This window comes from Isachenkonia alkalipeptolytica (genome assembly GCF_009910325.1).
In the GTDB taxonomy this organism is placed as follows: domain Bacteria; phylum Bacillota; class Clostridia; order Peptostreptococcales; family T1SED10-28; genus Isachenkonia; species Isachenkonia alkalipeptolytica.
In genome coordinates, this window is the sequence record NZ_SUMG01000018.1 from 1 (window position 1) to 50,302 (window position 50,302).

General features: G+C 39.8%; 46 protein-coding genes and 2 riboswitches. Of the genes, 43 read left to right on the forward strand and 3 right to left on the reverse strand.

Annotated features, from left to right (window positions below):
• Nucleotides 1-229: 229 nt before the first annotated feature.
• From pssA to ISALK_RS11820, 7 genes are all read left to right on the forward strand, one after another.
• Nucleotides 230-739: a CDP-diacylglycerol--serine O-phosphatidyltransferase gene (pssA, locus tag ISALK_RS11790; RefSeq protein WP_160722540.1), complete on the forward strand. Its 510-nt coding sequence runs from the start codon at nucleotides 230-232 to the stop codon at nucleotides 737-739.
• Nucleotides 740-796: 57 nt separating this feature from the next.
• Entirely contained in the window at nucleotides 797-1,348 is a 552-nt protein-coding gene (locus ISALK_RS11795) for a DUF6648 family protein (RefSeq protein WP_160722542.1), read from the forward strand.
• A 113-nt stretch (nucleotides 1,349-1,461) separates the two neighbouring features.
• Nucleotides 1,462-2,226: a class I SAM-dependent methyltransferase gene (locus tag ISALK_RS11800; RefSeq protein WP_160722544.1), complete on the forward strand. Its 765-nt coding sequence runs from the start codon at nucleotides 1,462-1,464 to the stop codon at nucleotides 2,224-2,226.
• Between the two features lie 158 nt (nucleotides 2,227-2,384).
• Entirely contained in the window at nucleotides 2,385-3,749 is a 1,365-nt protein-coding gene (rlmD, locus tag ISALK_RS11805; RefSeq protein ID WP_160722546.1) for a 23S rRNA (uracil(1939)-C(5))-methyltransferase RlmD, read from the forward strand.
• 396 nt (nucleotides 3,750-4,145) lie between these two features.
• Entirely contained in the window at nucleotides 4,146-5,318 is a 1,173-nt protein-coding gene (locus ISALK_RS11810) for a trans-sulfuration enzyme family protein (RefSeq protein ID WP_160722548.1), read from the forward strand.
• 152 nt (nucleotides 5,319-5,470) lie between these two features.
• A complete protein-coding gene (gene mnmA, locus ISALK_RS11815) occupies nucleotides 5,471-6,571 on the forward strand; it encodes a tRNA 2-thiouridine(34) synthase MnmA (RefSeq protein WP_160722550.1) in 1,101 nt (366 codons plus the stop codon).
• A 787-nt stretch (nucleotides 6,572-7,358) separates the two neighbouring features.
• Nucleotides 7,359-7,781 (forward strand): thioesterase family protein, encoded by a 423-nt coding sequence (locus ISALK_RS11820; protein WP_160722552.1) that lies wholly within the window; start codon nucleotides 7,359-7,361, stop codon nucleotides 7,779-7,781.
• 51 nt (nucleotides 7,782-7,832) lie between these two features.
• On the opposite strand, the gene ISALK_RS11825 is transcribed toward ISALK_RS11820, so the two are convergent.
• Nucleotides 7,833-8,318 (reverse strand): endolytic transglycosylase MltG, encoded by a 486-nt coding sequence (locus ISALK_RS11825; RefSeq protein ID WP_160722554.1) that lies wholly within the window; start codon nucleotides 8,316-8,318, stop codon nucleotides 7,833-7,835.
• Nucleotides 8,319-8,528: 210 nt separating this feature from the next.
• Here ISALK_RS11825 and lepB (ISALK_RS11830) point away from each other — a divergent pair, with 210 nt between their 5' ends.
• The 12 genes from lepB (ISALK_RS11830) (at nucleotide 8,529) to ISALK_RS11885 (ending at nucleotide 20,455) form a co-directional block, all read left to right on the forward strand.
• Nucleotides 8,529-9,050 (forward strand): signal peptidase I, encoded by a 522-nt coding sequence (lepB, locus tag ISALK_RS11830; RefSeq protein WP_160722556.1) that lies wholly within the window; start codon nucleotides 8,529-8,531, stop codon nucleotides 9,048-9,050.
• A gap of 25 nt (nucleotides 9,051-9,075) precedes the next feature.
• Complete coding sequence (locus ISALK_RS11835) at nucleotides 9,076-10,737, forward strand: nucleoside kinase (protein WP_160722558.1); 1,662 nt, start codon at nucleotides 9,076-9,078, stop codon at nucleotides 10,735-10,737.
• A 24-nt stretch (nucleotides 10,738-10,761) separates the two neighbouring features.
• The gene (gene glsA / locus ISALK_RS11840; protein ID WP_160722560.1) at nucleotides 10,762-11,679 is read left to right on the forward strand and encodes a glutaminase A; all 918 of its coding nucleotides are present in this window, start codon (nucleotides 10,762-10,764) and stop codon (nucleotides 11,677-11,679) included.
• Nucleotides 11,680-11,796: 117 nt separating this feature from the next.
• On the forward strand, nucleotides 11,797-12,420 hold the full coding sequence (locus ISALK_RS11845) for an ArsR/SmtB family transcription factor (protein WP_160722562.1): 624 nt from the start codon (nucleotides 11,797-11,799) through the stop codon (nucleotides 12,418-12,420).
• Nucleotides 12,421-12,481: 61 nt separating this feature from the next.
• Nucleotides 12,482-12,952 carry a signal peptidase I gene (gene lepB / locus ISALK_RS11850; RefSeq protein ID WP_160722564.1) on the forward strand — a complete coding sequence of 157 codons (471 nt, stop codon included), beginning with the start codon at nucleotides 12,482-12,484 and terminating at the stop codon, nucleotides 12,950-12,952.
• A 121-nt stretch (nucleotides 12,953-13,073) separates the two neighbouring features.
• Entirely contained in the window at nucleotides 13,074-14,138 is a 1,065-nt protein-coding gene (gene queG, locus ISALK_RS11855; RefSeq protein WP_160722566.1) for a tRNA epoxyqueuosine(34) reductase QueG, read from the forward strand.
• Nucleotides 14,139-14,333: 195 nt separating this feature from the next.
• The gene (gene tdh, locus ISALK_RS11860) at nucleotides 14,334-15,401 is read left to right on the forward strand and encodes an L-threonine 3-dehydrogenase (protein WP_160722568.1); all 1,068 of its coding nucleotides are present in this window, start codon (nucleotides 14,334-14,336) and stop codon (nucleotides 15,399-15,401) included.
• 78 nt (nucleotides 15,402-15,479) lie between these two features.
• Nucleotides 15,480-16,667 carry a glycine C-acetyltransferase gene (locus tag ISALK_RS11865; RefSeq protein ID WP_160722570.1) on the forward strand — a complete coding sequence of 396 codons (1,188 nt, stop codon included), beginning with the start codon at nucleotides 15,480-15,482 and terminating at the stop codon, nucleotides 16,665-16,667.
• 171 nt (nucleotides 16,668-16,838) lie between these two features.
• Nucleotides 16,839-17,120 carry a DUF503 domain-containing protein gene (locus tag ISALK_RS11870; protein ID WP_160722572.1) on the forward strand — a complete coding sequence of 94 codons (282 nt, stop codon included), beginning with the start codon at nucleotides 16,839-16,841 and terminating at the stop codon, nucleotides 17,118-17,120.
• A 27-nt stretch (nucleotides 17,121-17,147) separates the two neighbouring features.
• Nucleotides 17,148-17,789 carry an endonuclease III gene (gene nth, locus ISALK_RS11875; RefSeq protein WP_160722624.1) on the forward strand — a complete coding sequence of 214 codons (642 nt, stop codon included), beginning with the start codon at nucleotides 17,148-17,150 and terminating at the stop codon, nucleotides 17,787-17,789.
• 17 nt (nucleotides 17,790-17,806) lie between these two features.
• On the forward strand, nucleotides 17,807-19,738 hold the full coding sequence (locus ISALK_RS11880; RefSeq protein WP_160722574.1) for a cell division protein FtsA: 1,932 nt from the start codon (nucleotides 17,807-17,809) through the stop codon (nucleotides 19,736-19,738).
• A gap of 18 nt (nucleotides 19,739-19,756) precedes the next feature.
• Complete coding sequence (locus tag ISALK_RS11885; protein WP_160722576.1) at nucleotides 19,757-20,455, forward strand: DUF2225 domain-containing protein; 699 nt, start codon at nucleotides 19,757-19,759, stop codon at nucleotides 20,453-20,455.
• Nucleotides 20,456-20,493: 38 nt separating this feature from the next.
• On the opposite strand, the gene perR is transcribed toward ISALK_RS11885, so the two are convergent.
• Nucleotides 20,494-20,910 carry a transcriptional regulator PerR gene (gene perR, locus ISALK_RS11890; RefSeq protein WP_160722578.1) on the reverse strand — a complete coding sequence of 139 codons (417 nt, stop codon included), beginning with the start codon at nucleotides 20,908-20,910 and terminating at the stop codon, nucleotides 20,494-20,496.
• 157 nt (nucleotides 20,911-21,067) lie between these two features.
• Here perR and ISALK_RS11895 point away from each other — a divergent pair, with 157 nt between their 5' ends.
• Entirely contained in the window at nucleotides 21,068-22,225 is a 1,158-nt protein-coding gene (locus ISALK_RS11895; RefSeq protein WP_160722580.1) for a DUF362 domain-containing protein, read from the forward strand.
• Here ISALK_RS11895 and ISALK_RS11900 read toward each other — a convergent pair.
• Nucleotides 22,222-22,992, reverse strand: coding sequence for an MBL fold metallo-hydrolase (locus tag ISALK_RS11900; RefSeq protein WP_160722582.1), 771 nt, complete (start codon nucleotides 22,990-22,992; stop codon nucleotides 22,222-22,224). The two genes, ISALK_RS11895 and ISALK_RS11900, sit on opposite strands and share 4 nt — an antisense overlap.
• A 162-nt stretch (nucleotides 22,993-23,154) precedes the next feature.
• On the opposite strand from ISALK_RS11900, the gene ISALK_RS11905 reads away from it, so the two are divergent.
• The 23 genes from ISALK_RS11905 (at nucleotide 23,155) to rnr (ending at nucleotide 50,045) form a co-directional block, all read left to right on the forward strand.
• Nucleotides 23,155-23,649, forward strand: coding sequence for a tRNA (cytidine(34)-2'-O)-methyltransferase (locus ISALK_RS11905; protein ID WP_160722584.1), 495 nt, complete (start codon nucleotides 23,155-23,157; stop codon nucleotides 23,647-23,649).
• A 134-nt stretch (nucleotides 23,650-23,783) separates the two neighbouring features.
• A riboswitch (glycine riboswitch) is annotated at nucleotides 23,784-23,889 on the forward strand.
• Between the two features lie 3 nt (nucleotides 23,890-23,892).
• A riboswitch (glycine riboswitch) is annotated at nucleotides 23,893-23,973 on the forward strand.
• A gap of 91 nt (nucleotides 23,974-24,064) precedes the next feature.
• Nucleotides 24,065-24,445: a GrdX family protein gene (locus ISALK_RS11910; protein ID WP_371723938.1), complete on the forward strand. Its 381-nt coding sequence runs from the start codon at nucleotides 24,065-24,067 to the stop codon at nucleotides 24,443-24,445.
• A gap of 73 nt (nucleotides 24,446-24,518) precedes the next feature.
• Complete coding sequence (gene trxB / locus ISALK_RS11915; RefSeq protein WP_160722586.1) at nucleotides 24,519-25,466, forward strand: thioredoxin-disulfide reductase; 948 nt, start codon at nucleotides 24,519-24,521, stop codon at nucleotides 25,464-25,466.
• An 85-nt stretch (nucleotides 25,467-25,551) separates the two neighbouring features.
• Nucleotides 25,552-25,869: a thioredoxin TrxA gene (trxA, locus tag ISALK_RS11920; protein ID WP_160722588.1), complete on the forward strand. Its 318-nt coding sequence runs from the start codon at nucleotides 25,552-25,554 to the stop codon at nucleotides 25,867-25,869.
• A gap of 62 nt (nucleotides 25,870-25,931) precedes the next feature.
• Entirely contained in the window at nucleotides 25,932-27,218 is a 1,287-nt protein-coding gene (locus ISALK_RS11925) for a glycine/sarcosine/betaine reductase component B subunit (protein ID WP_160722590.1), read from the forward strand.
• Between the two features lie 124 nt (nucleotides 27,219-27,342).
• On the forward strand, nucleotides 27,343-27,819 hold the full coding sequence (gene grdA, locus ISALK_RS11930) for a glycine/sarcosine/betaine reductase complex selenoprotein A (protein WP_160722592.1): 477 nt from the start codon (nucleotides 27,343-27,345) through the stop codon (nucleotides 27,817-27,819).
• A 35-nt stretch (nucleotides 27,820-27,854) separates the two neighbouring features.
• Complete coding sequence (grdB, locus tag ISALK_RS11935) at nucleotides 27,855-29,162, forward strand: glycine reductase complex selenoprotein B (protein ID WP_160722594.1); 1,308 nt, start codon at nucleotides 27,855-27,857, stop codon at nucleotides 29,160-29,162.
• Between the two features lie 99 nt (nucleotides 29,163-29,261).
• Nucleotides 29,262-30,803: a glycine/sarcosine/betaine reductase complex component C subunit beta gene (gene grdC, locus ISALK_RS11940; protein WP_160722596.1), complete on the forward strand. Its 1,542-nt coding sequence runs from the start codon at nucleotides 29,262-29,264 to the stop codon at nucleotides 30,801-30,803.
• A gap of 33 nt (nucleotides 30,804-30,836) precedes the next feature.
• Entirely contained in the window at nucleotides 30,837-32,021 is a 1,185-nt protein-coding gene (gene grdD, locus ISALK_RS11945) for a glycine/sarcosine/betaine reductase complex component C subunit alpha (protein ID WP_160722598.1), read from the forward strand.
• A 264-nt stretch (nucleotides 32,022-32,285) separates the two neighbouring features.
• Nucleotides 32,286-33,395, forward strand: coding sequence for a BMP family lipoprotein (locus tag ISALK_RS11950; RefSeq protein WP_160722600.1), 1,110 nt, complete (start codon nucleotides 32,286-32,288; stop codon nucleotides 33,393-33,395).
• A gap of 463 nt (nucleotides 33,396-33,858) precedes the next feature.
• Nucleotides 33,859-35,394 (forward strand): ABC transporter ATP-binding protein, encoded by a 1,536-nt coding sequence (locus ISALK_RS11955; protein WP_160722602.1) that lies wholly within the window; start codon nucleotides 33,859-33,861, stop codon nucleotides 35,392-35,394.
• Entirely contained in the window at nucleotides 35,387-36,496 is a 1,110-nt protein-coding gene (locus ISALK_RS11960; protein ID WP_160722604.1) for an ABC transporter permease, read from the forward strand. Before ISALK_RS11955 ends, ISALK_RS11960 begins: the two co-directional genes overlap by 8 nt.
• Entirely contained in the window at nucleotides 36,496-37,443 is a 948-nt protein-coding gene (locus ISALK_RS11965; RefSeq protein ID WP_160722606.1) for an ABC transporter permease, read from the forward strand. The genes ISALK_RS11960 and ISALK_RS11965 overlap by 1 nt, the downstream gene beginning before the upstream one ends.
• Nucleotides 37,444-37,594: 151 nt before the next feature.
• Entirely contained in the window at nucleotides 37,595-38,971 is a 1,377-nt protein-coding gene (gene rpoN, locus ISALK_RS11970) for an RNA polymerase factor sigma-54 (protein ID WP_160722608.1), read from the forward strand.
• A 94-nt stretch (nucleotides 38,972-39,065) separates the two neighbouring features.
• Nucleotides 39,066-40,070 (forward strand): type I glyceraldehyde-3-phosphate dehydrogenase, encoded by a 1,005-nt coding sequence (gap, locus tag ISALK_RS11975; protein ID WP_201756914.1) that lies wholly within the window; start codon nucleotides 39,066-39,068, stop codon nucleotides 40,068-40,070.
• A 33-nt stretch (nucleotides 40,071-40,103) separates the two neighbouring features.
• Nucleotides 40,104-41,294: a phosphoglycerate kinase gene (locus tag ISALK_RS11980; RefSeq protein ID WP_160722610.1), complete on the forward strand. Its 1,191-nt coding sequence runs from the start codon at nucleotides 40,104-40,106 to the stop codon at nucleotides 41,292-41,294.
• 35 nt (nucleotides 41,295-41,329) lie between these two features.
• Nucleotides 41,330-42,076 carry a triose-phosphate isomerase gene (gene tpiA, locus ISALK_RS11985; RefSeq protein WP_160722612.1) on the forward strand — a complete coding sequence of 249 codons (747 nt, stop codon included), beginning with the start codon at nucleotides 41,330-41,332 and terminating at the stop codon, nucleotides 42,074-42,076.
• Nucleotides 42,077-42,091: 15 nt separating this feature from the next.
• Nucleotides 42,092-43,615, forward strand: coding sequence for a 2,3-bisphosphoglycerate-independent phosphoglycerate mutase (gpmI, locus tag ISALK_RS11990; protein ID WP_160722614.1), 1,524 nt, complete (start codon nucleotides 42,092-42,094; stop codon nucleotides 43,613-43,615).
• Between the two features lie 49 nt (nucleotides 43,616-43,664).
• Complete coding sequence (eno, locus tag ISALK_RS11995) at nucleotides 43,665-44,954, forward strand: phosphopyruvate hydratase (RefSeq protein WP_160722616.1); 1,290 nt, start codon at nucleotides 43,665-43,667, stop codon at nucleotides 44,952-44,954.
• 189 nt (nucleotides 44,955-45,143) lie between these two features.
• Entirely contained in the window at nucleotides 45,144-45,371 is a 228-nt protein-coding gene (gene secG, locus ISALK_RS12000) for a preprotein translocase subunit SecG (RefSeq protein WP_160722618.1), read from the forward strand.
• Nucleotides 45,372-45,404: 33 nt separating this feature from the next.
• Entirely contained in the window at nucleotides 45,405-47,414 is a 2,010-nt protein-coding gene (locus tag ISALK_RS12005; protein ID WP_160722620.1) for a sodium-translocating pyrophosphatase, read from the forward strand.
• A gap of 94 nt (nucleotides 47,415-47,508) precedes the next feature.
• Nucleotides 47,509-47,814, forward strand: coding sequence for a DUF1294 domain-containing protein (locus tag ISALK_RS12010; protein WP_371723945.1), 306 nt, complete (start codon nucleotides 47,509-47,511; stop codon nucleotides 47,812-47,814).
• Between the two features lie 41 nt (nucleotides 47,815-47,855).
• On the forward strand, nucleotides 47,856-50,045 hold the full coding sequence (rnr, locus tag ISALK_RS12015) for a ribonuclease R (RefSeq protein ID WP_160722622.1): 2,190 nt from the start codon (nucleotides 47,856-47,858) through the stop codon (nucleotides 50,043-50,045).
• The last annotated feature ends 257 nt before the right edge of the window (nucleotides 50,046-50,302 follow it).

The window sequence follows — 50,302 nt, forward strand, 5'->3', positions numbered from 1 at the left end:
ACTATAAAAACGAGCATTAGAATACTCGTTTTTAAAGAAATAAATGATATGAAACCCTGTATTTTTTAAGATTATTAGACAGGTCTTATTTAACTTTACAAAGTCTCATTTAGTTCTACAATTGACCGATTTGAATTAAATTTACATTTTACTAGGAATTTTGGTGGAAATAGAGTAAAATAGTGAGGGAGTAAGAAAAGCAACAATAGAGATTTGAGGTGAAAGATGTATGAAGACCCATTTGCCAAACTTACTTACTTTTGGGAATCTTTCTCTAGGGATCCTTGCAATTATAAGTGTCTTTTCAGAGGATTATACCCTATCATCAATTTTGATTATTTTAGCTGCCTTTATGGACCGGTTTGACGGACAACTGGCAAGGAAACTGGATGTGGAAAGCGAAATCGGAAAGCAGTTGGACTCCTTAAGTGATTTGATTTCTTTTGGGGTGGCACCGGCAATTTTAATATGGAGTTACAGCCTTCAGACCTTTGGATTTATCGGAATTATTATTATTGTAATATTTGCGATAAGCGGGGCTTATCGATTGGCTAAGTTTAACGTCACAGATTTTGCCGGAACTTTTAGTGGTATACCCATCACTTTAGCCGGAGGAATCGTGGCTCTCGTAACGTTGTATTCCATTAACTACTACATGCACGATTATGTGGTGCTCATTATTGTTCCGTTGCTTTCTTATTCCATGGTCAGTAAAAAAATCCACTTAAAGAAAAAGTGAAGGCTCCTTTCGGGGTCTTTGATTTCGGTAATGGAAAACCAGTAAAGGGTGTTTAGCGTGAAGTACATTCATGGAGAAAATATTTTTGATAAATTTCGAGAAAAACGTGAAAGCTTAATTATTATGCTGAAAAATGGGGATATTTCTAAAAAAGAATATATTGAAGAGACCTATTATTATATCAGAGAACAGGAGATTAAACCCTTTAAGATTGTGGATAATTTTAATAAAGCGGTGTTTAATTATCAGTACTATAATATGATGGCGAAATATTCCAAATTAAAGGCTAAGGAAATTCAAAAATTCGGGAAACATTTTCAGCAGATGAAAAACCATTTTGAAAAGGTTAATTATTATTATCACAAAAAAAATCAAACTACTTTAAAAGCCCTAGAATTAAGAAATTTTGAAAATGTGGAAGCTTATTATATCAAAGTGAAATCAATACACTTGAAGAATAAGCTTTTTGAGATTGTGTTTCATGAAGATGCGAAAGTAGTTTTCCATTCCAACAGTGAGTGGTTAGCGAAACGTCTTGAAGAAGAGGGAGTTTTTTCCTGTGGGAAAAAACAATCGGTTATTGAAAGCTACGTTAATGAACGGTATTAATTTCCATGCTTGAGTCTATGATAAATGGGTAGAATAACAATATCATACCTGATGCTACAAAATGTACAACAAAGTACAAATATCAAACCTTAAAGGAAGTGGAGGATGATAAGATGTATAAGATTAAAAGTGCAGAGAAGTTTCTATGGGATGGTATTGACCTGGAGGGAAAAAAAGTATTAGAAGGAGGAACCAGCTGGGGAAACACTACGGATCTTATTGCGAAAAAAGTTCGTGAAAACCAGTGGTCCACAGAGTTGATTTCCATCGATATCGATGACAGCCACTTTGAAGAAATCGAAGAAAGGCTTCAAAATGATTTTAAGAGCTTATCTCTTCGAAGGGGAGATCTTAGTAATTTGGATTTTATTGACGATCAATCCATCGACGTAATTATTTGTAATTATACCCTATCCTCTGTAGATCAGTTTCCCATGCGGGCACTAAGCGCCCTGAAGGAATTTTATCGGGTATTGAAACCCGGGGGGGACCTTCTGATCACGGAAGAGATGCCTATTTGGTCTGTGGATTCTACATCCTATCCCTACTGGTCTAAGAGACTTAGAATCATTAAAAGCATAAGTGTTTTACGGGGAATGTCATATTTTAATGAGATTCACCCGAAGGATTTAGAAGTATCCCTTATTACCACAGGATTCAAAGATATTATCTGGAATGAGTTTACTGAAAAGATCAATGCTGAGAGGGCAACGAAATTTCTCGATAAAAGAAAACAGACTTTGATTAAAGGCTCCGATGATTTAGAAAATAAAAAGGTTAATGACGGCCTGACGGAACTGACGGAGGAGCTGGTCAAAGAATTTTCCGGAACTGAGGAATTTTCCGCCCCGGGCTATGTATTAAGAGGGAGAAAATAAAGTATTATGAAGAGGCCGGAGGGTCTCTTCTTTTATGAGTAAAAATAAGATGAAAAATCATAGACTGACGAGGCGCCATAACAATATTATGGTAAACCAAACCAATGATTGAATGGCGAAGTATGGTAAAATTCTTTGTAAGATAAGGAGGCGTAGTATTGAAAAAAGGAGAAGTATATGAAGGAATTGTTGAAAAACTTAGGTATGGTGGAAAAAGTCAAGTACTCCTGGAAGGGGAAATCGTAGAGGTGAAAAACGTGTTACCCGGCCAAAAAATTCGCCTTCGGGTAACAAAAAATCGACGAAACAAAAAACAGGGAAAGGTCTTGGAGGTTCTTGAATCTTCCCCCCTGGAAACTGAAGAGACCTGTAAACATTTTGGTCGTTGCGGCGGTTGTTTTATGCAGTCCATCCCCTATAAAGAGCAAGTGAAAATCAAAGAAAGTCAAATTCGAAGTCTTTTCGAGCAGGAAAATATCGAAGTTAAAGAATTTTTGCCGATTAAAAAAAGCCCGAAGGTTTTTGAATACCGAAACAAAATGGAGTTTACCTTCGGGGACGAAGAGAAAAATGGTCCCATCACTTTAGGGATGCATAAAAAAGGTCTGCATCACGATATAGTTACGGTGGATGATTGCCGAATTATGGATGAGGATTTTCGAAGGATTCTGGTAACGGTGTTAAATTATGCGAAGAGAAATAGTTTGAGTCAGTACAACTCCATGAGGCATGAAGGCTTTCTTCGTCACTTAGTAGTAAGAAAAGGGTATTATACCGACGAGATAGTCATTCACTTAGTAAGTACTACCCAGGATCATCACAATTTTGAGATTTTAGGCGAGGAGCTTCGAGAATTAGAACTGAAGGGAAAGATTGTTGGATTTCTTCACTCATTAAATGACGGATTGGCGGATGTTGTAAAAAGTGATGAAATGCGAGTAATCTTCGGCAATAAAGAATACCGGGAAAAACTTTTTGATTTAACCTTTGAAATTTCCCCCTATTCCTTTTTTCAAACCAACACATTAGGGGCGGAAAGTCTTTATGAGGAAGTGATTGATTTTCTAGGAGACATAGAAGGGAAAACCGTATTAGACCTCTACTCTGGTACGGGAACCATTGCCCAGGTTTTGGCAAAGGATGCAAAGAAAGTGATAGGCATAGAATTGGTGGAAGAGGCGGTGACAAAAGCCAAGAAAAATGCCGAGATAAATAAATTAGATAATTGTACCTTCATCCCCGGGGACGTAAAGGCAAAGATGCAGGAAATTCCGGAAAAACCGGATGCATTGGTAATCGATCCTCCAAGAGAAGGCATCCATGATAAAGCCCTAGGAGACATTTTGTCTTATCAATTAAATGAAATGGTTTATGTGTCCTGTAATCCCAAAAGCCTGGTGAAGAATTTAAAAACTTTTCAAGAGGCGGGATATAGGGTTGAAAAAGCACGGGGAGTAGATCTTTTCCCTCATACGGCCCATGTTGAAGTCGTAACACTACTTACTAAGAATAACGAAGCTTAGTAAGTAGATGGCAGTGAAAATCACCAAATCAAGAATTTGAGATTTCCTTGCATAAGTTCGTCTACAACTCCTTTGTCGTTGGACGAGCTAATATACGTCTCATGTCAAGATTCCCCAAGAAGACCTGGGTGATTGGATAGGAATCGATTACTGAAGTCGTAACACTACTTACTAAGAATAACGAAGCTTAGTAAGTAGATGTACGTCTCATGTCAAGATTCCCCAAGAAGACCTGGGTGATTGGATAGGAATCGATTACTCTTAAATGAGTTAGTTTCTATATAGATGTATAGTAAGCCATTCGAGGAAAGTTGACAATGTTGAAAAAGTTCCATACAATAAAGAAGATTAAGAGTTATCAAAATAATGGGACTATAATCATTTGGAGGGATTAAAATGCAAAAAAATACGGAAGTTATTCATGCTAAGCAAAAGCTTGACAAGGAAACCGGATCTCATATCAGTCCATTGTATCAAACCTCAACCTATGTTCTTCCGGATTTTGATGAAGCGGTGCGTTTGAATCAAAATATTGATCAGGGGTTTGTTTACAGTCGTTTCGGGAATCCCACCGTGGATGAATTCGAAAAGAAGGTTGCCCATCTGGAACAAGCAGAAGCAGCCTTGGGAACCGCTTCAGGATTGGGGGCTATTTCTACCGCTGTGCTATCCCTGGTAAAGTCAGGCGATCATATGATTTTTGGGGATGTGATTTATGGCTGTACCTTTGCTCTTTTTACAAAGATTCTTCCGGATTTCGATGTAGACTACAGCATTGTGGATACGACTGATGTAAGTGCCGTCCGTAGTGCCATAAAGCCCAACACAAAACTGATCTATATAGAAACCCCAGCGAATCCCACATTAAAAATATCGGATATTAAAGAAATCGCAAAATTAAAGAATAAAGGGGACTCTCTTCATTTGATAGTAGACAGCACCTTTGCTTCCCCCTACCTTCAAAATCCCGTTGTTCTTGGTGCAGATTTGGTAGTGCACAGCGCAACTAAATACTTAAATGGCCATGGAACAGTAACCGCCGGAGTAATTGCAGGGAAAAAATCCTTGGTTGATCGATGCCGTATGCCCTATATGCAGTGTTTTGGAGCCGTATTGGATCCTTTTGGGGCTTGGACAATTATGCAAGGCATGAAGACCTTAGGTGTCCGTATGGAGAAACACTGTGAAAATGCCATGGAGGTTGCAACATACTTAAAAAATCATCCCAAGGTAGATAATGTCTACTACCCCGGCTTAGAGGACCATCCCGGCCATGAAACTGCCAAGGAACAAATGGGGGGATTTGGAGGAATGATGAGTGTGGATATTAAAGGGGGAGTAGAAGGTGTTCGAAGGATGCTGAATAATATGAATGTTTTTAGCCTTGCCACAAGTCTTGGGAATGTGGATTCTCTTATACAACATTCACCTTCCATGAGTCATTTTGATATGACAAAAGAAGAGCGGGAAAAGGTGGGGATTTATGAGGGACAAATACGTCTTTCTGTGGGAATAGAAGATGTCCAGGACTTAATTGAGGATTTGGAACAAGGCTTAAGAAGGGTTTGATCAACTGAGAGAAAGTATATAGGATAAAAAGAGTTAGCCCTTTGGGCTAGCTTTTTTCTTTGAGGGAGGTCCCCTTTTCTATAAAAAGTGGCTTTTTCAAGGGTTAGTTTCATGTTATAATGATATTTGTGAAAGTTTTAAGGAGGATGAAAATGAAAAAGAAAGAAGATATAAAAGTTGTTGTAGGGATGTCGGGAGGTGTTGATTCCTCTGTCGCGGTACTCTTACTGAAACAGCAGGGATATGACGTCGTAGGAATCTTTATGAAAAACTGGGATGAAGAAGCCTTAGGAGGAGAATGCACCGCCACGGAGGATTATGAGGATGTTCGAAGAGTCTGTGGGAAAATCGGCATTCCCTATTATACAGTGAACTTTGAGAAGGAGTACTGGGATAATGTGTTCACCTATTTCTTAGAGGAGTATAAAAAAGGCAGAACTCCCAACCCTGATGTAATGTGCAATAAAGAGATTAAATTCAATGTATTCTTAAAATATGCAGAGTCCATTGGTGCAGATTATTTAGCGACAGGACATTTTGCTCGAATTCAGTATGAAAATGGTTACTATGCACTTTTAAGGGGGGCAGATCCTAATAAGGATCAAACCTATTTTCTTAACACGTTGGGACAGGAACAGTTGTCCAAAGCCATGTTCCCTGTGGGAGAGCTTACAAAACAAGAAATACGAGAGATTGCAGAGAAACATGAACTAATTACTGCGGATAAAAAAGACAGCACAGGAATATGCTTTATCGGAGAACGGGACTTTAAGGATTTTTTAAGCAATTATCTACCGGCTACCCCGGGGAAAATGAGGACGATTACCGGAGAGGTAAAGGGAGAACATGACGGGTTGATGTACTATACCCTCGGGCAACGAAAAGGCCTTGGCATTGGCGGATCTGGCTCCGGTTCTGGAGAACCCTGGTTTGCAGCCCATAAAGACCTGGTTCATAATACTTTATATGTGGTGCAAGGAGCCAACCACCCGGCATTGTTTTCGAAGGGTTTATATGCCAGTGATTTGAGCTGGGTAGAAGGAATCTCCCCCGGGACAACAATTCAGTGTACTGCGAAGTTTCGCTATAGACAAAAAGACCAAAAGGTACTGGTAAAAACCATGGAAGATGGTAACTGTAAAGTCATTTTTGATGAGCCGCAAAAAGCGGTTACACCGGGGCAGGCAGTTGTGTTTTATGAAGGGGAAAAGTGTCTGGGCGGTGGAATTATTGATGAGGTGTTTCACTATTAAAAGATGATAGATAAGAGCAAGTATATAATTACAGAAGATATTTAAAAGGATAAGAGTGTATCTTATCCTTTTTTTGGTGTATGCCCGGCATGGACGATAACTTGGCGGTGAAGGTACACTGTGGGCTTGGTAGCGGGAACCACTAGCCGGGGGCAAGGGCGTCCTCGGCGAATTCTAACCCGAAAGCCAAATCTAAGCAAGGTACTGAAAAGCTACTGGAGCGAATTCTCCACAAGTGAAATCTCTACGAAGCGTGCAAAAGAGTCAAGAGAAACTAAGGAAAACATGGAGTAGACGGTATGGAGGTAGAAGATCTCCTGCCATACCTAAAAGAGAAGGTAGACTCACTAATCTAAGAAATACTCGAAGGGAAATATGAGCCCAAACCAGTGAGAAGAGTTGAAATTCCCAAGGATAACGGTAAGATGAGACTGTTTAGGATACCGACGGTAATCGACCGAATGATCCAATAGTCCAATACTAAATAAAACCATAACTAATCAATGACTGATTAATCATGGTTTTAAAAGTTTATCCAAACAGCACAAGAAAATTAGATTGTCATAGTAGAAGCGCCGTATACGAGATCCTTATGTACGGTGCTGTGAGAGGTCGGTGAATGAATTAATCATTCACCTCCTACTCGATCAATAGAATTCTGATTATTAAAACCACATTGAAAACAAACTAAGTCATCAAGGGAAGAATTGCTTGTGTGAAATGTCTTTTTCAAGGTATATATATAATAAGTAATTTATTCTACAAATATATTGTTAGGAGGGATTATATGTTTAGAGTAAACTTGGAAGTAGGAAAAACCCATCATGTACAAAAGCGAGTGCAGTATGAAGACTCATCGGTGAGTTTTGGAAGGTCAGGAATAGAAACTCTATTTTCAACAACCGCTTTGGTACAGCTGATGATTCAGGCAGCTGTGGAATTAGTAGGAGAGAATATCCCCAAGGATTACGTCAGTGTTACACAAAAAATGGAATTCACTCACTTGGCACCGACCCTCCAGGGAGTGTTTGTTACCGCAACTGCTGAACTGGTGGATATGGACCATAATGTGCTTAAATTCAAAATCACCTGTCATGATGAGTTGGGAAAGGTAGCGGAAGCTACACAGACCAGACATATTGTAAACAAGCAAGGCTTAATAAATCGGGCCCATAAACGGGCGGAGATGTTGGAGGAGAAAATTCAATAGCAGCATGAAAACAGCATGAAAATAATCCGTTGAGGCCGATGCCTCAGCGGATTAAAGACTGCTTTGGATTAATATCTGAATAATTTCTTCTATAGTCGAACCAGTGGGAACGTCAAAGGTTCCCGGTCTTAAACGGTGCGAAACATTTAAGTTTTCCGTTGTCTCAACAAACTCTAAGGAACTCTCTACTAAGTCTTTTCCGTGTAGCACATCTCCCACATCGGAGGCGGTGGCTCCTCGTGGGATATGAATAGTTACGGTTTCACTATCCTCTTCATTTGCTGACTCCTCATGACCGGCGGATTTTTCTTCTTCCGAGTCATCTCCTGTAGTGTTTTGTTCCCCTTCGTCTTCACTTTCACTTATGACGGGTTCGCTTTCTGGAGAACTCCCGTTGTTCGATGAACCGATAAAACTGGATAGATTCTGGTCAAAAAAAGTGAAGTTTGTCCCTATGATAAAGATAATAACCATTATTACCAATAAAGATAATAGCAGATCCGTATGATCATATATAAGGTCTTTGATTTTTTCCATGTCTTTGATCCCACTTTCTTTTATTGGTTTAGTATCTTTTAGCCCTATTTTAAAATGTTATATATAATATATCATATTTTTAAAAAAATTTACACCGGCTCTTTCAAATAAAAAGTATTTAACCCTGAGAATGATGGGCTTTATATTGATTTGAGAAATAACTAGTGATAGAATAAATAGAATAGTGAGAAGTAGAATGGAGGACCGAATATGAAAAAAGAAATTTTAGAGTGGGTAAAAACGATTATTATATCTTTAATTATCGCTCTAATCATTACCACGTTCATGAAACCCACGATCGTAAAGCACTATTCTATGCAACCAACCTTGGATGAAAATGATTTTTTGATAATTAATAGGCTGCTTTACACAAGAGGCACTCCAGAGCGGGGAGATATCATTGTTTTTGAATCCAATCAAGTGGATGTAAACGGAGATGCGAAATTACTCATCAAAAGAATTATCGCTTTGCCCGGAGAGGAAATTTCAATTCGGGGGGGGCAGGTCTATATTGACGATGAGCTTTTAACAGAACCCTATCTTGAAGACGATTATACCCATGGAAATGTCCATCAACTTATTCCTGAAGATAAACTTTTTGTCATGGGGGATCACCGAAATAATAGTTTAGATAGTCGCAATGAAGAGTTAGGATTGATTAATTTTGAAGATGTTGTGGGAAAAGCTTTTGTAAGACTTTATCCCTTCAGTGAAATCGGCAGCATAGAATAATAGCAAAGGAGGAATGGTTTTAGAAATGGAAAATCAAAGGATAACCTTAACCTTACCCAATGGAGATAAGAAGCAGTACCTTCAAGGGATAACCTTTGAAGAGGTAATAAAAGATTATTCGAACAATGGAGAAAGCATTGTTGCGGTTCTAGAGGATTGCAAACTCCGAGAGCTAACAGAAAAAGTTGAAAAAGATTCTGAGATCTCTTTTGTAGATATTGTAAACCCCATTGGGAACCGAATTTATCAGCGGAGCATTTCCTTTGTTTTTATTCGGGCTGCTATGGAGCTGTTTTCAGGTTGCAAGGTATCAGTGGAACACTCAATAAGCAAGGGCCTCTATTGTGAAATTCAATATAAAAGAGACTTGGTTGAGGAAGATATACAAAGAATAGAGGAGCGAATGAGCGAAATCATAGCAGAAGATGTGCCTTTTGAAAAAGAAAAAGTTTCTGTAGTTGAGGCGAAAAACAACTTTGAAGAATATGGGCAAAGGGGTAAAGTCAATCTTTTAAAGTACCGGGAAAAACCTTACATTAACCTTTATAAATGTGGATGGTTAAAAAATTATTTTTACGGATATATGGTGCCCTCAACGGGTTATCTTAAAAAGTTTCGTCTACAATATTATAAACCCGGCATGGTACTCCAATTTCCTACAATCAATAATCAGGGAGAGGTTCCAAAGTTTATTGAACAACCGAAATTGTTTAAAATATTTCGGGAGTCGGAAAAATGGGGAGAAATTCTTGGGGTCGACTATGTATCCTCTTTGAACGACCTGGTGGTATCAAAGCAGGAAGGAAAGTTCATCCGAATTGCGGAAGCTCTCCATGAAAAAAAAATAGCCAGAATTGCGGATGAAATCACAAAGGATCTTACCCATAGAAAAGTGATTTTAATTGCAGGACCCTCCTCTTCAGGAAAAACAACTTTTGCCGAGCGCCTAGCCATTCAGTTATCAGTGAATGGATTGGAACCGGTAAGTATATCCTTGGATAATTATTTTGTGAACCGAGAAAAAACACCCTTGGATGAAAATGGAAACTATAATTTTGAGTCTCTTTATGCTATTGATATCGAATTATTTAATCACGATTTGAAAAGTATTTTAGCAGGAAAGAAGGTTTCTTTACCAACGTTTAATTTCCATACAGGAAAAAGGGAATATAACGGTGAAAGCATACAAATTAAAAAGGACCAACCGATTATTCTAGAAGGGATACACTGCTTAAATGATGAACTGACCAAGGAAATTGATCCGAGAAGCAAATATAAAATATACATCAGTGCTTTAACTCAGTTGAATATTGATGAACATAATCGAATCCCCACCACAGATCTTCGATTAATTCGAAGAATCGTTCGGGACCATAAGTTTCGGTCTAACGATGTGGAAACCTCTCTTGAACTTTGGAAATCCGTTCGCAAAGGAGAAGAGGAAAACATTTTTCCTTTTCAGGAACAAGCGGATGTGATGTTTAATTCTGCTCTGTTTTATGAGTTGGGGGTCTTGAAAAAGTATATAGAACCCTTGTTACGGCAAGTGGACGCTTCCTCGAAGTATTATCCCGAAATTAAACGGTTACTTAAATTCCTTAATTATTTTGTGGTCATTCAGGATGAGGAAAACATTCCGAAAACTTCAATACTCCGGGAATTTATCGGTGGAAGCACGTTGCATTAATTAATTAATTAAGGAGGAAAGAACATGCAGGAAGTCATAAAGAGTATTATTGATGACAATCGAAAATACATTGAAAACGGCGTTTTACCCGAATATATTCCGGAGTTGAAAAAAGCAAAAAAAGACGCCTTAGGTATGAGCATTGTTACGTTGGACGGTGAGGAATACCATGGGGGGGATTATCAATATAAGTTTACGATTCAAAGTATTTCTAAGGTGATTTCCTTACTCCTTGCCCTGGAAGAAAAAGGAGAAGCCTACGTTTTTGATCGGGTAGGCATGGAACCTACAGGAGACCCTTTTAACTCTATGGTAAAGCTGGAAACGGTAATGCCTTCAAAACCCTTTAACCCTATGATCAATGCAGGAGCCATTGCGATCAGTTCCATGATTGAAGGACGCAGTTCTACCGGGAAAGTAGAAAAATTATTGGCGTTTTTTAGGCAAATAACCGGAAATCCGGCGTTAACCATCAACGAAAATGTGTATCTTTCTGAAAAAAGAACCGGGGATCGGAATCGGGCAATGGCATATTTTATGAAGGATGTGGGAGTGATTGAAAAGGATGTGGAAGGCAGTTTAGATGTGTATTTTAAACAGTGTTCTATTGAAGTGACCACGAAAGATATCGCTCGAATAGGAGCGTTTTTGGCGAATGATGGCATCGACCTCAAGACAGGGAAAGTGTTAGTCGATAAAAAATACATTAAAATTGCTAAAACCTTTATGTTTACCTGCGGAATGTATAACGCCTCGGGAGAATTTGCCATTAATGTTGGTATACCAGCCAAAAGTGGGGTTGGAGGAGGGATTCTAGCTACGGTACCGGGACAAATGGGCATCGGAATTCTAGGTCCTTCCTTAGATCAGAAAGGGAATAGTGTTGCAGGGGTTCAAATGATCAAAGACTTATCAGAAAAATACAAATTGTCCGTATTTTAAAACAATAAACTTTGACAAAATCCTTAAAAAGTAATAAAATTAGAGATAATACATATTACTTGTTTTATACATTTAATAATTTCCATATTTACTATAAAATTATAAGGTGGTAACGTTATGAAAGATATTATGGTTTTAAGAGAGCTTGAACAGATCAAAGCAATCAGTCACTCTTACCGGGTAGAAATTCTGGAGTGCTTTGAAGGAGATGAACCTCAAACAGCCAAGCAAATAGCGGAAAAGCTAGAAGAGCCCCATGCGAAAATCAATTATCATATTAAGAGTCTGCTTAAAGTCGGTATTTTAAACTTGGTGGATGAGCGGGTGAAATCAGGAATTGTTGAAAAGTACTATCTGCCTGCTGCAAAAGTGTTGATGATCGATAAAAACTTTATTAAAAACGGTGGGGATGAACTAACTCAATCTATTAACCAAGCGTATATTTCTATTTTTGAGAAAATCAACAGCGATTTTTATAAAAACATTGAGGTTGCCGAAGCTTCCCGATTTATTAACCAATACAGCGATTATTACCTTACCAAGGAAGAGGCCAAGGAATTAATGAAAAAAGTCGAAAATGTGATGGTGGATTTTTTAGATGATAAAAGAAAAAACAATCGGGAGAATGTGATTCCATACAACTTCGCGGTATTAGGTTTAAGTAAGGATCATCGGGGTAAAAAAATAATATCAGAAGAAGAAACGGAGTCATTGGATACTATTGTTGATAACAATGTTTAAAAAACAAGAATTATAGTATTGGATGGTAAAGCCCTCGACCATATAAAGGAGGGATTTGAAAATGGGAAAAAAAACTAATAACAAAGCTATTGTTTTTTTGACTGCAATTGTTATTATCTTAACAGCTCTTGTGCTCTTAGACACTTATCTTATCTCAACGGTGACCGTAAGAGGAGACTCTATGAAACCCTCCTTGAGCTGTGGGGATCGATTACTGGTGGATATTAGTTCTAGGGTTGTTAAGGAGATTGATTATAAAGACATTGTAATTTTCGAGTCCCCGAAGGATCCGGATCAAAACTTTGTCAAACGGGTGATTGCCACAGAAGGTCAGGAGTTTAGCATATCTGAAGGCGAATTAATCGTTGATGGAGAGAATCTTTGTGAGGATTATATAGAGTGCGATGACTACCGCTTTAAAAATTATAATGTTGTAAGTGGTGTTGTACCGGAAAATAAGGTATACTTACTGGGAGATAATCGAAATTCCAGCAACGACAGCAGAAATTTTGGATATATAAGCACCAACTGAATTCGCGGGAAAGTAGTGGCCAAGTTTTGGCCCTTAAGTGAACGGGAATGGTATAGTCCGTAAAATTAAATGAATAATTACAGGGAAATTAAAGCGAGGACAAAGGCAGGTTGAATGATGAATGGAAATTTCTTTCAGGCAATTAAGGCAGGAAGCAAAACACCAAGGGTTTCCTATTATAGGAACTTTAAAGCCTCATTACTTTAAGGATTTAAAAGAAATCCTTACAAGATATGTTGACGAAGGTTATACCTTTGAATTTAATAAAAAAAGCATCGAAGAAAAGTGCGACCCGTTTTTAACCATGGAGAATTGCAAGACCATAGTAGTTTTAGGGCTTCCCTATTATAGCGAGTCCAACACAATTGATATATCTCATACAACACCCGATACTTTTCGAGGAAGACTTGCTAGGACCGCCTGGGGGGAGGACTATCACCGGGTCTTTCAAAGGAAAATGCAAAACCTGGGAGAGGCCTTGGGGAAAAATAAACCCGGAGTATCTTATCAGTCCTATGTGGATACCGGTCCTTTAGTAGAGCGTTTCTTAGCATCTAAAGCCGGCTTGGGGTTTTATGGTTACAACAACCTATTTTATCACCATGAATACGGCTCCTATGTCTTCTACGGTTATATGTTAATCGATTTAGAGGTTTGTGATGTGCCGGGAAATGAAAAAAAATCATGTCACGGTTCTGTTTGTGAAAATTGCAACAAATGCATTAAGGCGTGTCCGGGGCAAGCCATTGTTAAGCCCTACCGACTTAATGCATCTCGCTGTATAAGTGGTATTATGCAAAAAAAAGGGGTCTTATCCGATGAAGAAAAAGCCCTGATGGGCAATCGGATATATGGATGTGATGTATGTCAGGAGATCTGTCCCTATAATAAAGAATTGAAAAGTTCTTCAGACCCTGCTTTTATTCCTGGAAATCCCCCGGCATTCCCGGATTTAAGGGAGTTGTTAGGGGTATCCAATAAAGAATTTATAAGAAAATACGGCAATAATGCCAGTGCTTGGAGGGGCGCTAGGGTGCTGAAAAGAAATGCATTAGTCGCTTTGGGAAATATTGGAGATCCTGGGGCTATGCCATATATTTTTCCCTTTATCAACGATACTAGAGAGGACCTTAGGGATGCGGCTCAATGGGCATTGAAAAAACTTGAAACAGAATCAAAGGAATAAAAATTCACTTAAAAAGAATAATTTTAATTTTACAACATTTTTAAAAAATGAGGAGAAATCCTCTTTTTTATTGTATGATATAAATAAGCATCAAAGTTTTACTTGTGCTTTATAAGATGATGTGATTGATATGAAGCACATGATTTTAGGCTAATAATATTGTGATCAATTAAAATTAGTATGAGGAGGATGTTTATGAGTCAGTCAATGAATGTCGTTATGAAGGAAAAGGCGGAAAAAGGTGGAGTTTTCACAACAAAAGAGATACCGGTTCCCAAGAGTAATGAAGTTCTGGTAAAAATCCATGCCACTTCCATTTGTGGTACCGATGCTCATATTTACAACTGGGATGAATGGTCTCAAAGTCGAATAAAACCACCCTATGTTATGGGCCATGAATTTGCCGGAGAAGTTGTTGAAATTGGCAAAGACGTAAAAGCCATTAAACTTGGGGATATTGTTTCCGCGGAAACCCATATTGTTTGTGAAGTTTGTGAGTTTTGCAAGACCGGTCAAGCCCATATTTGCAAAGACACACAAATTCTAGGGGTGGATGTAGACGGGACTTATGCAGAGTACGTAGCGATTCCTGAAGCCAACGCTTGGGTAAATCCTAAAGGTGTTGATCCGGCATACTTAGCAGTTCAAGAGCCATTAGGAAATGCTGTCCATACCGTTATGGAAGGTGAAATCGTAGGGAAGTCCATTGCAGTAGTAGGGTGCGGTCCGATCGGTATTATGTCCGTAGCTGTTGCTAAAGCCGTAGGAGCTTCTAAGGTGATTGCCGTAGAGGTTAATGAATATCGATTGAACTTAGCAAAGGAACTGGGTGCTGATGTAGTAATCAATCCGATGGAAGAAGATCCGATTCAACGGGTGTTAGATGAAACAGATGGTTTAGGTGTAGATATTGTAGCGGAAATGTCAGGAAATGCTAGGGCTATCGACCAAGGATTAAAATACTTGAAGCTCGGTGGCAGGATGTCCATGCTAGGGATCCCGAATGATAAAATTTCCTTAGATGTGGCGAATGATATCGTATTTAAAGGTATTACCATTCAAGGAATTGCCGGGCGTAAAATGTACAAAACCTGGTATCAGGTTAAGGGATTGATTGAATCCGGAAATTTAGATTTAGAGCCGATTATTACTCATCGGTTACCCATGGAAGATTTTGAAAAAGGCTTCGAATTGATGGAGTCGGGAAATTGTGGTAAGGTGGTACTGTATCCGGATTCATCTGTTCTGGAAAAGTATAAGTAACAACTGAGGGTACTAACTAATGAAAACATTAACTGATAATTGATTAAAACACACACTATTGTGTAAGGAGGCTTACAAATGTCAAACGTACATGAACTACAGTTTATCAAAGATCAAATTGAAGACTTAAAAAAAGACGGGGTATACCGAAAGTTGCCGGTTCTTGAGGGAGCCAATGAGTCGGAAATCTTATTAAACGGAAAAAAGGTTATCAACCTTTCTTCCAATAATTATTTAGGTTTTGCCAATCATCCGAAGCTAAAGGAAGCGGCAATAAAAGGCGTTGAAGAGTATGGAGTGGGTTCCGGTGCGGTACGGACCATTGTTGGAAATATGGACATTCATGAGGAGTTGGAAAAAACCTTAGCGGAGTTTAAGCGGGAAGAAGCAGTAATGGTATACCAATCGGGATTCAACTGTAATGCGGGAACCATTCAGGCCATCACAGGTAAAGGGGATCTGATCATTTCCGACGAGTTAAACCATGCAAGTATTATTGACGGAGCGAGACTCAGTCGTGCGGATAAAACGGTTTATAAGCATGCCGACATGAAAGATTTAGAGCGGATACTAAAAGAAAAGCGGGATCAGTACACCAATGTATTAATAATTACCGACGGGGTTTTTAGTATGGATGGTGATATTGCACCCTTGCCGGAAATCGTAGAATTAGCAGAAAAGTACAAAGCCATGACCTATGTGGATGATGCCCATGGATCCGGGGTACTCGGAGAAAGTGGACGGGGTACTGTGGATCATTTTGGACTTCACGGACGAGTGGACTTTACTATCGGAACCTTGTCAAAAGCAATTGGTGTTGTAGGTGGTTATGTTGCAGGAAGTAATACGATGAAGGAATGGTTAAGCCATCGGGGGCGACCTATTCTTTTCAGCACATCCTTACCTCCCGCCGCAGTCTGCGCTATTTCAGAAGCAGTAAAACTATTGATGAGCACTACGGAATTTACTGATAAACTTTGGGAAAATGGTCGGTATTTCAAAGATCGAATGAAGGAAGCTGGCTTTGATATTGGTAATAGCGGTACTCCCATCACACCGGTAATGGTAGGGGAAGAAGAGGTAACCATGAAATTCAGTAAAGGATTGCTTGATAGAGGAGTTTTTGTATCGGGAATTGTATTTCCCACAGTGCCCAAGGGTACGGGAAGATTACGGTGCATGGTAACCGCTGGTCATACAAAAGAGCAGCTGGATCAAGCAGTGGAAACCTTTGTGTCCGTGGGAAAAGAAATGGGAGTAATCTAAGAAATAGTCATATTTTTCGTTTTCATGAAAAACCGGCCCAGTGCCGGTTTTTTCATACTTTTTCATCATATGGGAGAAGTATCACAGTAATATAAAGAATTAAGCAACAAAGGTTTTCATTTCCCGTAGAATTCATTATAATAGAGAATAGATAAAAAAAGAGGTGATGAAATGGTTGTAGGGATTTGCAGTATTCAATTGATCATGTTTGAGAATCACTCCTTGAAGGAAAAGCGGCATCTGATCAAAAGCATAATAGAAAAAATCAAACACCGATACAATGTTTCCATCGCAGAAGTTGGTGAGCATGAAAAATGGCAGCGCTCGGAGATTGGAATTGCCTGTGTAAGCAATGATAAAAAGCATGTGGACGGTGTTTTGCAAAAAATCATAAGTTACATCGATCAGGATGGCCGATTTGATATGGAGATTTCACAGTATGAAATTTTTTAAAGGGTGGTTGTGATGAGAAAATATAAGCTGAATAAAGAAGAGATCAAAACTGTACTGGAAATACTGAAGAAAAACTATCCCGATGCAAAAAGCGAATTAAGTTTTAAAAACCCATTTGAGTTATTAATTGCCACGATTATGGCGGCTCAATCCACGGATCGACAGGTGAACATTATTACAAAAAAACTTTTTGAACTATATCCGAGCCCAGAAGATATGGTAAAACTTTCGGAAGAGGAGTTAGGAAAGCTGATTAAGAGTAGCGGTTTTTACCGGAATAAAAGCAAAAATATATTGAAAGCCTGTGAAATTTTATTGAAAGAACATCAAGGAGAGGTTCCCAAAACCCGGGAAGAACTTGTAAAGCTACCGGGGGTAGGGAGAAAAACCGCGAACGTGGTAATAAGCAACGTTTTTGGACAGGACGCCATTGCCGTGGATACCCATGTTTTTCGAGTAACGAACCGCATCGGTATCGTAAAAGCAAAAACGGTAGAGGCCACGGAAGAGGAATTAATGAAAAAAATCCCGAAAGATTTATGGTCGGAAGCCCATCACTGGTTTATACTTCATGGAAGAAGAGTATGTAAGGCCCGCAAGCCTCTTTGTGAGATCTGTGAACTTCGTCAGTACTGCATATATAATCGAAAGCTCAGGAATGAATCCTAAGTTGAAAGGAGTCCGGAATGGAAAAAGAGTTTAATCAATACAATACTATTTTTGCCCTAGACATTGGTACCAATAGTGTGGTGGGTATTCTTGGAACTTCTAATGATCAAGAGTTTACTATTACTCATTCGGTAATAAAATTTCATAAAAAGAGAGCAATGGTAGATGGACAGATTCATGATATCCCCAGTGTTCTGGAAATCGTTCGAAAGGTTAAAGAGCAGTTGGAAAAAGAAGTAGGTTTTTCTTTAAAACAGGTTTCTATTGCGGCAGCAGGAAGAGCCCTAAGAACCATGAAGCTATCAGAAAGCATCCCCCTTAATCAGAATCGTGAAATCACCAGGGATCAGATCAAGCTCCTGGAGTTCGAAGCCTTAAAAAAAGCTCATGAAAAAATGAATGTAATTCAGGATAATCCCGCCAAGTATTTTTGCGTAGGTCACTCTTTAATAAAATTTGATCTTGATGAAATGGATATCACAAATCCCATCGGGCAAAAAGGAAAGGAGCTGACCGGGCATATTATCGCCACTTTTTTACCGGAAATCGTTGTGGAGAGCTTACATACTGTCATGGCAAAGGCAGGACTGGAGGTGGACTGCTTGACGTTAGAGCCCATTGCGGCGTTGGATATTATTGTGCCTGAGAACATAAGGCTTTTAAATATAGCCCTGGTAGATGTTGGTGCCGGTACTTCAGACATAGCAATTACGAAAGATGGCACCGTAGTTGGGTATGGGATGACCGGCGTAGCGGGGGATGAGATCACCGAAGAAATTGCAAAGACTTTTCTTTTAGGATTTGATCAGTCGGAAGCCCTGAAATGCAAATTATCCAGTGGGGAAGAACACATTATTACTAATATAATTGGAGAAACCTTAAAAGTATCCACCAAGGAAGTCCTGGAGAAAATTAGGGGCAGGATTGATTCTGTTGCTGAAAAAATTGCTAAGGAAATTATGGAGATCAATGGAAAAGCTACCAGTGCTGTTTTTCTTGTCGGCGGGGGAAGTCAAATTCCAGGAATTTCGGAAGGGATTGCCCGTCATCTTGGTTTGCCGGATAATCGAGTGGTAATGAAAACCATTGAAGATATTGAAGCTTTTACTTTTAACACGATAAACCTAACCGGTCCAGAGGCGATTACGCCTCTAGGAATCTTTCGAAAATCCATGAAGGACCATGGGGAAAATTTTATAGAAATCGACGTAAATAATAAAAGGTTAAAAATGTTTCAACGGAATAATCTTAAAGTAGGAGATGCTCTGGCTCTAGCCAACGTTGACCCAAGGACATTTATTCCAGGGGCTCCTAAAGAAGTAACGATAATCCTCGAGGGTCGAAAAATGCAAATTGCTTCTCCGGAAGACCAGAGTGTTTGTATTATTTTGAACGAAAGTATTGTAGGAATTGACGCTCCGATTAAAAACCGGGATAGGATTCATATTGAGTACAACCACACAAGGAACAAGAGCACCTACACCTTAAGGACTTTATTACCGGAAAAGTGGCATGAAAACTACACATTTTATGTTAATGACCAAAAGAAGTCTCTTGACGCTAAGGTGGGAGAGCTTGATAAGATTGTCCTTTATAAAGAGGGGAACAGCGAAAATAGGGACCTAAAAGAGGGAGAAAACCCTTCAAAAGAAGTGATGGAAAAAAAATTTTTAGAAACTAATAAAGGAATGGGGAGAAACTTTGACCGGAAGGAAAGCGAAAAAAAGGATTCCGTTAAAAATCGGAAGCGAATAAAAATTCATGTTAATAAAAATCCGGTTGAGATTTTGACGAATAAATGGCCGGTGATTTTCACTGATATCTTTGATCATATCGACTTTGATCGCAAGGAAGCGAAAGGAAAGCTTGTGATGACGTTGAATGGAAGAAGAGCCGGTTTTTTGGATGAATTACAAGAAGGAGACCATGTAGAGATATATTGGACATAAAAATTTGGAGGCATAAAAATGGATATGCGACTATATGATAAAGACGTGGATTGTCCGGTTTGTAAAAATTCATTTACAACTAAAAAAACCAGAAATCGACGACTGAAGGTAATAAAACGCCATGAAGACTTTTTTGTAGAATATGAAGGAATCAGTCCCATCCATTATCATGTTTGGGTGTGTCCTGAATGCGGATACAGCGCTACGGAATCAGAGTTTGATAATATTACAAAACAAGAAATACCAATTATACAGCAGGGGATATCTTCGAAGTGGATAAAGAGAAGCTATGGAGGAATCCGTTCCCTGGAAGATGTGGAAAGCGCTTATAAATTGGCTTTGGCAACTGCGGCCTTGCTTCAAAAAAGTCAGGGTTACATCGGAGGGCTTTGCTTAAAACTGGCTTGGACCTACCGGGAAATGGGGTCGGATAAAGAGACGGTTTTTATGGAAAATGCTTTGAAAGCCTATAGTAAAGCCTATGAAAATGAGCCTTTACCCATCGAAACCATTGAAGAGGTGCCCATGATCTATTTGATCGGAGAACTAAACCGAAAGCTCGGAAATTACCAACAAGCCATTAACTGGTTCGGGAAAGTAGTGGATCACAAGGAGATAAAATACCATCGGAATATTAAACTGAAAGCCCGGGAACAATGGCGTCTGGCAAAGGAAGCCTACAATCAAAAAAGAAAGGCCTCTCAGGAGTGTCCTTAGGAAAAGCCTTTCTTTACTATTCTTTTCTAAAAAAGCAATTAAGATTTTTGAATACAGTCGGGACAGTAGCCATAAAAGTTTAGCTGTTGTTTTTCAATTTGGTAACCGGACAGGGCTTCCACCTGTTGGCCAAGATCGGAGAACGGATGCTCATCAAGATCTTCTACTTTCTTACAGTTCGAACAAATGAGGTGGGGATGGGGTTTGGAGTTGCCATCATAGCGAAAACTGTTTTCCTCCACATTAATCGCCTGAATCAAGCCGAGGGATACGAATAATTCTAAGGATTTGTAAACTGTTGCTAGGCTGATTGTGGGATACTTGGGAGACAGTTGTTTGTAGATGGTCTCCGCATTGGGATGGGTTTTGGTGTCTTTAAGGGTTTCGTAAATAGCAATACGTTGAAGGGTGACCTTACAGTCATTTTCTTTCAAAGTTTCGATCAGTTTGTTCATGGTTACACCACCTTTTAAATTTTAAACGATCATAACGGATTCTTTATATTAAGTATAAAACAACGTTAAAGCTTTGTCAATTTCAATAGATAAATAATCTTAAAAGAATATGATTTTTATTACAGATAAATCCAAAGTGAAAGAAATAGGTGATCAAATGAATACGGTTTCTTTACAACCCTGTGATCAATATCAGTATCTGGAAGTGAAAGAGGCTATAAATAAAAACATTGAAGATTTAGGAGGGCTTACCAAGTATGTAAAACCAAAGGAAAAAATACTGTTAAAACTAAACCTGTTGATGAAAAAAAATCCTGAGGAAGGGGTTACCACACATCCAATATTTGTAAAAGCTTTGGGAGATATCCTTAAAGAATATGGCTGTGATATTATTATTGCAGACAGTCCCGGGGGACCCTTTAACAAAACCTTGCTCCGGGGGGTTTATAGAGTCTGCGGAATAGAAGCAATGGCAGAGCATAGTGGCTTTGAATTAAACTATAATACAGCGGAAATTACAAAACCCAACCCCGGTGCTGAAATATTAACGGATATCACTGCTATAGAAGTGCTTGAACAGGTGGATAAAGTGATTTCTGTATCAAAACTGAAGACCCATGGGATGATGAAGTTTACAGGAGCGGTAAAAAACATGTATGGAATTGTTCCTGGGCTGATCAAAGCGGAGTATCACTTTCAGTACCCGGAACTGAAAAACTTTTCCAATATGTTAGTGGATGTCTGCAACTATAAAACCCCGGTACTTTCATTTATGGATGGTATTATAGGAATGGAAGGGGAAGGGCCTTCCGCTGGGGATCTTAGAAAAGTAGGGGCAGTGATTGGTTCATCCAGCCCCTATGCTTTAGACGTTGTGGCCTGTCAGTTGGTTAATATCGATCCTTTCACAGTTCCTACAATACTGCGATCTGTTGAAAGAGGGCTGCTTGATCAGGACTTTGCTAAGATAAATATCCAGGGGATCCTTCCTGAAAACTTTATGTTAGAACCGTTCAAAACACCGGATATTGTTGATCTGAATTTTGCAAAAGGGAGGGTCCCTCAATTCTTGGAGGGTCCCATAAACAGTGTTTTATTACCAAAACCCACTTTTGATCATGAGCAGTGTATTTCCTGCGGGGACTGTGCAAAAGTCTGTCCGGCCCAAGTGATCCGAATGAAAAATAAAAAACCCTATGCAGATTTGAGGAACTGCATAAGGTGTTTTTGCTGCCAGGAATTATGCCCTGTTAAAGCAGTACATGTCAAACACTCTTTACTAAAAAGATTATTTTTTAGTGGGAAGAAAGATTAGTACTGTAGAATAAAATGCTCCAATGGATGGGCAATGCTTTGAAAAATTTCCGGAAAGTTACATTGGGACTTATATTCCTTTGTTATGGAATAATTCTTACGAAAGTGAAGAGGGAACATTATTTTCGGTGTAATTTCTTTTAAGAAAGCATTGCCGGCCAGGGCATAGAACTCCTCAAGTCTTGGGTCTATGGGAACAAAGCCGATATCCAGCGTTGAGTTCTTCGCAATCAAATGGTTTTTGAGTTTATTGATTTCTGCTAAAAAGTCTTTCTTTTCCTGCAACTTCTCTTCTTCGGAGAAATTTTTCCAATGCCACCAGTTTAAATCTCCGCTGTGAAAGATTAATTTGTTTTCTGGGGGAATTTCAATTAAGTATGAAACCCCTTGGTCCGTAGAGCCAAAGGTCTTGACTCGTAAACCGTCAATTACAAAGTCCTGATAAGACCGGCAAAGGGTGATGTTGCTGTGAGCCTGATGATATGTCTTTAAATCGTCGCTGAACACATATCGGGTCATGCCCTGTGAACTTTGAAAATCTTGAGTGAGGATCTTTTGGGTAAAGTGGTCGGGATGACCATGGGTTGCGAAATAATAAAAATCCTTATGCCCATGATGTCGTAGAAGCTTTAAAAATTCTTTTTCATCAAATGCGCCGTTTTCATGAAAATAATCGAAGATAAGAAGTTTTTCTTCGGTTTCAATCATTACCCCGCTGTGGTAAATATGAGTGATATTAAAGGTGCTTTGATTTTCAGGAGTGTTCATTGTTACCCACCGCCTTTATGAAATAGTTTTAAAGAATATACAATAAATCATACCCATTTATTTAAGCTTTATAGACATTTATCCCGGGGTAGAGTAAAATGTTGTATTAGTAATCCCGCAAGAATTAAGTAATTAAGAAGCAGATTATAAAGGAGATGGATCATGTCGTTGAATATCGTATTATTAGAACCGGAAATCCCTCAAAACACCGGTAATATCGCTAGAACCTGTGTCGTAACCGATACCACTTTACACATCATCGGGCCTATTAAGTTTTCCCTCGAAGAAAAGGCAGTAAAACGGGCGGGCCTCGATTATTGGAGTTCTTTAAAAGTTTATTACTACAAAAACTATCAAGAATTTAATCAGAAGCATCAGGATAAAAACATCTTTTATGCAACGACCAAAACTCATCGCCTCTACAGTGATGTCAATTATCAAAGCTATGAGGATCTGTATATCATGTTTGGAAAAGAAAGCAAAGGGATCCCTGAGAAGATTTTAAGAGAAAGTCCTGAAAACAATATCACCATACCCATGATGCAAATTGAAAAAGCCCGTTCCCTTAATTTATCGAATGCATGCGCAGTCGTGATTTATGAAGTATTAAGGCAATGGAACTTTCCTATGATGTTGAAAGAGGATTCGGATTTTTAGGTGGAGAATAGAGGAAATTAATATTAAAAAGAAGTTCGTTAAAAAAATATTAAAATTTCATTAAAAGTTATTGCTCTTTTAAATTATCTATATTATAATGACTGTGAAGTTAAAAATTCATAGCAGAACACTGGATGAAGAGTGTGGGAGAGACTCGGGAAACAACCCGGGCGCCGAAGGAATAAACTAAAAACCCCATTTTTTAGTGAATCTCTCAGGCAAAAGGACCGTACTTGGACAGTTCTCTGGAAAGCACATAAAGTGCACCGAAGGAGCAAAGCCCAAGACATTTTGGGAATAAACTCTCAGGTAAATCGAACAGAGTGGATTATGCAACCGGGCGTTGTCATAGTTCCTCTGTTTTTGTTTGTATAAATTGAAAGAAATTTCTTTCAAAAAGAAAAGGAGGGTGGGCGTGAATTATTTGCTTGTAACCAATAATCCTTTAGTAAAAAGCATGTATCAAAACAGAAAATTCCTGCTATATCTTGATGGAAGTTACCTGGAGGTTTTATACTATGCCCGGGACCAAATTCATAAAGGGCACGAACTTTTATCTCATCCTCTTTCGGGAAGTATTAAGCCAAATGAAACACCGTATAAAAGTCTTCTTATTTCAAGGAAGGCAAAATCCTTGAATTACCAATCGGTAACAATGATTGAAGACAGTATAGAAACCACAAAAAAATTTTTTTCTATTCAAGACCGCACCCAAGGTCTTAGGCAAGATCTTTTAAGTGATTTTCAGGAAATTGATTATCATTTAATCAAAGGAGCTTTAGAGTCAGCGAAGTAGTCGGCGTTTCAAGCATAAGCTTGAGTATATATACTTATGAAAACCATCAAAAATCAAATCAAGGGGTGAAAGCATGGAAAAAATTTATGACGTTATTATTATTGGCGCAGGACCTTCAGGTTTAACCGCAGGATTATATGCAGCAAGGGATCGAATGTCTACCCTAGTATTGGAAAAAGAGAAGCCCGGCGGCCAAATCGCCACCACCGATGAAGTTGCCAACTATCCAGGGTCCATTGAAAATGCCACAGGGCCGGATCTAGTAGCAAGAATGGTGGAACAATGTAAAGAATTTGGTGCAGAGATTGAAAAAGACACCATTCAAGAAGTTAACCTAGAAGATAAAATCAAAGTTCTTACAGGAGATAAAGGAACGTATAAAGCAAAATCTGTAATTGTAGCGACGGGTGCAACTCCACGAAAACTAGGTGCTCCCGGAGAAGTTGAGTTAACGGGTAAAGGGGTTTCCTACTGTGCGACTTGTGATGCAGATTTCTTCAGTGACTTTGAAGTGTTTTGCATTGGAGGCGGAGACTCTGCCGTGGAAGAAGCCATCCACTTATCAAAATTCGCCCGAAAAGTTACCATTGTCCATCGACGTGAAGAACTAAAAGCGGCGAAGTCAATTCAGGAAAAAGCTTTTAAAAATGAGAAAATTGACTTTATCTGGAACACGCAAGTTAAAGAGATTAAAGGGGACGGCATGGTAGAATCTATTGTGTTTGAAAACCTGAATACTGGGGAAGTTACTGAACACGAAGCAGATGAGGAAGACGGAACTTTTGGAATCTTCATATTTGTAGGTTACATTCCAGAAACCGATTTATTTAAAGGAAAAATGGAGTTATCTAAGGCGGGATACATTATTACAAATGATAATATGCATACCGACATACCGGGAGTATTTGCAGCGGGGGATGTTCGTGAGAAAACCCTAAGACAGGTAGCTACTGCCGTAGGAGATGGAGCTGTTGCCGCTATCCAAGCGGAAAAATATATTGAACACGCTTTTGAAGAATAGTTAAGGTTATATTTCACTTCTTAGTGAATTATATAATAAAAAATAAATAAAGCCTAAAATCAACCCTTTCAAGGAGGTGAATGAAATGCTAGCTGTAGATAAGAGCAACTTTGAAGAAGAAGTATTGCAAGAAGAAAAAACAGTTTTAGTAGATTTCTGGAGCGAAGGTTGTGAACCTTGTAAAGCCTTAATGCCGGATATTGAAGCCTTAGAAGAGGTCTATGGAGATCAAGTGAAATTTGTAAAGCTTGATACAACCAAAGCCAGAAGATTGGCGATCAAACAAAAAGTTTTAGGGCTTCCTACCATTGCCATTTATGAAAATGGAGAGAAGAAAGAAGAGGTTACTAAAGATGAAGCTTCTAAGGAAAACGTAGAAGCGATGATTAAAAAGTTTGTTTAAGGTTTTAGAAGGCCTGTAGAGATGGCTTTGCAGGTCTTTAATTAAAAAGGGAGGTGAAGGTTTTGAAGCTTAAGTTAGGCAGAATTTTTATTGAAGATGTGAAGTTTGGTGATACTACAAAGGTTGAGAACAAAACACTTTTTGTTAACAAAGAAGAAATGTTAGAGGCTATTGGTGGAGATGAGCATATTGAATCCATTGATATCGATATTACCCATCCAGGAGATGAAGTGCGAATTACACCGGTAAAGGATGTAATCGAACCACGGGTGAAAGTTGAAGGACCCGGAGGGATTTTTCCAGGAATGTTAAGCAAAGTGGACACCGTCGGTAGCGGTACAACTCACGCACTTAAAAATGTTGCAGTAGTTACTGCGGGTAAAATTGTAGGTTTTCAGGAAGGGATTATTGATATGTCCGGCCCCGGAGCAGAATATTCTCCGTTTTCTCAAACCCATAATGTAGTTGTTGTGGCAAACCCGGTAGAAGGTGTGAAGCAGTACGATCATGAAGAAGCGGTAAGAACCATCGGATTTAAAGCCGCTCAGTATTTAGGAGAACTTGCTAAAGAACTTGAGGCCGATGAAGTTCAAGAATATGAAACTAAACCGCTATTAGAGTCCGTTGAAGAATATCCGGATTTACCGAAAATCGGATATGTGTACATGCTTCAAACACAAGGCTTGCTTCATGACACCTACGTCTATGGCGTGGATGCAAAAAAAATTGTGCCCACACTGCTATATCCCACGGAAATCATGGATGGAGCTATTGTCAGTGGGAACTGCGTTTCTGCTTGTGACAAAAACCCAACCTATGTACACTTAAATAATGGGATTATTGAAGATCTTTATGAAAAACATGGTAAAGAGATCAACTTTGTTGGGGTGATTATTACCAATGAAAATGTTTATCTTGCGGACAAAGAGCGATCTTCCAATTGGACCGCAAAGCTTACGGAATATTTAGGTTTGGACGGGGCCATTGTTTCTCAGGAAGGCTTTGGAAATCCTGATACGGATTTGATTATGAATTGCAAGAAAATTGAAGAGAAAAATGTGAAAACCGTAATTGTTACCGATGAATATGCAGGAAGGGATGGCGCGTCCCAATCTTTAGCCGACGCGGATCCAAAAGCCGATGCGGTGGTAACCAACGGAAATGCTAATGAAGTGATTCTTCTGCCTCCGATGAAAAAAATTATTGGAATGACCGACTACGTAGATTCCATTGCAGGAGGATTTGATGGAAGCCTGCGGGCCGACGGCAGCATTGAGGTTGAAATACAAGCAATCACCGGAGCTACCAACGAAACCGGCTTTGTGAAATTAACCAGTAAGGGAAATTAATTTCAAAAATTATGATTGTATATTAACAAACGAACCCATTATCTAAAGTTAAGGAAAAAAATTGCTAACACATGTTTAAACCTTACTATAAGAAATATAAATTAAAAACGAGAGGATGGTAAATATGTCAGTATTTGATGGAAAGAAAATCATCATCATTGGCGATAGAGACGGTATTCCAGGACCGGCTATCGAAGAATGCTTAAAAAGCACTGACTCCGAAGTGGTTTATTCTTCCACGGAGTGTTTTGTCTGAACGGCTGCAGGTGCTATGGATTTAGAAAATCAGCAAAGAGTTAAAGATCTTACGGAAAAACACGGTGCGGAAAACATGGTAATCGTAATCGGAGCAGCGGAAGCTGAAGCTGCCGGATTAGCCGCAGAAACCGTAACAAACGGAGATCCAACCTTTGCAGGTCCATTAGCAGGAGTCCAGTTGGGACTAAGAGTATTTCACGCAGTAGAAGAAACTTTCAAAAGTGCTGTAGATGAAACTGTATATGATGATCAAATCGGAATGATGGAAATGGTTCTTGAAGTTGATGAGATCATTGAAGAAATGGAAGAAATCCGAGGAGAATTTGGAAAGTTTAATGATTAATTCAGTTCCCGTAAAATTTAGAGAGGGGGGAAATAATGAGTAAAAAAAGAATTGTCCATTATATAAATCAATTTTTCGGCGGTATCGGCGGAGAAGAAAAAGCGGGTATGAAACCGGAAGTGAGAGAAGGGGTAGTAGGCCCTGGTATGGCCCTGCAAACAGCCCTAAAAGATGAAGGGGAAATTGTCGCGACCATTATTTGCGGTGACTCTTACTTTAATGAAAACCTTGAAGAAGCCAAGGCAGATGTGTTGGAAATGGTAAAAAAGTACGATGCAGATCTTTTCATCGCCGGACCTGCTTTTAATGCGGGCCGTTATGGTGTAGCTTGCGGAACGATTGCTGACGCTGTAAAAAGCGAACTAAACATTCCAAGTATGACAGGAATGTACCCGGAAAACCCCGGTGCTGATATGTTTAAAAAGTCGGTGCATATTATCGAAACCGGAAACTCTGCAGCAAAGATGCGAAAAGCCATCCCTTTAATGGGGAAACTGGCAGTGAAAATGCTTAAAAATGAGGAGATTGGAAGTCCTGAAGAGGATAACTATATCCCTATGGGTATTCGAAAGAATTATTTCCATAAAACAAGAGGTTCCAAAAGAGCCGTAGATATGTTGATGAAAAAAATGTCTGGAGAAGGATTTACGACAGAATATCCTATGCCGAGTTTTGATCGTGTAGACCCACTACCTCCGGTTAAAGACATCTCAAAAGCAAAGGTTGCACTAGTAACCTCGGGAGGAATTGTTCCGAAAGGGAATCCTGACAGAATTGAATCTTCCAGTGCATCAAAATACGGAAAATACTCTATTGATGACTTGAGTGACTTGGATGAGGCCAGTCATGAAACCGCACATGGTGGATATGACCCCACTTATGCGAACGCTGATGCAGACTGCGTGCTGCCGGTAGATGTATTAAGAGACCTTGAGACTGAAGGAAAAATCAAAGAACTTCACAACTATTTCTATACTACAACCGGAAACGGAACTTCTGTTGGAAGCTCTAAAGCTTTTGCGGAAGAATTTTCCCAAGAGTTGATCAAAGACGGTGTGGATGCGGTTATATTAACCTCCACCTGAGGTACTTGTACGCGTTGCGGTGCAACGATGGTAAAAGAAATTGAACGGGCCGGCATTCCGGTAGTTCACATTTGTACAGTAGTACCGATTTCCTTAACGGTAGGAGCGAACCGAATTGTTCCGGCAATTGCGATCCCCCACCCATTAGGAAATCCGGCTTTAGACCCTGAAGAAGCAAAAGCTTTACGCCGAAAGATTGTTGAACGTTCTTTAGAAGCTTTGACAACGGAAGTTAGCGGACAAACCGTATTTGACTAAGGCGATTAAAACATGAAGTACCATGAATATCAATTACCAGCTATTCCACCGGAGTAGCTGGTAATTTAAAAACTGCTAAAATTTATGGAGGTGACAGTTATGAATTATTCAGTATTAAAAGGAGCGGGTTATGTATTAGTTCACACCCCGGACATGATTGCCCATAGCGGAACCACGCAAACGGGAGAAAGAAGAACCAACCCGGAATCCGAGTATTTAAAAAAATTACCCCAGCATTTACGAAGCTTTGAAGAAGTGGTGTCTTATCCGCCGAATCAAACTTATATCGGAACAATAAAACCGGAAGCTCTAAATGATTATGAAATGCCTTGGTACGATAAAAAAGTGGAAGGGGCAGAGCGTTTCGGTCAATTCGGAGAAATCATGCCCCAGGACGAATTTATCGGTCTAATGAAAATATCCGATGTGTTTGACTTGGTAATGATTGAAAGCAGTTTTAGCAAAGAAATTAAAAAGAAATTGGAAGCTCATCCCTTAGTTAAGGAAGAACATATAGCAAAATTAAAAGATGGGGAAGCTATGGAGGATATTCAAAAATCCATTGATCATTTTGCCGCGGAAGCAATTTATCATAATGATCAAGTGGTGGGTTGCGTTAAAAGAGCTCATGAAACCGATCCGAACCTGAATGCCCATGTAATGTTTGAAAATTTAGCGGTAAAAGCCTCTGGAGTATTAGCGGCTGAGAATTTAATTGCTAAAAATGAAATCAATGTAGAAGATATTGATTATGTTATCGAATGCTCAGAAGAAGCCTGCGGAGATATCAATCAACGGGGTGGTGGCAACTTTGCCAAATCTATCGCTGAAATGATCGGTGCAGTGAATGCTACCGGATCGGATCTTAGAGCTTTTTGTGCAGCACCAACCCATGCCTTAATTGAGGCAGCTGCTCTTGTGCAAGCTGGCGTTTATGAAAATGTTTTAGTAGCTGCTGGTGGAGCTGTTGCAAAGCTAGGTATGAACGGTAAGGATCACTTAAAAAAGGATATGCCGATTCTGGAAGATGTAATCGGTGGGTTTGCCGTGCTTGTAACAAAAAATGATGGAGTTCATCCAGTGATCCGTACGGATTTAGTAGGTCGTCATACGGTTGGAACCGGTTCTTCACCACAAGCCGTAATTACTGCATTGATCACGGCACCTTTAGACAAAGGTGGACTGAAAATTACCGATGTGGATAAATATTCTGTTGAAATGCAAAATCCTGACATAACAAAGCCCGCAGGTGCAGGAGATGTCCCAGCTTCCAATTACAAAATGATTGCAGCCCTTGGGGTAAAGAGAAAAGAGATGGAACGTAAAGATGTGGCAACCTTCGGAAGCAAACATGGAATGCCCGGTTGGGCTCCAACCCAGGGGCACATCCCTTCAGGAGTTCCTTATATAGGACCGGCTTTAGAATCTTTTAAGAATGATGAAATCAAGCGGGCGATGATTGTAGGAAAAGGGAGTCTTTTCCTGGCAAGAATGACGAATCAGTTTGATGGAGTATCTGTAATCCTAGAGAAAAACTCCGGGAAAGTAGAAGAAAGCGGGGCAGCAGTTTCAGAAACAGAGATCCGATCAATGATCGCTGAAACCATGAAGGATTTTGCTAAGAATTTAATGAGTGAATAAATAGGATTTCGACTATGAAAGGCGGTGAATGGAGTGACAGAAGAACACAAACAGATCAAAAGGCAAATTGGTAAAGTGTTTAATGACATTGCGAAGGGTATTGAGACCGGAGACTTTGGTGAAAAAGTAACCGTTGGTTTAACTACTTTAGGCAGCGAACATGGGGTTGAAAACCTGGTTAAAGGTGCGGAACAGGCAGCGAAATCCGGAAAATTTGATGTGGTATTGATCGGTCCCAAAGTGAACACGGATTTAGAGGTGGTTGAAGCGACAGAGGAAGCTACCATGCATAACATCATGGAAGAGTTGTTAGCCTCGAAAAAAATTCAGGCTTGTGTAACGATGCATTATAATTTTCCCATCGGGGTTTCCACCGTTGGAAAAGTAATTACTCCTGGAAAAGGGAAGGAAATGTATTTAGCTACAACTACAGGAACTTCGGCCCCGGATCGTACGGAAGCTATGGTAAGAAACGCAATTCACGGTATGATCGCAGCAAAGGCTTCCGGTGTTCAAAAACCGAAAGTCGGGATATTGAACGTGGATGGTGCCCGGCAGGTGGAAAAAGCCCTCAACAAGTTAGTGGAAAACGGATATGACATGGAGTTTTCTGAATCCATGCGAGCCGACGGCGGTGTGGTTATGCGAGGGAATGATCTGTTGGCAGGGAGCCCGGATGTGATGGTACAGGATACACTAACGGGAAATATTTTCATGAAAATATTTTCTTCCTTTCATACCGGTGGAGATTATGAGGCCCTGGGCTATGGTTATGGACCGGGAATCGGAGAGGGTTATGATAAAAATATTTTAATCCTTTCAAGAGCATCAGGAACGCCGGTGGTAGCGAAAGCTCTGGAATATGCAGCGGATCTTGTTAACGGTCGGCTAGAGGAAAGAGTAAAAGAAGAGTATGACAAAGCCAATAAAGCCGGGTTAAAAGAAATCTTGAACTCCTTGACAAAGGCCACTAAAAAATCCGATGATGAAGAAGAGGTAAAGCAACCCCCTAAAGAAGTGGTTACCGGTTCTTTATCAGGAATTGACATCATGGAGTTGGAAGATGCGGTACAGGAGCTATGGAAGAATAACATATACGCAGAAAGCGGGATGGGTTGTACCGGTCCGGTGGTAATGGTTAGTGAAAAGAATCTTAAAAAAGCTATTGAAATATTACGTGCAGCGGATTATGCCGTTGGAGAGCCGGAAGACTGCTAAATCCCGATGCAGCAAAGTGTCATTTTACGCAGTAATTAACAATTGTACTTTAATAAAAACCCTACCTTTATGACTACAAGATCCAGAGTTAGTCAAGGGGTGGGGTTTGTTTTTAAATTTATGGGCTTAAGACGAAATGAACGTTGCTTTTTACATTTTACTATATTATAATGAGACTAAGGTCCATGCAACGCAGGACTGAATTTTGGACTCTTTAACTCAGTGTTAAAAGTTTAAAATATTAAAATTAGGGGAGGTAGAAAAATGAAGAAAAATTTATGGGTTTTAGTATTAGTAGCACTGTTAGCCATGACACTTGCGTTAACCGGTTGCGGTAATGGTGAGGACAATGGAGAAGATGTGGATCCCGACGACAACGGTGAAGCGGTTGATCCTGATGATGACAATGATGAAGACGAGTACGTGGAAGATTTCTTTGTAGGGCTGGTAACAGACACCGGTGGAATTGATGATCAATCCTTTAACCAGGGAACCTGGGAAGGGATCCAGGATTTTGCCGATGAGTATGGTGCGGAGACCAACTATCTTCAATCCGAAGCCGATGCGGATTACATTCCAAACTTATCCAGTTTTGCCGATGACCAAGTGGACTTAATCGTAGCTCCAGGTTTTTTATTTGAAGATGCTATCGGTCAAGTAGCGGACAACTTCCCGAATCAAAACTTTTTATTGATTGATGCAGTCGTTGAAAGAGATAATATTGTAAATGCAATTTTTGCAGAAGAGCAAGGTTCCTTCCTTGTTGGTGTTGCAGCCGCTCTAACCGCTCAAGAAGCAGGAGAAGACACCGTAGGTTATATCGGTGGCGTGGACTTTGAACTGATTCAAAAGTTTGAGGCCGGTTTCGAAGCAGGGGTTTGGGCTGTAGATCCTGATATGAACGTTTTAGTGGAATATGTAGGAGACTTTTCCGATCCTTCCACCGGAGGATCTATTGCATCCATCATGTTTGATGATGGTGCTTACGTAATTTACCATGCCGCCGGAGGATCCGGTAACGGTATGATCAATGAAGCCATGGAACGAAGAGGCGACGGAGACGACGTATGGGCCATCGGAGTTGACCGAGACCAATATGAAGACGGAATTTATGACGGCGAGAACTCTGCGATTCTTACTTCCATGATGAAAAGAGTAGACGTTGCGGCTTATGAAGTTGCGGTTATGACCTACGAAGGAAATTTCCCGGGAGGAGATATTATTGAGTTTGATTTAGAGAATGAGGGAGTTTCCTTACCGGAAGAAAATCCTAACTTAAGTGATGACATTATAGCTGAAGTGCAAAACTATATTGATCAAATTGTATCCGGTGAAATTGAAGTGCCATCGTTACCTTCAAGATTACAAGAGTAGACAAAGGTTATAAAGAGATTAGAGATTAAAGTTAATAGAGGAGTAATGAACTAAATATTTCGCTATAAAAACCAAGATTTTATAGTCTTGGTTTTTTTAGCGAATCTTTTCTTCATGGGATGAAAAGTATAACGTATTCTGAAGGGGTGTTATTCATTTTTTCAGAGAAGAAGTTGTAAGCATTTTACCTTTTGTAGTATAATCAAAATATAGTAACACATCACAAAATAATAGAAGCATTAGTAATTTCAATCGTAGTTAAGGACTGGACAGAATATACGAAGATAGTAGGCAGTGGGTATAGAATTGTAGTGGCGCTCTAGCTCTAACAACAATTCGTTTTTACGGAATGGATAAAATTGATTACAATATCCTCTAAGTTGCAACGAAAAATTAAAAGGCAGGTAATGCAGCAGGGGGATATGAAATATTACTATAATATTATATAGATAGGAGAAATATTATGGCGTACGCAATTGAAATGTTAGGAATCACCAAAGAATTCCCAGGTATTAAAGCAAATGATCAGGTAGATTTTAAAGTAAAAGAAGGAGAAATCCATGCTTTACTTGGAGAAAACGGTGCGGGAAAGTCCACACTGATGAGTGTGCTTTTTGGACTTTATCAACCGGAAAAGGGGGAAATCAAAGTCCGGGGTGAAAAGGTGGAAATTACCGGTCCTAAAGTTGCAGATAAGTTGGGGATTGGAATGGTCCATCAACACTTTAAATTAGTGGAGGCTTTCTCTGTCACAGAAAATATTATTTTAGGCGAGGAGCCACGAAAATCTTTTCGAAGGATTGATTTGAAAAGAGCGCGGGAGAAGGTTCAAGAGATCAGCGATTTATATGGACTCAGGGTGGAGCCGGATGCAAAGATTATTGATATTTCTGTAGGGATGCAACAAAGAGCAGAAATTTTAAAGACCCTTTACCGTAAAGCGGATATACTGATATTGGACGAACCCACTGCCGTATTGACCCCCCAGGAGATCAGAGAACTTATGAAAATCATGAAGGATCTGGTAAAAGAAGGGAAAACCATTGTGCTGATTACCCACAAGCTTAAAGAAATAAAAGATGTTGCTGATCGATGCACGGTTCTTAGAAAAGGAAAATATATTGGGACCGTAGATGTAGCTGAAACCTCCGAAGAGGAAATGGCGGAAATGATGGTCGGCCGGGAGGTAAGCTTTGAAGTGGAAAAAGAACCGGCTAAGCCAAAGGATGTTGTCCTGGAACTCAAAGATTTATGGGTTAAAAATAGTCGGAAGTTGGACGCTGTTAAAGGACTGAACCTAAAGGTTCGAGCAGGAGAGATAACCTCTGTGGCAGGAATCGACGGGAACGGTCAATCGGAACTAATGGAAGCGATTACGGGTCTTCGAAAGGTGGAAAAGGGCTCGGTTTTACTTAATGGTGAAGCCATTGAAAACTTGAGCACTCGGGAAAAAACCCTTAAAGGAATCGGACATATTCCTGAAGATCGCCAAAAAAGAGGGTTGGTTCTCGACTTTACCTTGGAAGAAAATATGATTTTGCAGAACTATTTTCAATCTCCTTTTTCTGAAAATGGGATTTTACAGTTCTCTAAAATCCGGGAGTTTTCCGATCAGCTTATTGAAGAATTTGATGTTCGAAGCGGTCAGGGCAGTTCGTCCAATGCCAGAGGAATGTCCGGGGGAAATCAGCAAAAGGCTATTGTAGCCAGAGAACTGTACCGCTCCCCGGAACTTTTAATTGCAGCGCAACCTACTAGGGGATTGGATGTTGGAGCCATCGAGTATATACATGAACGATTAATTGAGGAGCGGGATAAAGGGAGAGCGATTCTTCTAATGTCCCTTGAACTGGACGAAGTCCTTAATCTTTCTGACCGAATAGCTGTAATTTATGAAGGAGAAATTGTGGATACCGTACGGGCGAATGAGACCAATGAAAATGAACTGGGACTCATGATGGCGGGATCGAAGAAAAAGGAGGTGAAAGAGGATGAATAAACTGCGGGGATTTTTATCGAATGAGAAATATCATGGTTTCATAATTCCTGTAATTGCAATTCTGTTAGGGTTTTTAGCAGGTTCTGTGATTATGATTATCAGTGGGCTAAACCCTTTAGATCTTTTCACCTCTTTTATTAGAGCCGTTACAGGAATAAACCTTCCGAATTTGTTTACGGATCAGACCGCTTTCAATGCCCGTTATTTCGGAGAGTTTTTTGTTTATTCTATTCCGTTAATTTTAACAGGTCTTTCTGTATCCTTTGCCTTTAGAACAGGCCTGTTTAATATCGGTGCCGAAGGGCAGGTTATGATCGGAGCCCTAACCGCAAGCTATGCAGGTCTATTAATGGACTTGCCGGCGGTAATTTTTCCTGTTGTTGTTATTCTTGCCGGAGCCTTAGGAGGGGCTGCATGGGGGTTCATTCCCGGGATATTAAAAGCAAAGTTTCGAGTCCATGAAGTGGTTGTTACCATTATGCTTAACTACGCAGCGTTATATGTTTCAAACTACTATATTCGGGCGCTTCCTGAAAGTACCACTACTCGAACTGCAGATTTGCCTGCAAAAGCCACATTACAAAGTGATTTTCTTTCTTCTATAACAAACAACTCCAGGCTCCATTGGGGCTTTTTAGTGGTAATATTTTGTGCGTTGCTCTTTTACTTTATCATCAACAAAACCACTTTCGGTTATGAGTTGAAATCCGTAGGATTTAATCCTTTAGCATCGGAATATGCGGGTATGAAAGTACAGAGGAACGCAGCGCTCTCCATGACCATTGCCGGAGCCTTATCGGGAATTGCAGGAGCCATTCTTGTTGTTGGAACCTTTGGCTACGGTAGAGTCCTGGGTCACTTTGAAAATTATGGTTTTGATGGGATTGCTGTGGCCCTTGTAGGTGGAAGTACGGCCTTGGGATCGGTCTTAGCAGGATTGTTGTTTGGTGGTTTGAAAGCCTCGCAAACCATTATGCAGATCAGCCGAATACCAAGAGATATCGCAATTATTATCATTGCCATTATTATCGTTTTCGTTGCGATGAAACATCCTATTAAACAGGGCTTGAAAAAACTTAAGGTAGAGGAGGGGGAAGAATAATGGAGTTAGTATATTCTATGTTAGCACTTACACTGGTTTTCTCCACTCCGATTATCATAACTTCCTTAGGTGGTATGTTTTCTGAAAGATCAGGAATTGTAAATATCGGTTTGGAAGGGTTGATGATGTTCGGCGGATTTACCGCAGCCACAGCACTGGTTTTTTTACAGCCTTATACGGATTTGGCCCCATGGATAGCGATTTTGCTCGGTGCTTTAGTTGGGGGCGTAGTTTCCTTAATTCATGCCTATCTAAGTATCCATGCAAAGGCAGATCAGATTATTTCAGGGGTTGCGATCAACATGTTAGCAACCGGAGTAACGATTTATCTTGCACAAGTTATATTTGAACAACAAAGAACCGCTAGTTTCTCTCAAAGCTTTCAACGGTATACCTTTTATGGTTTGAGTGACATTCCCTTTATTGGTGATGTTTTATTTACCCGGGTATATCTGACGGTGCATTTGGCTATTATTTTAGTGGTGGCAAGCTGGTTCGTATTATACAAAACCCCTTTTGGACTACGACTTAGAGCGGCGGGAGAACATCCCCACGCCTTGGATAGTATGGGGGTAAGCGTGTTTAAAATGCGTTATATAGGTGTTGTAATCTCCGGAGCTCTAGCAGGACTAGGTGGCGGAATTCTGGTGCTGACTCAGGATATTCAATATACAGTTATGAGTATCGGAGGCACTGGATTTATTGCCTTAGCAGCTCTTATATTCGGTCGTTGGAAGCCCGCTGGGGTTCTTGGAGCAGGACTGTTTTTCGGATTCTCGAGAATTTTCGCTTTATACTCCTCGAGATTTGATTTACTAGCTCAACTACCGAATGAAGTCTTCTTTGCCTTGCCCTACGTCCTAACAATTATTGCCTTAGTCGCATTCAGCAGACAATCCGTAGCACCTAAAGCCGTAGGTAAGCCCTATGATAAAGGCGGAAGATAAAAGCGGATATTCACGTATTACTTGCAAAGACTTAAGCTCCCTTAGGTCTTTGCAATTTTTATGCCAAAAATTATTATGAGACTGAACTTCTTTATTTTTGTTCCTGGGAGTGGTATAATGCTAATATACTAGGAAAGTAAAGGTGATCAATATGCGAATGGGATATGGTCTGGAACTAACGCAATCACAAAAGTTGGTAATGACACCCCAGCTTAAACAGGCTATAACAGTTTTACAATTGAACGCTCTGGAGTTGGATCAGTATGTTAAAGATCAGATGGTAAGCAATCCGGTCTTAGAAGTTACGGAAGAAAAGGAAAAGACCTTAAAAAATGAAAAGGAACAGGATATAAACTGGAAAGAATACATTGAAGACTTTGATAATCGTTATTACTCCCCAAACAACTATAACCCGGAGCAGGAAGAGTTCAGTTATGAGAACATTGTTTCAAAAGAAGCGACGTTACAGGAACATTTATTATTTCAACTGCACTTAACCTCTATTGAAGGAAAATATCATGAAATTGGTGAATTTATTATCAATAATTTAGATGAAAATGGGTATCTATCTACAGGTGTGGATATAATTGCAAAGGACATCAATGAAGAACCCCATATTATCGAAGGAATTTTAAAAATCATTCAAACCTTTGATCCGGCAGGGGTAGGAGCCAGAAATATTAAAGAATCCCTGCTGATACAATTAAAAAGCAAAAATGTTGAAGATGAAAGGGTGTATGAGGTAGTAGAAAACTACCTGGAAATGCTGGGTTCCAATAAATATCCTGTAATTGCAAAAAAATTGCAAACTTCTCTTAATGAAGTAAAAAAAATCTGTGAGTTTATTCGGTCCTTAGAACCGAAACCAGGAAGGCAGTTCATTACAAACCAGAACAAATACATTGTACCGGATGTGATTGTCCGAAAGATTCAAGGAGAATATGTAGTGGTCTATAATGATTCGGCGGTACCACGACTGTATATTAGGGAAGATTATCGAAAAATGGTGTTAGACGATGAAAAATTAGGTTGTAAAGACACAAAAAAATATCTAAATGATAAGCTGAATGCAGCGGTCTGGCTAATAAAAAATATTGAGCAAAGAAAGCAGACTATTTACCGTGTGGTAGAAAATATTATTGAAAAACAAAAAGACTTTTTTGAACATGGGAAAAAATATTTAAAGCCTTTGACCCTAAAAGAAGTAGCTGAAGAGTTGGAAGTTCATGAGTCCACCGTAAGTCGAGCAACCAATGGTAAATATGTACAAACTCCTGCGGGAACATTTGAGCTTAAGTTCTTTTTTTCAAGCGGAATCAATATTAGCGGAGGAGAAGCCCTGTCTTCTAACAGCATAAAAGATTATATTCGGGAATTAATCTCTAGGGAAGATCCTAAAAAACCCTTAAGCGATGAAAAAATTGCCAAGTACTTGCGGGAAAAGGGCATGACCATATCTCGAAGAACCGTTGCTAAATATCGGGATGATTTGAAAATACTTTCATCTTCTAAAAGGAAATACTACTAAATAGTTCCTTTGGATAATGAAATATTATAAGGCACTTTATCATATATTGATACAATAGATATAGTGAAATTTTACAATCAGAAGGAGGAGTATTATGAAAAAAGTAGCGATTAATGGTTTTGGAAGAATCGGAAGAAATGTTTTAAAGTCCTATCTGGAAAAAAAATTGAATTGGGAAATTGTGGCGATCAACGATTTAACCGATGCAAAAACCCTGGGTCACCTATTAAGGTATGACAGTATTTACGGAAAACTGACAGAAGATTTGGAAGTCCGTGAAGATGCACTAATCATCGCGGGAAAAGAAGTAAAAATCTTCAGTGAAAAAGACCCTGCAAACCTTCCTTGGGCAGAGCTTGGAGTAGACTTAGTTATTGAATCCACAGGTATATTCAGGTCCAAAGAAGAAGCAAACCGCCATATTGAAGCGGGTGCAAGAAAAGTTTTAATTACTGCGCCGGCGAAAAATGAAGATATCACCATTGTGATGGGAGTTAATGAAAAAGATTATGATCCACAAAAACATAATGTATTATCAAATGCATCCTGCACTACGAATTGCTTAGCCCCTTTTGCAAAATTGTTGGATGAACATTTTTCTATAAAAAGAGGAATTATGACCACTATTCATTCCTATACAAATGATCAAAATATTCTAGACCTGCCCCATAAAGATTTACGACGGGCAAGAGCCGCAGCGCAGTCCATCATACCCACTACCACCGGTGCAGCAGAAGCGGTTTCCTTAGTTCTCCCCCAGTTAAAAGGGAAGCTGACGGGTATGGCTATGCGTGTCCCAACGCCTACGGTATCGGTGGTTGACTTGGTTGTGGAGGTTGAAAAGAATACGGATGTGGAGGCTGTAAATGAAGTGTTCAAAAATGCAGCAAACAATGAATTAAAAGGGATTCTTGATTATTCCGAGGAACCTTTGGTATCAGCAGATTATATCAAAAACGAATTCTCTACAATCATAGACGGATTATCCACGGATGTAATGCAGGATAATATGATCAAGGTAATTGCATGGTATGATAATGAGTGGGGTTATTCCGTAAGAGTTGTAGATCTTGTGGACTATATGTTTTCGAAAGAGTAATCAATACAGAAAACTATAACAAAGGAGGCCACTATGAATAAAAAGACGATAAAGGACCTAAAAGTTAAGGATAAAACGGTTTTGGTCCGTTGCGATTTTAATGTCCCCCAGGACAAGGAGGGAAATATTACGGATGACCGAAGAATCAAAGGGGCTTTAAACACCATTCAGAACTTGAAGAAAGAGGGGGCAAAAGTCTTATTGATTTCTCATTTAGGTAGACCTAAAGGGAAACCCGATGATAAATTGAGTCTCAAACCGGTAGCGGATCGTTTGAAAGAGTTGTTGGGCGCGGAGGTAAAATTTTTTCAGGATGAAGCGGTAATCAGTGAAAAGACCAAGTCGGAAGTATCCACTATGAAAGCCGGAGATATCGGATTGTTGGAAAACATTCGTTTTCGCAAGGAAGAAACTGACAATGACGACGGCTTTGCTAAGGAATTGTCCTCACTGGGCGATCTCTATGTCAATGATGCCTTTGGTACTTCCCATAGAGCCCATGCCTCGAACTTTGGGTTAGCGAAAAATCTACCATCCGCAGTGGGTTTCCTTGTAGAAAAGGAACTGGAGTTTTTCACAAAAACCCTAGAAAACCCCAAAAGACCCTTTGTAGCCATTGTTGGAGGGGCCAAGGTTTCGGATAAAATCGGTGTAATCAATAATCTTTTAGGAAAAGTGGACCAGTTGATTATCGGTGGAGGTATGGCCTATACTTTCCTAAAGGCGAAGGGCTATGATGTGGGTAAATCTTTGTTGGAAGAAGACAAAATTATCCTCGCTAAAGAGCTTATGCAGAAAGCCAAAAGCGAAGGAGTCGACTTGATTCTTCCTGTGGACACTATTGTAGCAAGGGAATTTGATAATGATGCTGAACATTGGACCGTAGAGGTAGAATCTATCCCTGAAGATACTATGGGGTTGGATATCGGAAAGGCATCTATCGAGCTGTTTGATGATACAATCCAAAAGGCCAGTACAATTATTTGGAACGGCCCGATGGGGGTCTTTGAAATGAGCAGTTTCGAAAAGGGAACTAAAGCTATGGCAAAAAGCTTATCCAATAGCCACGGAGTAACGATCATCGGGGGTGGCGACAGTGCAGCGGCGGTAGAAAAATTTGGTTTTGCAGATCAAATGAATCATATATCCACCGGCGGCGGAGCTTCTCTAGAGCTTTTGGAAGGAAAAATTTTACCGGGAATAGACAGCATTGAAGATCGATAAATAAAATGCCTCAGCAAAGGAGTCGTGATGGAATAATGAGAATACCGATTATTGCAGGAAACTGGAAAATGAATAAAAATAAAAAGGATACGAAGAAGTTTATTGAGGACTTTGAAGCCTTAATCGGAGATACCGAGGTGGAAGTGGTTATATGTCCACCCTTTACCTCCTTAGACTCCGCCTCCCAAATGCTCAAAAATTCTTCCGTAAAATTAGGTGCTCAAAATATGAGTTGGGAAGACCATGGGGCATTCACCGGCGAAGTTTCTCCGGAGATGTTATTGGAGCAACAAGTGGAGTTTGTAATTATAGGTCACTCGGAAAGACGGCAGATATTTAGTGAAACCGATGATCGAATCAACAAAAAAGTTCTTAAGGCTTTAGAAAAAGAACTGCGTCCGATTTTGTGTGTGGGAGAGACGTTAGAGGAAAGAGAAGGAGAAAAAGCCTTTGAGGTTGTTAAAAATCAACTGGTTCAAGGACTTAAAAATATCAGCGGCGAGGATGCTTCGAAGGTCGTTGTAGCCTATGAGCCGGTGTGGGCAATCGGGACAGGCAAAACTGCTACCCCGGAAGATGCCAATGAAATGGCAGCGTTTATTCGAAATACTATTAAAGAACTTTACACGGAAGAGATCTCCGAGGAAATGATCATTCAATATGGAGGCAGTGTGAAACCCGGGAATGTGGAAGAAATCATGAACCAGACGGATATTGACGGAGCCTTGGTTGGAGGCGCCAGTCTTGAAGCAAAGGATTTTATTGAGATTGTGAACTTTTAGAAAGTGGGGTTTTTTATGAAAAAACCAGTAATGCTAATGATCCTGGACGGTTTAGGATTAAGAGATGAAATAGAGGGTAATGGAGTAAAACAGGCGGATATGAAAAATCTGCAGTATTATATGAGTAATTATCCAAACACCATTTTAAAGGCCAGCGGAGAGGCGGTAGGTCTTCCGGAAGGACAAATGGGAAACTCGGAAGTAGGACACTTAAATATCGGTGCCGGACGGGTTGTTTATCAGGAACTGACCAGGATTTCCAAGGATATACGGGAGGATCAACTGAAAGATAACCCAAGGCTTAAAGACTTGATTACTCATGTGAAAAGCAAGGGGCAAAAACTTCATCTTCTGGGTCTACTATCCGATGGCGGAGTCCATAGTCATAACAAACATTTATATGAGCTATTGAAAATTGCCAAAGAACAGGGATTGAAAAAAGTATATATTCATTGTTTTCTTGACGGCAGGGATACTCCGCCGAAAAGTGCAAAGGACTATATCCGGGAGTTAGAAGAAAAAATTCAAGAAATCGGCGTCGGAGAAATTGCCACTGTAGCCGGCAGATATTATGCAATGGATCGTGACCTTCGATGGGAACGTACGGAAAGAGCTTATCAAGCTTTAGTTTACGGCGTCGGGAAAAATGTGGAAGATCCCGAAAACGCCGTAATAGAGGCCTATGAGGAAGGGATTACCGATGAGTTTATGCATCCTCTGGTGGTTTCCAATATTGATGGGACCATAGAAAAAAATGATGGGTTGCTGTTTTTTAATTTCCGGGCAGATCGGGTAAGACAAATGACTCGGGCCCTTACGGAAGACCAATTCAATGAGTTTCCTGTAGCAAAGGATTTAAATTTACACTATGTAACCATGACCCAGTACGATAAAAACTTTGCTTCGGTACCGGTGCTATATCCTCCGGCGAAACTAGATAATACCCTAGGAGAATACTTAAGTCGCCATAACTTAGCTCAGTTACGTATCGCCGAAACTGAAAAGTATGCTCATGTAACCTATTTTTTCAACGGGGGAGTGGAAAAGGAAAACCCGAAGGAAGACCGAGTTATGATTCCTTCGCCAAAAGTTGCGACCTATGATATGAATCCTGAAATGAGTGCTGAGGCAGTAACGAATAAGCTGTTGGAGAAGCTTGAAAACAACCCTTATGACTTTATTGTGATTAATTATGCAAATCCGGATATGGTCGGTCATACAGGGGATATGCAGGCTTTGATTAAAGCTTTAAAAACCGTGGACAGAGAAATGTATCGGATTGTTCAAAGGGTACTGGAAATAGAGGGTACGGTTCTGATGACAGCGGATCATGGAAATGCGGAAGAAATGTATGACTATAAAGAGCAAAAACCCGTAACAGCCCACACCACAAACAATGTACCGCTGATTCTAATTCAGAATCATCCAAAACATCTCAATGATTTTGGGAGTCTTTGTGATCTAGCACCCACAATACTAGAACTTTTAGAATTATCAAAACCTCCTGAAATGAAAGGGAGTAGCCTTATAAGAAAATAATTGACTCATTCAACAACCAAATATAACCAGGATGAGAAAGGAGATTTATATGGATACTATTACACAGATCTACGCAAGAGAAGTATTTGACTCAAGAGGGAATCCGACCATCGAGGTGGAAGTGGAATTGGAAAGCGGCGGAAGAGGTCTTGGAATTGTTCCTTCTGGAGCCTCCACAGGAGCTTTTGAAGCCGTAGAATTACGGGATGGAGATAGCAACCGCCTTTTTGGAAAAGGAGTATTGCAAGCGGTTGAAAATGTAAATCAAGTGATTGCTCCGGAACTGATCGGTCTCAACGGATTAGATCAGCAAATGATTGATGAGACCATGATTGCTTTAGATGGAACAGAGAACAAAGGAAAGTTGGGAGCAAATGCAATACTCGGAGTATCCATTGCAACGGCTAAAGCGGCAGCGGATACATTAGGCCTACCCTTATACAAATACCTGGGTGGTGTAAATGCCAAGGACTTGCCAGTTCCGATGTTAAACATCTTAAATGGAGGGGCTCATGCGGACAACAACGTAGATATTCAAGAGTTTATGATTATGCCCGTGGGGGCGGATTCATTTAAAGAAGGCATGGTTCAGTGTGTAGAGATTTATCACACATTGAAAAAAGTATTGCAAAAAGAAAATCTGGCCACGGGAGTTGGTGATGAGGGGGGCTTTGCGCCGAACCTTTCCTCTAATGAAGAGGCTTTACAAATTATCATTCGAGCCATTGAAAAAGCAGGATACACGCCGGGGACGGACATTAAACTTGCCTTAGATGTTGCTGCTACAGAGATTTATGATGGAGAAACGAAGGTTTATAAGCTTGCCAGTGAAGGTGTAGAAAAGACCGCAAAAGAGATGGTGGATTACTATGAAGAACTGGTAGAGAAGTATCCGATTATTTCCATAGAAGACGGTCTAGATGAAGAAGACTGGGAAGGTTGGAAAGAACTTACGGATCGGTTAGGACATAAAATTCAAATTGTGGGGGACGATCTTTTCGTTACCAATACCCAAAGATTGAAAAAGGGGATTGACGGTAAGATTGCTAATTCCATCTTAATCAAGTTGAATCAAATCGGAACTATTACTGAAACCTTGGATGCTATTGAAATGGCAAAAAGAGCGGGATATACCAATGTGATTTCTCATCGGTCCGGAGAAACTGAAGATTCTTTTATCGCTGATGTAGCCGTTGCCACAAATGCGGGACAAATTAAAACCGGAGCCCCTGCAAGAACAGACAGGGTTGCAAAATATAACCAATTGCTTCGAATAGAACACCAACTAAAAGGCAGAGGAAAGTATCGAGGGGAAGAAACTTTCTATAATATTAAATAACAACCATATTAAATTTATATAATACAAAGCTTATTGAAGTAATACAAAAAACTAATCTCTATTATAAGGGGTTAGTTTTTTATTGGAATTTCTTCGATCCATAGAAAATCCTAAAAACAATTCCATTGATTTTACCCTTTGCCTGTGATAGAATAACTATGTTAAGAACAAGCATAGGAGGTGGAGGAAATGAGATTAGCATTAATGGTGGGACAGGTTATAGTATCGCTGGTTCTAATTGCAAGTATACTATTACAATCTGGAAAAAGTGCAGGTTTATCCGGTTCAATATCCGGTGGTGCAGAACAATTAATGGGACGAAAAGGCAAGGGGTATGAAGCATTACTAAACAAAGCAACTACAGTTGCAGCTGTGCTTTTCATCGGAATTGCATTAGCCCTCGTGGCAATACAATAATAAAATTTCATAACGTAGAGGAGGAATAGAAAGATGGAAATTGTACTCATTGCACCTATTCTAGGTGTTATTGCGCTTATTTTTGCCTACTTTTTAACAGCCAAAGTGAAAAAAGTAGATGCCGGAACCGATCGTATGAAAGAAATTGCAAACTACATACATGAGGGTTCCATGGCATTTTTAACAAGAGAGTATAAAGCTTTAGTTCTTTTTGTTGCAATTGTATTTATTGTTTTAGGACTTGGTGTTAACTGGCTTACGGCTCTTTGCTTTATCATCGGTGCACTTTTCTCTGGATTTGCCGGCTTTTTCGGTATGCAAGTGGCAACCATGGCAAATGTACGTACCACCAATGCAGCAAGAGAAAACGGTATGAACAAAGCCCTGGATGTTGCTTTTTCCGGTGGCGCCGTGATGGGAATGAGCGTTGTGGGCCTGGGGCTATTAGGCGTGGGCGGTCTTTTCTTTATCCTGGAAGGTACCCAAGGAGCAGAATCGGCGGCTCAAATCATTACTGGTTTTGCTTTTGGAGCATCTTCTATAGCGTTGTTCGGCCGTGTCGGTGGCGGAATTTATACAAAAGCTGCTGATGTTGGTGCTGACTTGGTTGGAAAAGTTGAAGCGGGAATTCCTGAAGATGATCCTCGAAATCCTGCAACTATTGCAGACAACGTAGGAGATAATGTAGGAGACGTTGCAGGAATGGGAGCGGACCTTTTTGAGTCCTATGTTGGATCCATCATCTCGGCAATTGCTTTAGGTTTGTTAGCTTTTGGTCTTGAAGGAGCAATGTTCCCATTACTTTTAGCGGCCACAGGAATTCTAGCATCCATTATCGGAACTTTCTTTGTTAAAGGAAAAGATGGTACAGACCCTCAAAAATCCTTAAAGGCCGGGACGTGGGTAAGCGGTATTATTACTGTAGTTGTAGCATTTTTCTTAAGTAATTATTTACTGGATGCCATCGGACCTTTTGTAGCAATTGTTGCCGGCTTGGTAGTGGGAATGCTTATCGGTCAACTAACAGAAGTATACACTTCTGAAAAATACGGTTATGTTAAGAAAATTGCAAATCAGTCGGAAACTGGAGCCGCGACTACAATCATCAGTGGCCTGTCCGTTGGGATGCTTTCAACAGCTATTCCGATTCTTTTCATTTGTATTGGAATCTTTGTAGCTTTTAGCTCTGCTGGATTGTATGGTATTGCCTTAGCGGCAGTTGGAATGCTTGCCACAACCGGTATGACTGTGGCGGTGGATGCTTACGGTCCGATTGCGGATAATGCCGGAGGAATCGCAGAAATGTGTGATTTGCCACCGGAAGTTCGTGAAACAACGGATAAGCTGGATGCTGTTGGAAACACTACTGCAGCCATTGGTAAAGGGTTTGCTATCGGATCTGCGGCACTGACAGCTCTTGCTTTATTTGCCACCTATACAGAAGCGGTTCAACTAACAGAAGTGGGTATCAGTGTAACAGAGCCAACGGTTATCATCGGTCTTTTAATTGGTGGCATGCTTCCCTTCTTATTCTCAGCGCTTACCATGGAAGCTGTAGGCAAAGCAGCCTTTGAAATGATCGGAGAAGTTCGAAGACAATTCCGTGAGTTCCCTGGAATTATGGAAGGAACAGAAAAACCCGATTATGCCCGATGCGTTGATATCAGTACGAAAGCTGCTCTACGAGAGATGATTATTCCCGGAATTTTAGCCGTAGCCTCCCCTATTGTAATGGGAATACTACTTGGACCTGCAGCAGTAGGAGGACTACTTGCCGGTGCATTAGCATCAGGGGTTGTGCTTGCTATCATGATGGCCAATGCCGGCGGTGCTTGGGATAATGCGAAGAAGTATATTGAAGGCGGTGAGCACGGAGGAAAAGGGAGTGAAGCCCATAAGGCTGCAGTTGTTGGAGATACAGTTGGAGATCCTTTTAAGGATACCTCCGGACCATCCATCAACATCCTTATTAAGCTGATGACTATTGTATCCGTTGTATTTGCTCCTTTATTCTTAAGCATTGGCGGATTGTTAAGTCTATAAAATATAATTTTCATAAACAGCCTAGGTGCTGATTATGTATTTCGAAAGGCCCCTAATCTAATATGATTAGGGGCCTTTCTATAGGGGGAGACAAGTGGATATACAAAATAGCAATATGGAATTTGGGATGATCGTTTATTTTTATATAACCATACTTTCGGTGCTGGGTTTTATCCTTATGGGCCGGGATAAAAAAAGTGCAGAAGATCGAAGAAGTAGAGTTTCAGAAAATCAGTTGATGTTCATATCCATTTTGGGAGGAAGTGTGGGAATTCTAATTGGAATGTTGATTTTTAAGCATAAAACTTCTAAAAAGAAGTTTTATATCGGAATACCGGGTATATATATACTGCAGTGGGCTTTTTTGTTCGGGTTGCTATATTATAACTTATCGTTATAAGCATCTCTAAAAAGAATGCCCTATAGAAGGAGGGAAAATATTTGAAAATTAAAGAAAGATTACTGGATTATATGGAACGGTCGGCATATAAACCGATGCTGAAAAAAGAATTGATGGATGCCTTTAGCATTGACAAAAATCAACGTAAAGAATTTGGTGAAGCCTTGAAAGAAATGGAAAAGGAAGGCTATATTATTCAAACAAAAACTAATCGGTATGCTGTACCGGAACGATTGGACCTTGTAGTGGGAAGGTTGGAAGTTTTTCCGAAAGGATTCGGTTTTTTGATCTCCGAAAAAAAAGATTCGGAAGACCTTTTTATTCCTCCGGGAGCAATGAATGGTGCCATGAATAATGATAGGGTAATCGGAAGAATTGAATCTCCTAAAACAGAAACCAGTCGTGCGGAAGGTGAAATCATCCGGATTATTAAAAGGGGTAATAAAGAAATTGTTGGGACCTATGAAAGCAGTAAAAATTTTGGTTTTGTCATTCCCGACGATAAAAGAATTCAACAGGATATCTTTATTCCAAAGGGGAAGGAAAAAGGGGCTTCCACTCGACAAAAAGTTGTCTGTCAAATTGTAAAATGGCCCGAGGGCAGAAGAAAAAGTCCGGAAGGTAAAGTCAGTGAGATTCTTGGATACCAGGAAGACAAAGGCGTAGATATTCTCTCAATTATCAAACAACATCAACTGCCTTTGGAGTTTCAGAAGAATGTACTAAGTGAAGCAGAGGGACTTAAGGATGAAATTCCGAAAGCGGAACTGCAGCGGCGGAAGGATTTAAGAAATCATACCATTGTGACCATCGATGGTGCCGACGCGAAGGATTTAGATGATGGAGTTTCTTTAGAAAAGTTAAATAATGGAAACTTTAAGCTAGGGGTACATATCGCCGATGTTACCCATTATGTAGGGGAAGGGACCTTCTTAGACGAAGAAGCTATGGAAAGAGGCACCAGTGTGTATTTAATTGATCGGGTAATTCCTATGCTTCCTGAAAAACTGTCCAATAACCTTTGTAGTCTTAACCCGAACACGGATAAGTTAGCTGTTTCTGTTTTTATGGAGATTGATTCTAAGGGAAATGTTCAAAAGGAAGAAATTTTTGAAAGTGTGATTAACTCGAAGGAACGTTTAGTCTATGAAGATGTTTCTGATATTCTGGAAGAGGAAGACCAGGAACTGATGAAAAGATACAAGGACTATCTTGGAATGTTTGATGCTATGAAAGAACTTAGCCAAATCCTAAGAAAAAAACGTATGGATCGGGGAGCCATAGATTTTGACTTTCCCGAAGCCAGAATTATTTTGGATGATGAAGGAAATCCGGTAGATATTGAAGAAGAAGAACGCAGAATCGCCAACAGAATTATTGAAGAGTTTATGCTTGTATGCAATGAAACCGTAGCTGAACGTTACCATTGGTTGGAAATCCCTTTCCTATATCGTATCCACCAGGAACCGGACCTTGAAGAAATTCAAGAGTTTAATCGTTTTATTTATAACTTCGGTTATAAAATCAAAGGGATCCAAAATGAAGTCCATCCCAAGGCATTACAAGAAATTAATGAAAAAGTTAAGGGTAAAAAGGAAGAAAAAATGCTTAATACCCTGATGTTAAGATCCTTACAAAAAGCGGAGTATTCTGCAGATAACATTGGCCATTTCGGACTTGCTGCGGACTATTACAGTCACTTTACTTCTCCGATTCGAAGATACCCGGATCTGATGATCCATCGGATCATTAAATGGCATCTGAAGGAAGAGTTGTCAAAAAACTTATCTAAAAAACTTGAAAAGAATTTACCTAAGATTGCCGATCAATCCTCTACTAGGGAAAGGGAAGCCGCTAGTGCTGAGCGGGAGACTGTGGATCTGAAAAAAGCGGAATATATGTCCAATAAAATCGGAGAAGAGTTCGAAGGCGTTATCACCAGCCTCACCTCCTTCGGAATTTTTGTGGAACTTCCCAATACCATTGAAGGGCTTATTCGACTCAGTTCTTTGACCGATGACTATTACCATTACGATCGGGAAAACCAGCAGATTTTAGGAGAACGAAGAAAGAAGCGCTTTAGAATTGGAGATTCTCTTTTGGTAAAGGTGGCAAAGGTAAATGTTATGGAAGGAGAAGTGAATTTCACCTTAGTCAATGGAGAAAAATCGGAAGACCGAACTAAGGATAAGAAGGATTCCGGAAAAAAGGATCAAAATACGAAAAAATAGATAACTTAATTGTTATATTATGAACCGATGAAAAATCTATGGGAAACTGAAAGAGCAACGTTCAATAAATGTCAACCCTTTTAGAAAATGTCCTTAAATAGTTAAAACATAAGCACCAGATTGCTGGCGCTAATCGTGATTTTGTAAAATACAGAAATTACCAAGGTATAATGTTTTTGGGTAACCTTAATAAACTTGTTGCCTGGTATTTATTGTAAATGGGTTAAGCAGACTTATTTCGGTGGGCCTGTTTATGG

Excerpts from the sequence above, each read along its gene's own strand:
- pssA (WP_160722540.1), top strand. The coding sequence starts at position 230 with ATGAAGACCCATTTGCCAAACTTACTTACTTTTGGGAATCTTTCTCTA.
- ISALK_RS11800 (WP_160722544.1), top strand. The coding sequence starts at position 1,462 with ATGTATAAGATTAAAAGTGCAGAGAAGTTTCTATGGGATGGTATTGAC.
- ISALK_RS11810 (WP_160722548.1), top strand. The coding sequence starts at position 4,146 with ATGCAAAAAAATACGGAAGTTATTCATGCTAAGCAAAAGCTTGACAAG.
- mnmA (WP_160722550.1), top strand. The coding sequence starts at position 5,471 with ATGAAAAAGAAAGAAGATATAAAAGTTGTTGTAGGGATGTCGGGAGGT.
- ISALK_RS11820 (WP_160722552.1), top strand. The coding sequence starts at position 7,359 with ATGTTTAGAGTAAACTTGGAAGTAGGAAAAACCCATCATGTACAAAAG.
- ISALK_RS11825 (WP_160722554.1), bottom strand. The coding sequence starts at position 8,318 with ATGGAAAAAATCAAAGACCTTATATATGATCATACGGATCTGCTATTA.
- lepB (WP_160722556.1), top strand. The coding sequence starts at position 8,529 with ATGAAAAAAGAAATTTTAGAGTGGGTAAAAACGATTATTATATCTTTA.
- ISALK_RS11835 (WP_160722558.1), top strand. The coding sequence starts at position 9,076 with ATGGAAAATCAAAGGATAACCTTAACCTTACCCAATGGAGATAAGAAG.
- glsA (WP_160722560.1), top strand. The coding sequence starts at position 10,762 with ATGCAGGAAGTCATAAAGAGTATTATTGATGACAATCGAAAATACATT.
- ISALK_RS11845 (WP_160722562.1), top strand. The coding sequence starts at position 11,797 with ATGAAAGATATTATGGTTTTAAGAGAGCTTGAACAGATCAAAGCAATC.
- lepB (WP_160722564.1), top strand. The coding sequence starts at position 12,482 with ATGGGAAAAAAAACTAATAACAAAGCTATTGTTTTTTTGACTGCAATT.
- queG (WP_160722566.1), top strand. The coding sequence starts at position 13,074 with ATGGAAATTTCTTTCAGGCAATTAAGGCAGGAAGCAAAACACCAAGGG.
- tdh (WP_160722568.1), top strand. The coding sequence starts at position 14,334 with ATGAGTCAGTCAATGAATGTCGTTATGAAGGAAAAGGCGGAAAAAGGT.
- ISALK_RS11865 (WP_160722570.1), top strand. The coding sequence starts at position 15,480 with ATGTCAAACGTACATGAACTACAGTTTATCAAAGATCAAATTGAAGAC.
- ISALK_RS11870 (WP_160722572.1), top strand. The coding sequence starts at position 16,839 with ATGGTTGTAGGGATTTGCAGTATTCAATTGATCATGTTTGAGAATCAC.
- ISALK_RS11880 (WP_160722574.1), top strand. The coding sequence starts at position 17,807 with ATGGAAAAAGAGTTTAATCAATACAATACTATTTTTGCCCTAGACATT.
- ISALK_RS11885 (WP_160722576.1), top strand. The coding sequence starts at position 19,757 with ATGGATATGCGACTATATGATAAAGACGTGGATTGTCCGGTTTGTAAA.
- perR (WP_160722578.1), bottom strand. The coding sequence starts at position 20,910 with ATGAACAAACTGATCGAAACTTTGAAAGAAAATGACTGTAAGGTCACC.
- ISALK_RS11895 (WP_160722580.1), top strand. The coding sequence starts at position 21,068 with ATGAATACGGTTTCTTTACAACCCTGTGATCAATATCAGTATCTGGAA.
- ISALK_RS11900 (WP_160722582.1), bottom strand. The coding sequence starts at position 22,992 with ATGAACACTCCTGAAAATCAAAGCACCTTTAATATCACTCATATTTAC.
- ISALK_RS11905 (WP_160722584.1), top strand. The coding sequence starts at position 23,155 with ATGTCGTTGAATATCGTATTATTAGAACCGGAAATCCCTCAAAACACC.
- trxB (WP_160722586.1), top strand. The coding sequence starts at position 24,519 with ATGGAAAAAATTTATGACGTTATTATTATTGGCGCAGGACCTTCAGGT.
- trxA (WP_160722588.1), top strand. The coding sequence starts at position 25,552 with ATGCTAGCTGTAGATAAGAGCAACTTTGAAGAAGAAGTATTGCAAGAA.
- grdC (WP_160722596.1), top strand. The coding sequence starts at position 29,262 with ATGAATTATTCAGTATTAAAAGGAGCGGGTTATGTATTAGTTCACACC.
- ISALK_RS11950 (WP_160722600.1), top strand. The coding sequence starts at position 32,286 with ATGAAGAAAAATTTATGGGTTTTAGTATTAGTAGCACTGTTAGCCATG.
- ISALK_RS11955 (WP_160722602.1), top strand. The coding sequence starts at position 33,859 with ATGGCGTACGCAATTGAAATGTTAGGAATCACCAAAGAATTCCCAGGT.
- ISALK_RS11960 (WP_160722604.1), top strand. The coding sequence starts at position 35,387 with ATGAATAAACTGCGGGGATTTTTATCGAATGAGAAATATCATGGTTTC.
- ISALK_RS11965 (WP_160722606.1), top strand. The coding sequence starts at position 36,496 with ATGGAGTTAGTATATTCTATGTTAGCACTTACACTGGTTTTCTCCACT.
- rpoN (WP_160722608.1), top strand. The coding sequence starts at position 37,595 with ATGCGAATGGGATATGGTCTGGAACTAACGCAATCACAAAAGTTGGTA.
- gap (WP_201756914.1), top strand. The coding sequence starts at position 39,066 with ATGAAAAAAGTAGCGATTAATGGTTTTGGAAGAATCGGAAGAAATGTT.
- ISALK_RS11980 (WP_160722610.1), top strand. The coding sequence starts at position 40,104 with ATGAATAAAAAGACGATAAAGGACCTAAAAGTTAAGGATAAAACGGTT.
- tpiA (WP_160722612.1), top strand. The coding sequence starts at position 41,330 with ATGAGAATACCGATTATTGCAGGAAACTGGAAAATGAATAAAAATAAA.
- gpmI (WP_160722614.1), top strand. The coding sequence starts at position 42,092 with ATGAAAAAACCAGTAATGCTAATGATCCTGGACGGTTTAGGATTAAGA.
- eno (WP_160722616.1), top strand. The coding sequence starts at position 43,665 with ATGGATACTATTACACAGATCTACGCAAGAGAAGTATTTGACTCAAGA.
- secG (WP_160722618.1), top strand. The coding sequence starts at position 45,144 with ATGAGATTAGCATTAATGGTGGGACAGGTTATAGTATCGCTGGTTCTA.
- ISALK_RS12005 (WP_160722620.1), top strand. The coding sequence starts at position 45,405 with ATGGAAATTGTACTCATTGCACCTATTCTAGGTGTTATTGCGCTTATT.